This window comes from Longimicrobium sp., from assembly GCA_036389135.1.
In the GTDB taxonomy this organism is placed as follows: domain Bacteria; phylum Gemmatimonadota; class Gemmatimonadetes; order Longimicrobiales; family Longimicrobiaceae; genus Longimicrobium.
Map to the genome: position 1 here is coordinate 1 of DASVQP010000101.1, position 56,384 is coordinate 56,384.

General features: G+C 71.3%; 53 protein-coding genes. 23 read left to right on the top strand and 30 right to left on the bottom strand.

Translation table 11 applies throughout. The features are described from left to right. Nucleotides 1-187: 187 nt before the first annotated feature. From VF584_21185 to panB, 6 genes are read right to left on the bottom strand one after another with little or no spacing between them, the layout of a single operon-like run. The gene (locus VF584_21185) at nt 188-700 is read right to left on the bottom strand and encodes a LytR C-terminal domain-containing protein (protein ID HEX8212703.1); all 513 of its coding nucleotides are present in this window, start codon (nt 698-700) and stop codon (nt 188-190) included. Further along, on the bottom strand, nt 675-1,271 hold the full coding sequence (locus VF584_21190) for an HD domain-containing protein (GenBank protein ID HEX8212704.1): 597 nt from the start codon (nt 1,269-1,271) through the stop codon (nt 675-677). Before VF584_21190 ends, VF584_21185 begins: the two co-directional genes overlap by 26 nt. Continuing rightward, nucleotides 1,249-2,013, bottom strand: coding sequence for a hypothetical protein (locus VF584_21195; GenBank protein HEX8212705.1), 765 nt, complete (start codon nt 2,011-2,013; stop codon nt 1,249-1,251). Before VF584_21195 ends, VF584_21190 begins: the two co-directional genes overlap by 23 nt. 5 nt (nt 2,014-2,018) lie before the next feature. Further along, nucleotides 2,019-2,393, bottom strand: a complete 375-nt coding sequence (panD, locus tag VF584_21200; protein HEX8212706.1) for an aspartate 1-decarboxylase — start codon at nt 2,391-2,393, stop codon at nt 2,019-2,021. Nucleotides 2,394-2,424: 31 nt separating this feature from the next. Next, nucleotides 2,425-3,279 carry a pantoate--beta-alanine ligase gene (gene panC, locus VF584_21205; protein ID HEX8212707.1) on the bottom strand — a complete coding sequence of 285 codons (855 nt, stop codon included), beginning with the start codon at nt 3,277-3,279 and terminating at the stop codon, nt 2,425-2,427. Then, nucleotides 3,276-4,100 carry a 3-methyl-2-oxobutanoate hydroxymethyltransferase gene (gene panB / locus VF584_21210; protein ID HEX8212708.1) on the bottom strand — a complete coding sequence of 275 codons (825 nt, stop codon included), beginning with the start codon at nt 4,098-4,100 and terminating at the stop codon, nt 3,276-3,278. The genes panC and panB overlap by 4 nt, the downstream gene beginning before the upstream one ends. A 105-nt stretch (nt 4,101-4,205) precedes the next feature. Here panB and VF584_21215 point away from each other — a divergent pair, with 105 nt between their 5' ends. Then, nucleotides 4,206-5,864: an NFACT RNA binding domain-containing protein gene (locus tag VF584_21215; protein HEX8212709.1), complete on the top strand. Its 1,659-nt coding sequence runs from the start codon at nt 4,206-4,208 to the stop codon at nt 5,862-5,864. Nucleotides 5,865-6,324: 460 nt separating this feature from the next. On the opposite strand, the gene VF584_21220 is transcribed toward VF584_21215, so the two are convergent. The 7 genes from VF584_21220 to trpC all read right to left on the bottom strand — a co-directional run bounded on the left by VF584_21220 (nt 6,325) and on the right by trpC (nt 17,469). Then, nucleotides 6,325-8,094: a cellulase family glycosylhydrolase gene (locus VF584_21220; protein HEX8212710.1), complete on the bottom strand. Its 1,770-nt coding sequence runs from the start codon at nt 8,092-8,094 to the stop codon at nt 6,325-6,327. Between the two features lie 460 nt (nt 8,095-8,554). Then, the gene (locus tag VF584_21225) at nt 8,555-10,669 is read right to left on the bottom strand and encodes a methyl-accepting chemotaxis protein (protein HEX8212711.1); all 2,115 of its coding nucleotides are present in this window, start codon (nt 10,667-10,669) and stop codon (nt 8,555-8,557) included. Nucleotide 10,670: 1 nt separating this feature from the next. After that, nucleotides 10,671-11,483, bottom strand: coding sequence for a tryptophan synthase subunit alpha (gene trpA / locus VF584_21230; GenBank protein HEX8212712.1), 813 nt, complete (start codon nt 11,481-11,483; stop codon nt 10,671-10,673). Next, nucleotides 11,461-12,912, bottom strand: a complete 1,452-nt coding sequence (locus tag VF584_21235; protein ID HEX8212713.1) for an HD-GYP domain-containing protein — start codon at nt 12,910-12,912, stop codon at nt 11,461-11,463. Before VF584_21235 ends, trpA begins: the two co-directional genes overlap by 23 nt. Further along, nucleotides 12,909-14,594, bottom strand: coding sequence for a HEAT repeat domain-containing protein (locus VF584_21240; GenBank protein ID HEX8212714.1), 1,686 nt, complete (start codon nt 14,592-14,594; stop codon nt 12,909-12,911). Before VF584_21240 ends, VF584_21235 begins: the two co-directional genes overlap by 4 nt. A gap of 221 nt (nt 14,595-14,815) precedes the next feature. Then, complete coding sequence (gene trpB, locus VF584_21245; GenBank protein HEX8212715.1) at nt 14,816-16,675, bottom strand: tryptophan synthase subunit beta; 1,860 nt, start codon at nt 16,673-16,675, stop codon at nt 14,816-14,818. Next, a complete protein-coding gene (trpC, locus tag VF584_21250; GenBank protein ID HEX8212716.1) occupies nt 16,672-17,469 on the bottom strand; it encodes an indole-3-glycerol phosphate synthase TrpC in 798 nt (265 codons plus the stop codon). The genes trpB and trpC overlap by 4 nt, the downstream gene beginning before the upstream one ends. 92 nt (nt 17,470-17,561) lie before the next feature. On the opposite strand from trpC, the gene lexA reads away from it, so the two are divergent. Next, the gene (lexA, locus tag VF584_21255) at nt 17,562-18,182 is read left to right on the top strand and encodes a transcriptional repressor LexA (GenBank protein ID HEX8212717.1); all 621 of its coding nucleotides are present in this window, start codon (nt 17,562-17,564) and stop codon (nt 18,180-18,182) included. 109 nt (nt 18,183-18,291) lie between these two features. Then, complete coding sequence (locus VF584_21260; GenBank protein HEX8212718.1) at nt 18,292-18,426, top strand: hypothetical protein; 135 nt, start codon at nt 18,292-18,294, stop codon at nt 18,424-18,426. 380 nt (nt 18,427-18,806) lie between these two features. On the opposite strand, the gene VF584_21265 is transcribed toward VF584_21260, so the two are convergent. The 4 genes from VF584_21265 to trpD form a co-directional block, all read right to left on the bottom strand. Next, nucleotides 18,807-19,244: a hypothetical protein gene (locus VF584_21265; GenBank protein HEX8212719.1), complete on the bottom strand. Its 438-nt coding sequence runs from the start codon at nt 19,242-19,244 to the stop codon at nt 18,807-18,809. 98 nt (nt 19,245-19,342) lie between these two features. Next, nucleotides 19,343-19,567 (bottom strand): helix-turn-helix transcriptional regulator, encoded by a 225-nt coding sequence (locus VF584_21270; protein ID HEX8212720.1) that lies wholly within the window; start codon nt 19,565-19,567, stop codon nt 19,343-19,345. Between the two features lies 1 nt (nt 19,568). Next, nucleotides 19,569-20,093 (bottom strand): DUF2975 domain-containing protein, encoded by a 525-nt coding sequence (locus VF584_21275; GenBank protein HEX8212721.1) that lies wholly within the window; start codon nt 20,091-20,093, stop codon nt 19,569-19,571. Between the two features lie 181 nt (nt 20,094-20,274). Beyond that, on the bottom strand, nt 20,275-21,315 hold the full coding sequence (trpD, locus tag VF584_21280; protein HEX8212722.1) for an anthranilate phosphoribosyltransferase: 1,041 nt from the start codon (nt 21,313-21,315) through the stop codon (nt 20,275-20,277). A 399-nt stretch (nt 21,316-21,714) separates the two neighbouring features. On the opposite strand from trpD, the gene VF584_21285 reads away from it, so the two are divergent. The 11 genes from VF584_21285 to VF584_21335 all read left to right on the top strand — a co-directional run bounded on the left by VF584_21285 (nt 21,715) and on the right by VF584_21335 (nt 32,846). Next, the gene (locus VF584_21285; protein ID HEX8212723.1) at nt 21,715-22,563 is read left to right on the top strand and encodes a hypothetical protein; all 849 of its coding nucleotides are present in this window, start codon (nt 21,715-21,717) and stop codon (nt 22,561-22,563) included. Nucleotides 22,564-22,641: 78 nt separating this feature from the next. Further along, nucleotides 22,642-23,451, top strand: a complete 810-nt coding sequence (gene truA / locus VF584_21290; GenBank protein ID HEX8212724.1) for a tRNA pseudouridine(38-40) synthase TruA — start codon at nt 22,642-22,644, stop codon at nt 23,449-23,451. 11 nt (nt 23,452-23,462) lie between these two features. Beyond that, nucleotides 23,463-24,899: an adenylosuccinate lyase gene (purB, locus tag VF584_21295; GenBank protein HEX8212725.1), complete on the top strand. Its 1,437-nt coding sequence runs from the start codon at nt 23,463-23,465 to the stop codon at nt 24,897-24,899. Between the two features lie 489 nt (nt 24,900-25,388). Next, on the top strand, nt 25,389-26,339 hold the full coding sequence (locus VF584_21300) for an ATP-binding cassette domain-containing protein (GenBank protein HEX8212726.1): 951 nt from the start codon (nt 25,389-25,391) through the stop codon (nt 26,337-26,339). Further along, entirely contained in the window at nt 26,332-27,591 is a 1,260-nt protein-coding gene (locus VF584_21305; protein HEX8212727.1) for an ABC transporter permease, read from the top strand. Before VF584_21300 ends, VF584_21305 begins: the two co-directional genes overlap by 8 nt. 139 nt (nt 27,592-27,730) lie before the next feature. Continuing rightward, complete coding sequence (locus VF584_21310; protein HEX8212728.1) at nt 27,731-28,549, top strand: amidohydrolase family protein; 819 nt, start codon at nt 27,731-27,733, stop codon at nt 28,547-28,549. 461 nt (nt 28,550-29,010) lie between these two features. Next, nucleotides 29,011-29,241 (top strand): hypothetical protein, encoded by a 231-nt coding sequence (locus tag VF584_21315; protein HEX8212729.1) that lies wholly within the window; start codon nt 29,011-29,013, stop codon nt 29,239-29,241. Between the two features lie 93 nt (nt 29,242-29,334). Next, nucleotides 29,335-29,613 carry a FeoA family protein gene (locus VF584_21320; protein ID HEX8212730.1) on the top strand — a complete coding sequence of 93 codons (279 nt, stop codon included), beginning with the start codon at nt 29,335-29,337 and terminating at the stop codon, nt 29,611-29,613. A gap of 4 nt (nt 29,614-29,617) precedes the next feature. Continuing rightward, nucleotides 29,618-29,842, top strand: a complete 225-nt coding sequence (locus VF584_21325; protein ID HEX8212731.1) for a FeoA family protein — start codon at nt 29,618-29,620, stop codon at nt 29,840-29,842. Beyond that, a complete protein-coding gene (feoB, locus tag VF584_21330) occupies nt 29,843-32,023 on the top strand; it encodes a ferrous iron transport protein B (GenBank protein HEX8212732.1) in 2,181 nt (726 codons plus the stop codon). 478 nt (nt 32,024-32,501) lie between these two features. Continuing rightward, a complete protein-coding gene (locus tag VF584_21335) occupies nt 32,502-32,846 on the top strand; it encodes a hypothetical protein (protein HEX8212733.1) in 345 nt (114 codons plus the stop codon). 183 nt (nt 32,847-33,029) lie between these two features. On the opposite strand, the gene VF584_21340 is transcribed toward VF584_21335, so the two are convergent. After that, nucleotides 33,030-33,227 carry a DUF433 domain-containing protein gene (locus VF584_21340; GenBank protein ID HEX8212734.1) on the bottom strand — a complete coding sequence of 66 codons (198 nt, stop codon included), beginning with the start codon at nt 33,225-33,227 and terminating at the stop codon, nt 33,030-33,032. A 102-nt stretch (nt 33,228-33,329) separates the two neighbouring features. Between VF584_21340 and VF584_21345 the strand changes: the two genes are divergently transcribed. Beyond that, a complete protein-coding gene (locus VF584_21345; protein HEX8212735.1) occupies nt 33,330-34,154 on the top strand; it encodes an alpha/beta hydrolase-fold protein in 825 nt (274 codons plus the stop codon). 4 nt (nt 34,155-34,158) lie between these two features. Here VF584_21345 and hrpB read toward each other — a convergent pair whose 3' ends face one another. Both hrpB and VF584_21355 read right to left on the bottom strand, forming a co-directional pair. Then, entirely contained in the window at nt 34,159-36,648 is a 2,490-nt protein-coding gene (hrpB, locus tag VF584_21350; protein HEX8212736.1) for an ATP-dependent helicase HrpB, read from the bottom strand. An 85-nt stretch (nt 36,649-36,733) separates the two neighbouring features. After that, nucleotides 36,734-36,952 (bottom strand): DUF3072 domain-containing protein, encoded by a 219-nt coding sequence (locus tag VF584_21355; GenBank protein HEX8212737.1) that lies wholly within the window; start codon nt 36,950-36,952, stop codon nt 36,734-36,736. 299 nt (nt 36,953-37,251) lie between these two features. Between VF584_21355 and VF584_21360 the strand changes: the two genes are divergently transcribed. Continuing rightward, nucleotides 37,252-37,884 (top strand): class I SAM-dependent methyltransferase, encoded by a 633-nt coding sequence (locus VF584_21360; protein ID HEX8212738.1) that lies wholly within the window; start codon nt 37,252-37,254, stop codon nt 37,882-37,884. Then, nucleotides 37,881-38,510, top strand: a complete 630-nt coding sequence (locus VF584_21365; protein HEX8212739.1) for a hypothetical protein — start codon at nt 37,881-37,883, stop codon at nt 38,508-38,510. Before VF584_21360 ends, VF584_21365 begins: the two co-directional genes overlap by 4 nt. Before the next feature lie 51 nt (nt 38,511-38,561). Here the strand turns inward: VF584_21365 and VF584_21370 are convergent, their stop codons facing one another. The 6 genes from VF584_21370 to VF584_21395 form a co-directional block, all read right to left on the bottom strand. Then, complete coding sequence (locus VF584_21370; protein HEX8212740.1) at nt 38,562-39,545, bottom strand: MBL fold metallo-hydrolase; 984 nt, start codon at nt 39,543-39,545, stop codon at nt 38,562-38,564. Between the two features lie 403 nt (nt 39,546-39,948). Further along, a complete protein-coding gene (locus tag VF584_21375; GenBank protein HEX8212741.1) occupies nt 39,949-41,265 on the bottom strand; it encodes a phospholipase D-like domain-containing protein in 1,317 nt (438 codons plus the stop codon). A 15-nt stretch (nt 41,266-41,280) separates the two neighbouring features. Beyond that, nucleotides 41,281-42,537: an RDD family protein gene (locus VF584_21380; GenBank protein ID HEX8212742.1), complete on the bottom strand. Its 1,257-nt coding sequence runs from the start codon at nt 42,535-42,537 to the stop codon at nt 41,281-41,283. An 81-nt stretch (nt 42,538-42,618) separates the two neighbouring features. Then, nucleotides 42,619-43,275 carry a class I SAM-dependent methyltransferase gene (locus VF584_21385; GenBank protein HEX8212743.1) on the bottom strand — a complete coding sequence of 219 codons (657 nt, stop codon included), beginning with the start codon at nt 43,273-43,275 and terminating at the stop codon, nt 42,619-42,621. Nucleotides 43,276-43,303: 28 nt separating this feature from the next. Beyond that, entirely contained in the window at nt 43,304-44,119 is an 816-nt protein-coding gene (locus tag VF584_21390) for a hypothetical protein (GenBank protein HEX8212744.1), read from the bottom strand. 110 nt (nt 44,120-44,229) lie between these two features. Continuing rightward, on the bottom strand, nt 44,230-45,171 hold the full coding sequence (locus VF584_21395; protein HEX8212745.1) for a S1/P1 nuclease: 942 nt from the start codon (nt 45,169-45,171) through the stop codon (nt 44,230-44,232). Nucleotides 45,172-45,389: 218 nt separating this feature from the next. On the opposite strand from VF584_21395, the gene VF584_21400 reads away from it, so the two are divergent. From VF584_21400 to VF584_21410, 3 genes are read left to right on the top strand one after another with little or no spacing between them, the layout of a single operon-like run. Continuing rightward, a complete protein-coding gene (locus VF584_21400; GenBank protein ID HEX8212746.1) occupies nt 45,390-45,608 on the top strand; it encodes a hypothetical protein in 219 nt (72 codons plus the stop codon). Beyond that, complete coding sequence (locus tag VF584_21405; GenBank protein ID HEX8212747.1) at nt 45,608-45,964, top strand: hypothetical protein; 357 nt, start codon at nt 45,608-45,610, stop codon at nt 45,962-45,964. The genes VF584_21400 and VF584_21405 overlap by 1 nt, the downstream gene beginning before the upstream one ends. Continuing rightward, entirely contained in the window at nt 45,961-46,302 is a 342-nt protein-coding gene (locus tag VF584_21410) for a DUF6665 family protein (GenBank protein HEX8212748.1), read from the top strand. The genes VF584_21405 and VF584_21410 overlap by 4 nt, the downstream gene beginning before the upstream one ends. A 234-nt stretch (nt 46,303-46,536) precedes the next feature. On the opposite strand, the gene VF584_21415 is transcribed toward VF584_21410, so the two are convergent. Together VF584_21415 and VF584_21420 are read right to left on the bottom strand one after the other, a co-directional pair. Next, nucleotides 46,537-47,658: a PilT/PilU family type 4a pilus ATPase gene (locus VF584_21415; protein ID HEX8212749.1), complete on the bottom strand. Its 1,122-nt coding sequence runs from the start codon at nt 47,656-47,658 to the stop codon at nt 46,537-46,539. A gap of 302 nt (nt 47,659-47,960) precedes the next feature. Continuing rightward, entirely contained in the window at nt 47,961-50,240 is a 2,280-nt protein-coding gene (locus VF584_21420; GenBank protein HEX8212750.1) for a response regulator, read from the bottom strand. Nucleotides 50,241-50,655: 415 nt separating this feature from the next. Between VF584_21420 and VF584_21425 the strand changes: the two genes are divergently transcribed. Beyond that, nucleotides 50,656-51,633 carry an HD domain-containing phosphohydrolase gene (locus VF584_21425; GenBank protein HEX8212751.1) on the top strand — a complete coding sequence of 326 codons (978 nt, stop codon included), beginning with the start codon at nt 50,656-50,658 and terminating at the stop codon, nt 51,631-51,633. Here the strand turns inward: VF584_21425 and VF584_21430 are convergent. Beyond that, complete coding sequence (locus tag VF584_21430) at nt 51,623-53,002, bottom strand: sigma-54 dependent transcriptional regulator (protein ID HEX8212752.1); 1,380 nt, start codon at nt 53,000-53,002, stop codon at nt 51,623-51,625. The genes VF584_21425 and VF584_21430 overlap by 11 nt on opposite strands. A 165-nt stretch (nt 53,003-53,167) precedes the next feature. On the opposite strand from VF584_21430, the gene VF584_21435 reads away from it, so the two are divergent. Next, nucleotides 53,168-53,557: a response regulator gene (locus VF584_21435; protein HEX8212753.1), complete on the top strand. Its 390-nt coding sequence runs from the start codon at nt 53,168-53,170 to the stop codon at nt 53,555-53,557. Nucleotides 53,558-53,631: 74 nt separating this feature from the next. Beyond that, a complete protein-coding gene (locus VF584_21440) occupies nt 53,632-55,392 on the top strand; it encodes an ATP-binding protein (GenBank protein ID HEX8212754.1) in 1,761 nt (586 codons plus the stop codon). Between the two features lie 486 nt (nt 55,393-55,878). Here VF584_21440 and VF584_21445 read toward each other — a convergent pair whose 3' ends face one another. Continuing rightward, nucleotides 55,879-56,277 carry a hypothetical protein gene (locus VF584_21445; GenBank protein ID HEX8212755.1) on the bottom strand — a complete coding sequence of 133 codons (399 nt, stop codon included), beginning with the start codon at nt 56,275-56,277 and terminating at the stop codon, nt 55,879-55,881. Nucleotides 56,278-56,384 lie beyond the last annotated feature (107 nt).

The window sequence follows — 56,384 nt, forward strand, 5'->3', positions numbered from 1 at the left end:
CCGTTGTCCGGACGGCTCGGTGTCTCCCGTCGCCGGTCGCCACCCGCCCGTAGCTACGGAGGTGTACCGTCAACTCCTCCGGCGGGACTTTCACCCGCAAGAACACGCCGCCTTTGCACGGCGCACCACAGAGCCACAGAGAAGACGGCGAGAGGAAACAACAAGAAGTTTTTCTCTCCGTTTCCTCTCAGTTCCTCTGTGTCTCTGTGTGAGATCCGGGAGCTTTGGGCGCGCGCCAGTCCCTGCCGAGCACCACGGTGGCATCGAGATAGAGGTTGGAGTCGGGGCGGACGGTGACGCGGCGAATGCCCACGGCGTCGGCCACCTGGCGAGCGACCTCGATCCTGCCCACGCGGTCCAGGACGACGGAGGAGTCGGGCGGGAAGCCCTGGCCGTTGCCGAACTCCTTGACGTCGAAGCCGCGGTCGCGCAGGACGCGGGTGGCTTCGCGCGCCAGGCCGGGGCGGCCGGATGCGTTGAGCACCTGCACGCGCACGCGCCCCGCCGGCACCGCGTCCGCGGCGGTCGCGGCGGCGGGGGAATCGGCGACGGCGGTGGGGAGGGCTGCACGTGAGCGGCCTTTCATCACCCCCGCGACGAGCGAGCCGATGAGCACCGCGACCAGCACGAGCGTCGCGAAAATTCCGAACGTCTGGAGCCGGCCGCCCGCCGGCTTACGCTTCGCTTTCGACCTGCTCATACAGGGCCTGCGTTTCCGGGTGGGCGGTGCCGCCTTTTCCCGTGATGTGCGTCCAGCGGAGGCGCACCACTTCGCGAAAGATGGCGTCCATGTCGCCGGGCATCCGCGCGCGCAGCGACTCGGTGTACTCCGGGTCGAAGGTGCGGCCCGGCTCCAGGAAGTCCGCCAGGTACAGCGCCCGCCCCAGCCTGCCGAAGCGCGGCGAGCCCAGCGTGTGGAAGCGGATCGCCTCGCACATCTCCGGGTCCAGGTCGTCTTTGAGGCGCACCGCGGCGGCCGGGCCGTGCAGCAGCTTGCCCGGCAGCGGGCGGAAGAGGAGCGGCACCTCGGGACGCAGATCTTCCGGATCGGCCTCGCGCAGGACGTCGTGGAGCCACCCGGTGGCCGTCCAGCGCTTCACGTCGCGCTCGGGGAGGGCGAGCGCGACGGCCCACTGGCGCATCAGGGCGGCGACCCGCTCCATGTGGGCGCGCCGCTTCTTCCCCGCGCGCGCCCACTCCGGGAGCTCGCCGCGGGCGGCGGCCTCCACGAGGGGCGAGAGGGGGGCGTCAGTCGAACCCGCGGCGGACATGCGGCTCCAGGATGGCACGGTTGCGGATGGAGGTGTTCGACAGGTAGTTGAAGCCCTTCAGCTCGACCCCGCTCCCCACCCAGCTGTTCACGATGCGGCAGCACGGCCCCACCACCGTCTCGGCGCCGATGGTGGTGCGACCCTCCAGCACCACGCCCGGGTAGATGATGGTGTCGCGCCCGATCCCCACGTCCACGTCCACCAGTACGGACTGCGGGAGGAGAAAGGTGACGCCGCCCTCCATCAGCTTCAGCACCAGCCGGTCGCGGATTACGGCGCCGGCGCGCGCCAGGTCCGCGCGGGTGGTGACGAACGCTGCGTCGGGGTCATGGCGGTCGCCGGCGCCGGTGCCCTCGCCGTCGTCGAAGAACGCGACGGGGCGGCCGGCCTCATCCACCGCGCAGGCGGCGACCCCCTCGTCCAGCAGGCGCTGGAAGGCGGGGCCGGCGCAGGGGGCGGCGGCGTGCACCCGCAGCGTGCGCCCCTGCCAGGGCGTCTCCTGGCCGGGGGCGATCACCTCCACGCGGCCGGGGAGGTCCGCGAAGAGGTCGGCCGACGATGCTTCGGGGTCCATCACCACCATCACGCACTCGGGGGCGGGAACCAGTGACGCCACGGCGCGCACGGTGTGCCAAACGAGCGGCCTCCCCGCCACCGGGTGCAGGTGCGCGGGGAGGCTGGAGTTCAGGTCGTCGGACCCCGGCTCCGTCAGCGGCAGCACGACGCCGGTCCAGGGGCCCATGGCGCTCAGGACGGCAGGGCCCGCAGCGCGTCGCGCGAGATGCGGTTCTGCTCGTCCACGAAGATGAACCGCGGGCGGTAGCGCGCCATCTCGGCCTCGTCGTACTGCGCGTAGGAGATGACGATCACCTTGTCGCCCGGGTGCACCAGGCGCGCGGCGGCGCCGTTCAGGCAGATCTCGCCCTCGCCCTCGACGCCCGGGATGACGTACGTCTCGAAGCGGGCGCCGTTGTTGACGTTGACCACCGAGACCTGCTCGTACTCCAGCAGGTCCGCGGCTTCCATCAGTACGGGATCGATGGTGATCGACCCCACGTAGTTGAGATCCGCGCCGGTGACGGTCGCCCGGTGGATCTTGGACTTGCACATGGTGCGCAGCATAGGGCCATCCCCCTGTTCGCCGAGTGACCCTTCACGGCAGGATCGCGTTGTCGATCAGCCGCGTCCTGCCCACGCGGGCCGCCACGGCCATCACCGTGCCCGGCACCGCCCTCTCCACCCCCTCCAGCGTGCGCGGATCGACCACCTCCGCGTACTCGGGTTCGACGCCCGGCACCGCCATCTCCTTCCAAAGGGCGGCGCGCAGCGTGGCCGCGTCCGCCTCCCCCGCGTCCCACAGCGCGCGGGCCCGCCCCAGCCCGCGCGAGAGCGCCAGCGCGCTCTCCCTCTCGGGTGGGGAAAGATACACGTTCCGCGAGCTCATCGCCAAGCCGTCCGGCTCGCGGACGATGGGGGCCACCTCCACCCGCACCGGGATGTCCAGGTCGTCCACCATGCGGCGGATGAGGGTGGCCTGCTGCAGATCCTTTTGCCCAAAGACGGCCACGTCCGGCTGGAAGATGCCGAACAGCTTGGCCACCACGGTGAGCACCCCGCCGAAGTGCCCCGGCCGCGACCCGCCGCACAGCCGCTCGGCCAGCCGCCCCGGCACCACCTGCACCGCGGGCTCGCCGTGCGGGTACATCTCCGCGGCGGACGGCGCGAAGACGAGCTCCGTTCCGCGCGTGGCGGCCAGCGCCAGGTCGCGATCCAGGTCGCGCGGGTAGCGGTCCAGGTCCTCGGCGGGCCCGAACTGCAAGGGATTCACGAAGATGGACATCATCACCACGTCCGCCCGCGCGCTCGCCTCGTCCAGCAGCGAGAGGTGCCCCTCGTGCAGGTAGCCCATGGTGGGGACGAGCGCGACGGTCTTCCCCGCCGCGCGCGCCTCGCGGACGGCTTCGCGCACCTCGGCCACGGTGCGGGCCACGGTCAGCGTCGCCGTCATTCGAAGGTGTGCTCCGCGGCGGGATACTCGCCCCCCTTCACCGCCCTGACGAACGCATCGACCCCGGCCGCCGCGGCGTCGCCGATCTCGGCGAAGCGGCGCAGGAACCGGGGCTGGAACTCCGTGTTGATCCCCAGCATGTCGTGCAGCACCAGCACCTGGCCGTCGCACCCCACGCCGGCGCCGATGCCGATGGTGGGGATGCTGAGCTCCGCCGTGATCGCCTCCGCGACGGCGCGCGGCACCAACTCCAGAACGACGGAGAACGCGCCGGCCTCTTCCAGGCGGCGCGCGTCGGCCAGCATGCGCTCGCGCGCCTCGTCGCCCTTTCCCTGCACGCGCACGCCGGTGACGTTCACCGACTGCGGGGTGAAGCCCAGGTGCCCCATCACGGGGATCCCGGCATCCACCAGCGCGCGCACCATCGCCGCCGTCTCGGGCGAGCCGCCCTCCAGCTTGACGGCGTTGGCCTCCGTCTCGCGCATCACCCGCCCCGCGTTGCGCAGCGTGTCCTCGCGCGAGACGTGGTAGGTGAGGAAGGGGAGGTCCACCACCAGCAGCGCGCGCTCCACCCCGCGGCGCACGGCGCGCGCGTGGTGGATCATGTCGTCCAGCGTCACCGGGAGGGTGCTGTCCAGCCCGAGCACCACCTGCCCCAGCGAATCCCCCACCAGCACGACCTCCACGCCCGCGCGATCCACCACCCGGGCGAAGAGGAAGTCGTACGCGGTGAGCACGGCGATCTTGTCGCCGCGGCGCTTCATCTCGCGGAGGTCCCGCACGGAGACCTTCCGAACGCCGTTCCCGCTTTGCGTGGACATGTGCACCTTTCTCCCCGGCCCAGCCATCGCTAGGCGCCGCCGGGCCGAAATGCGGTCCAAAAACAGCGGGTTGACGTGGCGGGAAGCTAGCCGGATCTTCCGGGGGTGTCAAACGCCATCCGCTTCGATCCGCCGCTCGTCCGCGCCCTCGCGGCGGAGCTGGACGCCCTGCTGCAGGGGCGTGCGGCCCACCCCGCGCCGGTCTTCGACAGGGACCTCTCCGCCCTCCTCCTTCTGGATGGCGGAGAGGCGCTGCGCCTGGACCTGCACCCCACGCGCGGCTGGGTGCGCATCGTCCCGCGCCCCGAGGGGCTGGAGGGGCACGCCCCCGAGGCGCGCATCGTACGCGTGGCCGCCGCGCCGGACGAGCGGCTCCTGCGCATCGAGCTGCAGGAGGGGAACCGCTTTCGCGGGGGTGCGCGCTCCCTCTTCTTCGAGCTGCACACCAACCAGTGGAACGCGCTGCTGGTGGACGGCGCGGACCGGCGCATCGTATCCGTCCTGCGCTCGCGCGAGGCGGGCGGGCGGCGGCTGCACGCGGGCGAGGAGTACGCGCCACCGGCCCCGCAGTCGCGCCTCTCCGCGCGCACCACGGAGCGCGACCGCCTGCGCGTGGAGTGGCACCTGCGCCTGGCCTTCGTCGCCCCCGATCAGCGCCGCGGCGAGCTCCTCCGCGGGTTTGCCGATGCCAGCCCCCTGAACGCCGACGCCATCCTGGGCGACGCCGCTGCCAGCGACGACGCGGCGGCGCTGGACCCCGCCTTCGAGCGCTGGTGGCACGTCCACGCGGGCGATACGGAGCCGGTGCTGCTGGACGCGCGCTGGGGGAAGCAGCCCTATCCGCGCCGGCTGGAGGGGATCGCGGCGGAGCCCTTTCCCACCCTCCTCGCCGCCTGGGCCACGCTGGCGACCTCGGACGAGGTGCCGGGGCGCGAGCAGGAGATCGCGCGGCTCCTCACCCGCGCTCGCCGACGGCTGGAGGGCGTCCGCCGCCGCGCCGCCAAGCTGTACACCGAGCTGCAGGGTGTGGGCGCCGCGGAGCCGCTGCGCGCGCGTGGCGAGCTCCTGCTGGCCAACCTGCACCGGGTGCAGCACGGTGCCTCGCGCGTGACCGTGTACGACCACGAGGGCCGCAAGATCAAGCTCACCGTTGACCCCGCGCTGCGCCCGCACGAGAACGCCAACCGCTGGTTCGAGGAAGCGCGCCGCCTGGACCGCATAGCCGAGCGCATCCCCGGCCTCATCGAGCGCGCGGAGAGCGAGGTGCGCCGCTGGGAGAAGGGCATCGCCGCCGCCGAGGCCGGCGAGCCGCCCGCCTGGATGGAAGCCGCCCTGCGCCGCGCCGAGTCGAAAGAGGCGAAGAGTCCGGCGCAGATGCGCGACCGCAAGCCGTACCGCGTCTACCGCACCTCGGGCGGGCTGGAGGTGCGCGTGGGGCGCACGCGCGAGGACAACGACCGCCTCACCTTCCACCACGCCTCGCCGGGCGACGTGTGGCTGCACGCGCGCTCCGTCCCCGGCTCGCACGTGGTGCTGCGCTGGCAGGAGGAGGGCGCCCCCCCCGCCCGCGACCTGGAGGAGGCGGCGACGCTGGCCGCCTGGCACAGCAAGGCCCGCTCCTCCGGCACCGTCGCCGTGGACTGGACGCGCCGCCGCTACGTGCGCAAGCCGCGCGGCGCCCCTCCCGGCCGAGTCACCATCCAGCAGGCGAAAACGGTGTTCGTCTCGCCAGATGGGGAGCTGGAGGAGCGGCTGCGGGAGTAGGCCCGAAAGGCCCCCTCCCCCGCTCGTCACCTCGCGGTCCCTCCCCCAAAACAACCTGGGGGAGGGGCGTACGCGTGCGTCTGCCCGAGCGGCGGGCCCTCACCCCCCCCAAGCCCCCCTCTCCCAAACTGCTGGGCGAGGGGGGAGATCGCGGCCATTCCCGCGCGGCGCCGGCCCCGCGAAACGCGGCCGCTCGCAGGGGCGCGGCGCCGCTCCGGCCTCCCGACCGACCAACCGATACGGTAGGGGCGCGATTCATCGCGCCCGCCCTTGCCCCCACCGCGACCGCCGCCCGCCGCACCCAAATCGGTAGGGGTAGACCTGCTTGTACCTGCGTGTCTGCCCGCACCTACCCCACCTCGATTCCCGCTCTCCCCACCATGCCCACGCCGCCGGACGCGTGAACGGGGGGCGCACCCACACCGTGGATGCGCCCCCCGTTCTGCCGGACTGGCGCCGGCTAGTTGCGGTGCATGCGGACGCGCATAGCCCCGATGCCGCGTGAGAGGCCGCGGCTGCCGGCCCAGTCGCCGTTGCACGCCCAAGGGGTCCATCCGTGGTTCCAGGCGTAGACCTGGTAGCAGATGGACCAGACCGGGTTGTCGACCGTGATGCGGATCTGTTCCACGCGCTGTTTCTCATTTCCCGTCCACGGATCGGGCCAGTGGGAGCATACCACCGGCTGATCTCCGACGTTGGACTGGTGAACCTGGTAGCAGGCGATGGTCGGAACGTCGAGCGGCTGCACGCGGAGGCGGTTCATGTACTTTTCCTGCGTGTCGTACCCCGCCACCTGGTTGTTGTAGACCGTGCCTGTAGGGCCTATCCCGCTGATGCTCGCCTGGTACCCCAACGGCAACATGAACGGCACACTCGTTGGAGTGAGCGTGTTTACCGTTACGTTCTTGACCGCCAGCGATCCGTCGTCCAGGTAGAGGAACGGCTGGGTCGACGGGATCATCCCGACCGTCGTGACCCGGAAGTCTCCCGTGGCCGCGGGCCGGTCCCATGCGGAGCGGGTGGTCGCGCCCCGGCCATGCAGCCACTGCCACGCGAGCCGGGGGATCGACGGGTTCGTGAACCTCGTAAGCGACAGGTTGTAGTCCTTCACGTCGCGCCCGTCTGGGAAGGTCACGGCAGGCTCGCCGCCTCCCGTGATCATGTTGTAGGGGAGCACCTTGGTGATGGGCGTACCGTGGAACCCATTCACCAGCGCTTCGTAGTAGCCGCGCTGGTGCTGGTCGAACGCGTTCGCCATGTCGTCCGAGCTGCCCCCCGGAGCGCCGTACGCCCTCATGTACCAATCGCCGGACGTTCCCGTCTCCGTGACCCAGATCGGGCGGTTGATGTCCCCGTATGCGTTCATTACGGGGGTGAGCGTGTGCACAATGGTGAACGGTCCCCACTGGTCGTAGGGATTCGCGCCGTATGCATGCATCGCCATGATGTCGAGCGGGTACGGCTTCCCCCCGGTGGCCTCGAACCCAGCGTACATCCCCTCCACGAAACGCAGGTTGGGCCCCTCCAGGCCACCGAGGAGCACCCACTTGCCTTGTGCCTTGAAGATCGGGTACACGGCCCGGAGCGTCGACGCGTAGCCGACCCCCCAGTGGTACGAGTCGACGTTGCCCGAGTACTCGCGCCAGGGCTTGGCCCAGTTGGGATGGTCCTGCTCGTTCCAGATCTGCCAGAATTTCACGTCTCCGAAGGCAGCGACCATGTCGCTCAGGAAAGTGGAAAAATGCTGGTTGAAGGCCTGGAGCGAGGTGGCGCTCTGCCAGGGGAGCGGGGTTCCACTCGCCGCGGACGCCGAGTCGAACCACATTCCGTGGACCGAGAACACGAGCTCGAGCCCCCGTTCCCGCGCGGATTGTACCCTGTCGGCGATTGCCTCCATCTTGTTCGGGTCGTAGATCCCGTCGCCCTCCGGGTCCATCTCCGCCCAGAAAATCGGGACACGGACGAGGCGCATCCCCGCGGCACCCGCCATGTCCATGTGCTGACGCTGCTGCGCCTGGCCGAACATGTGGATGTTGATGCCGACCTCTGGAGCCTTGTCGTAGATCCATAGATCGCGTGTGCTCTGCCAGTGTCCGCGCCAGTCCGCGGGCTGGCTGTACGTGTTCGCCCTCGGCGACGCGCCCCCTGGACTGAGGGGTGAGGACAGGGGCAGGTCGTCGGTGCACGCGGCGAGCAGCAGCGCCGCGGCGGCTACGAGTCTGATTCGCATTCTGCTTGTCGGGGGAGGTGGGAGGGTAGGGGGAACTGAGCCTTTTGATCGGATCGGTCAGCTCGCAATTCCATTCAGAAGCGTCAACACGCTTAGTCACGCGAAGTGGACAATCAGAACACGAGTGGTGGCCCGATCTACCCTATAACGCACGAGACACCATGATCCTGCACAGGCGCAATGTGCTGGGCGACCTCCACGCCCGCGCTCTTCCACCGCAACCTGCGCCCACCGCACCACCGTAGCGGGCAGACCTGCGTGTGGCCTGCGTGTCTGCCCACCCCTTTCACTGCCTCGCCCCCGCTCCTTCGCACCCGAACCGGTAGGGGCAGCCCCACGTGGCTGCCCGTGCTTGCCCCCGCACCGACTCGCGCTCCCCGCACAGGTGCACGCCAAACGCCCCTCCCCCAGGTAGTTATTGGGGGAGGGGCCGCGAGGTGACGAGCGGGGGTGGGGGCCTCTACGCCCCCATCTCGTTGAACCGCGCGATGTACGTGTTCAGCCGCACGGACACCTGCCCCAGCGCCGCCACCGCACGCTCCACCTCCGCCAGCGTCTCCGCCTGCTCGCGGGCGGCGGTGGCGACACCCGTGGCGCCGTGGCCGTTGCGCTCGGCCAGCCCGGCGATGGTGGCGATCTCTCCCAGGAGGGCGGCGAGGCGCAGGCGCTGCTCCTCCGCGCGGCCCGCCATGCGCGTGGTGAGGTCGGCCGACTCGCCGGCGGCCGCCGCGATGCGCTGCACGGAGTCGAGCGCGGTGCGCGACAGGTCGCCAACGCCGGAGACGCGCTCGGAGCCGGCCTGCATGCGTCCCAACGCGGCGTGCACCTGTCCGCGAACGGACTCCACCACGTCGCGCGCCTCCAGGGCGGCGCGGGCGCTGCTGTCCGCAAGGTTGCGCACCTCGTCCGCCACCACCGCGAAGCCGCGTCCCTGCTCGCCGGCGCGCGCGGCCTCGATGGCGGCGTTGAGGGCGAGGAGGTTGGTCTGGTCCGCGATCTGGCCGATGGAGCCCACCAGCGAGGAGATGCGCTCGGAGGCGCGCTCCAGGCCCGCCAGCTCCTGCGCCTCCAGGTCCACGAAGTCGCGCAGCTCCACCAGCCGCCCGATCGCCTCCTCGATGGCGCCGCGGTTCTGCACGGCCATGCGCCCCGTGTCGCGGCTGGTGTCGGCGGAGGAGCGGGCGTCGCGCGCCATCTGCTCGGCGGCGGCGGCGAGCTGGGCGGCGACCTCGCGGCCGCGGGCGGTGCGCTCGCCCTGATCGGCGACCTGCTCGCCCATGGCGGCGGCGTGCTCGGCCACCTCCACCCCGCTCGCGCGCAGCTCGGCCAGCCGTCCGCCCAGCTCCCGGAGCTGCCCCTCCACCTCACCCGCGCTCTGCGTCATGGGGCGCACCAGCGAGTCGAGCTGCAGCGCGAGCGAGACCTGGCGGCCGAAGCGCTCGATCAGCCGCACCTCGTTGGGCCCGTACGCGCGGGGACGGTGGTGCGCGATCTCCAGCACCCCCAGCACCGTGCGACCGTACTGGAGCGGCTGCAGCACGAGCGAGCGGGCGCCGTCGCCGTGGAACCGCCCCTCGCGGCGCAGGTCGGCCACTATCAGCGCGTCGTCGCGCCCGGCGGCCTCCACGTGCAGGTCGCTCGCCTCGGCGATGGGGGCGCCGCCGTTCGCCGCGGGATAGATCGGCGCCAGGCGGTTTCCATCGACCGCGTAGATGCGCAGCCAGCGCCACTCCACCAGCCGCGCCGCCAGCCGCTCGATCTGCTCCAGCGACTCGCCCAGCGTCATCCCCGCGGCGATCACCGCCTCCATCGCCACCACCTTGCGCAGCTCCTCGGACGCGATCGCCTCCACAACCAGGGCGCGCGCCAGGAGGCCGGCAAAGATCACGAACGCCAGGATGAAGGCCCATCCCAGGTGCGTGCCGTACATGATGAGCGCCGCCGCCACCGCCAGCGCGGCGATGATCCCCAGGAACGCGGAGATCACCTCGTAGCGGAAGATGATCATCCACTCCGCCTGGCTCAGCTTTCCGCGGTACGCCAGCGAGAAGTAGAAGAGCCCGCGGCTCGCCGCCAGGTATGCCAGGAAGAAGGCGACGATGGTGGGGATCCACTCCGCCGAGAACACGTCGCCGGCGCCGATCCCAGACGGGTAGGTCTGGCCGCGAACCGCGACGACCGCCGCGAACACCCCCGCCCCGGCCACCGCGGCGAGCGACTCGCGCCCGGCGTTGATCAGCGCGGGGATGACGTCCTTGCGGCGGAGCGCGTCGCCGGCCACGGTGCCGAGGTAGGCGGCGAGGACGGCGGCGGCGGGCTCGCCCATCATCACCAGCGGCGCCACCGGCACCACCGTCATGGTGACGTACGCGAACTTGGAGAGCGGCACCGCCCCCAGCCGCAGCAGCGCCACCGCCACGATCCCGGCGAGGGCGGCGATCCACCCCCCTGTGGTGCGCGGCGGGTAGAGCACGGCGACGGTCAGGGTGAGCAGCGCGCCCGCGTACAACACGCCGCGCGCGTAGCCGGCGAGGATGCGGTGCATCACCGTGGACACGTCGCGCTCCGCGTTCATCTCAGCCCGGGCGCTGGACCGCGGCGCGCAGGCCGCGCACCAGGGGACGCGCGCCCTCCACGCCCGCGCGCCCCAGCAGGTCCACCAGCGCGCTCCCCACCACCACGCCGTCCGCGTTGGCGGCGACGACGGCGGCCTGCTCGGGTGTGGAGATGCCGAAGCCCACCGCCACCGGCACCGTAGTGGCGGCGCGCACCGCGTCCACCTCGGCGGCCAGGCCCGCGGCGAGCGACATCTGCGCCCCCGTCACGCCCGTCCTCGACACGTAGTACACGAAGCCGCGCGCCGCCGCCGCGATCACCTTGACGCGGGCAGGGAGCGTGGTGGGGGCGATCAGGCGGATCAGGTCCAGCGGCGAAGCGGCGAAGGCGGCCTCCAGCTCCGGATCGGCGCCCACGGGGAGGTCCGTCACCAGCACCCCCTGCGCGCCCGCCTCCGTCGCGTCGGCCAGGAAGCGCGCGACGCCGTGGCGCAGGATGGGGTTGAGGTAGGTGAAGATCACCACCGGCGTGTCGTGCGTGGCGCGGAACTCGGCCAGCCGCTCCAGCGTCCAGCGCAGGTCCACCCCCTGCTCGATCGCCTGGAACGACGAGCGCTGGATGGTGGGCCCGTCCGCCAGCGGGTCACTGAAGGGAATGCCCAGCTCGATGACGTCGGCGCCCTCTTCGGCCAGCATGCGCAGGAGGGCGGGGGTGTCCGCGGGGGAGGGGTGTCCTGCGGTGATGTAGGGGATCAGGGCGGCGCGCCGCTGCGCGCGGCAGGCGGCGAAGGCTTCCGCCAGGGTGATTCGGTCAGACGAAATAGTCGCCGACATGGATTCCGTACCGCTCAGGATCGGTGGTCTTGATGATGGATCGCAGCGGCTCGCCCGTGGCGGGGTTCACCTGCGTGAGGTCCAGCAGGGGCGCGGGGTCGAGCGGTATCCCCATGGAGTCGTGGATGATGCGCACCGTGGGCTGGTGCATCGCGTCCGGCCGGGTGCTGGCGGCCACCACCACGGCCAGCTCGTAGCTGTCCAGGATGACCAGCGAGCCCACCGGGTAGATGCCGGTCATGCTGATGAACGCCTTCACGATCAGCGGATCGAAGCCGCGCGTGGTGTTGTCGCGCATCTCGCGCAGCACGTGGTCCGCCGGCCAGGGCTGCGCCTGGTAGCTGCGCTTGGTGGTGGCCGCGTCGAAGCCGTCCGCCACCGCCACGATCCGCCCGAAGAGCGAGGTCGTGCGCGGCCTCAGCGAGCGCGGATAACCCGTCTGGTCGATCTTCATGTGGTGCTCGTACGCCACCAGCATGGCGCGCAGCGGAAGCTCGGCCAGCCCGCGCATGGCGAAGAGCGTGAGGAGCCCCTCCGTGGGGTGCTCCTGCATCACCTTGAACTCCTCGGTGGTCAGGGGGCCGGGCTTGTTGATCACCTCCCACGGCATCTTCGCCTTGCCCACGTCGTGCAGCAGCGCCCCCAGCCCCAGCTCGTACAGCTGGTGCTTGTCGAAGCCCAGCTTCTTTCCCAGCGCGACCGAGAAGATGCACACGTTCACCGAGTGGGTGAAGGTGTACTCGTCATAGTCGCGCAGCGTGGTGAGGCCGAAGATGGAGCTCTCGTTGGTGAGCACCTGGTCCACGATGGACTGCACCGCGCGCTTTACCGGGCGGATGGAGACGCCCTTGCCCATGCGCAGCGCCGACATCGTCTCGCGCGCGACGGCGACGGTGTGGGCGTAGGCGCGCTTGGCCATCTGCTTCGCGTTCTCGTCCGTCTCCGGGTCGCGGTCCTGGTCCGGGTGCACGGCCAGGTGCAGGACGGCGCTGCGGGCCAGCCGCTCCGCGAAGTGGCCGAAGCGGTTGTCCGCGTGCGGTTCCGCCATCAGGAGCGAGAGGAACGCCGTCCACTCCGCCGTCCCCGCGCCGGGGAACGCCTCCACCGTCCCGATCCCGTGCCGGTGCAGCGCGCGCCCGACCAGCCCAAACGTGGCGTAGCTCGCCAGGTCGATGCGCAGTCGAAGATCGTTGACGAAGAAGAAGTCGCCCACGTAGCGCACGGAGAGCTCGCCCTCCTGGTCCATCAGGGCGCGCGCGGTGGCGTCCAGCTCGGCCAGGGCGTTGACCACCGCCTGGTTCTCCAGCGGATAGAGCTGCAGCGCGCGCGTGGCGGCCGCCATCGCGAAGAGGAGGTCGCGCCCGCGCAGCTGCACCACGCGCTCGTCGCCGGAGTGCGGCGCGCCGGTGGAGGTGGCCGGGGCGCTCACTGGCGCATCCCCCGCAGCGCGCGGCCTACCGCGCTCCGCACTACGGGGTCCGCGTCGGCGGCGGCGGCGTTCAGCGCCTTCTCGGCGGCGGGGTGGCGGATGCGGCCGAGGCCGAGCGCCGCGCAGGCCCGCGTCTCCCCCGACTCGCGCCGCCCCAGCCAGCTCTTGCCGTTGAGCACGCGGTCCAGCACCGGCACCCCCTCCGCGCCCGCGACGCCGCCGTACGCCTCGAAGAAGGCGATGCGCTCCGAGAGCTCGGAGTCGCGCAGGCGCTTCGAGTCGAGCGCGGCCTCCAGCTTCGCGCGGGCCGGGGCGTAGCGCAGCGTGCCCAGCGCGCGGGCGGCGGCCACGCGCACCTCGCGGTCCGCGTCCTCCAGCGCCCCCTCCAGCGCGCCCGCCGAGGACGGCGAGCGGATCTCCTGCAGCGCCTCCACTGCCGCCAGCCGCACCGGCGCCTCCGGGCGCGACAGGAGGCGCGTGACCTCCCCCGCCGCCGTCTGCACGCGCAGCCGGCCGACGAGACGCGCGGCGCCGGTCACCAGCGTCGCGTCCGCCTCGGCCAGCAGGCGCACCAGGTGCTCGCGGTTGGCGTCGCCCAGGCGCTCGGCGGCGCTCTGAACGGTGGCGCGCACGCGCGGGGAGCCGCTGCTCTCGGCGGCGCGGACGAGGGGGCCCAGCGCTTCGGGGGGGAAGAAGGAGAGGAGGGTGGAGAGGTCGTCGTCGCGCACCCTCTCGCCGGCTTCCTCCACGGTGCGCACCAGCTCGGCCACGGTGGCGGGCTCGGCGAGCTGGGCGAAGAGGGCGCGCACCCCGCGCAGCACTCCGGGCGCCAGGCGCGCCGTCGTGGCGACGGAGACCATCTCCCCCACCACGTACGCCGCCAGGTCCACCCGCGCCGCGCCCAGCAGCGTGGGGATGGCATCGCCCAGCACCTCCATCACCTGCTCCTGGCGGGCGTGCGTGCCGTCCTGCATCCGGTCGAAGAGCGCCGTGAGCACCCCCGTCCACAGGTCGCGCTCCATCTCGGCGCGCACCTCGGCGGCCAGCCGGTTCAGCTCCGTCTGGTCGAGGAAGTAGAGCGCCTCGCGGAAGTCGTCGGTGGTGAGGGTGGCGCGGGGCGTCTGCTCCGCCTCGGCGCGCGGCGCGGCGACGGCCCTGGTCTCGCCGGAGACCGCGTCGGGAAGGTGCACCCCGTCCGGCAGCGCCTCCACGTAGCGGTAGCGGAAGTAGAGCCAGTCCTTTTCCCAGAAGATGGTGAGAAGGTCGTCCTCGTCCGCGCCGCGCACCTGGTGCGCGTGGGCCAGGATCTCCACGAGCCGCTGGAGCTCCTCCTCCTCGAATCCGCGGCGGAGCGTGACCTCGCGCACCCCGTCGCGATAGAGGAGGAAGGCCAGGTTGTCGCGCTCGTCGCTCTGGAAGACGGCGGCGCCCTGCCAGTGCAGCTCGCGCTCCTCCACCGAGAGCGTGAGGTGCGGCACCTGCTCCCAGAGCTGCCCCAGGCGCGCGGCGAGCAGCTCCATGAAGCGGTCCAGCGCGGGGCTCTTCCCCTCGTACAGCAGGTGCGCCCGCAACGCCTTGGAGATCCCCTGCACCACCTCCCTGACTTCCGCGCGCAGCGGGTCCGCGACCGTGTTGGCGGCCGAAGATGCATTGGCGTTGGTCTGGAGGAGCGAGTCGGTCATGCGGGCGGGGCTTTGGGAAGGATGCAACAGTTTAGCCGCCTGGGGTACGCCGCACAACCTCTTGCAAGCGCGGCAGAAAGGCCTCAGCCGTTAGGCGACGGGATGTGACTGCAGGTTCACGCAGAGACACAGAGGGGTACGGAAAGACTACCGAGAGGGGTTCTCCGTGGCTTTGCGGTTCCCCTCCGTGTTCTCCGCGTGATGCTTTTTCTTTTTTGCCGCTATCGCACTCCCATCGCGGCCACCTGCGCGACGTCCTTGTCCCCCCGCCCGCTCAGACAGATCACGACAGGACCCTTGTCGGCCCACTTGGCACCCTCGCGGAGCACGTAGGCGATGGCGTGCGCCGTCTCCAGCGCGGGAATGATCCCCTCGAGGCGCGCGAGGCGGCCGAAGGCGTCGAGGGCCTCCGCGTCGGTGACGGCGGCGTAGGTGGCGCGGCCGCGGTCCTTGAGGGCGGAGTGCTCGGGGCCCACGCCCGGGTAGTCGAGTCCGGCGGAGACGGAGTGCGCGGGGGCGACCTGGCCCGCGTCGTCCTGCAGCAGGTAGCTCAGGCAGCCGTGGAGGACGCCCGGCTTGCCGAGAGTCAGCGTGGCGGCGTGGCGCTGCGTGTCCAGCCCCTCGCCGGCGGCTTCCACGCCCACCAGTTCGACTCCTTCATCCCCCACGAACGGGTGGAACATGCCGATGGCGTTGGAGCCGCCGCCCACGCACGCCACCACGGCGGCGGGAAGACGGCCTTCGACGGACAGCATCTGCTCTCGCGTCTCGCGGCCGATGATGCTCTGGAAGTCGCGCACCATGCGCGGGTACGGGTCGGGGCCGACCACCGAGCCGATGATGTAGTGCGTGTCGGCGACGTTGGTGACCCAGTCGCGGATCGCCTCGTTGGTGGCGTCCTTGAGGGTGCGCGTGCCGCTGGAGACGGGGCGGACCTCGGCGCCCAGCAGCTTCATCCGGTAGACGTTGAGCGCCTGGCGCTGCACGTCCTCCTCGCCCATGTACACGATGCACCGCAGGCCGAAGAGGGCGCAGGCGGTGGCGGTGGCCACCCCGTGCTGCCCCGCCCCGGTCTCCGCGATGATGCGCTCCTTGCCCATGCGCCGCGCCAGCAGCACCTGCCCCAGCGAGTTGTTGATCTTGTGCGCGCCGGTGTGGTTGAGGTCCTCGCGCTTCAGCCACACGTCCGCGCCGGCGGCCTCGCCCAGGCGGCGGGCGCGGTACAGCGGCGTGGGACGCCCCACGAAGTCGCGCCACAGGGCGTGCAGCTCGTCCCAGAACGCGGGATCGGCCGCGGCGGCGGCGTACACCTCCTCCAGCTCGTCCAGCGCGGTGATCAGGGTCTCGGGGACGAATCGTCCGCCGTACTCGCCGAAGCGTCCGGCGCGTTCCTCGCGCGCCACGGGTGCTGCCTGGGACATCGAACCGCAGGGATTAGGGATTAGGGATCTCACCGCGGTGACGAAGCGGTGGATCGAGTCCGCGTCTTTGATGCCGGGGGCCGATTCGACTCCCGAGCTCACGTCCACCACGTCGGGGTGGAGGATGCCGGCCGCCTCGGCCACGTTGTCGGGGCGCAGGCCGCCCGCCGCGATCAGGGCGACGCCGTCCGGGACGGCGTCGCGGTGCGCGGCAACCTCGGCCCACGGGAACGATGCGCCGGTGCCCCCGCGCGCCGCGGTGCTGAAGCCGTCCAGGAGGAGCGCGTCCACGGCGCCGGCCCAGCGCGGCGCCTCGGCGGCCAGCTCGCCGCCGGTGCGGGGGCGCAGCGCCTTCCAGACCGTCCAGCCGCGGGCGCGGAGCTCCGCCGCCAGCTCCGGCGTCTCGTCGCCATGAAGCTGCAGGACGTCGAGCCCGGCCGCGCGCCCCGCGGCCTCCAGCTCTTCCAGCGAGGCGTCCACGAAGACGCCGACCCTGCGCGCGGGGAGATCGCCAAAAATAACGCGAGCGGCCTCCGGCGTCACCGTGCGGCGGCCGCCGGGCGCGAAAACGGCGCCCAGGTACGCGGCGCCGGCGTCGGCTGCGGCCCGGGCGTCCTCGTGCCGCGTAAGGCCGCAGACCTTGACCTCGGGATGCGTCACGCCCGCTCCACCTTGGGGCGCCCGGCCAGGGCGGCGGCCGCGGCGCGCAGGTCCTCCTGCCGCATCAGCGACTCGCCCACCAGGATTGCGTCTACCCCGGCGGCGCCGAGCCGGTCCACGTCCGCCGCCGCGCGAATCCCGCTCTCCGCCACCAGCGTCACCCCCGCGGGCACCGCGCCCGCCAGCCGCATCGACAGGTCCAGGTCGGTGACGAAAGTGTCGAGGTCGCGGTTGTTGATCCCCAGCAGCGTGGCGCCGGCGGCCAGGGCGCGCTCCACCTCGTCCGCGTTGTGCGCCTCCACCAGCGCGTCCATCCCCATCTCGTGGATCTGCGCGTGAAGCTCGCGCAGGAGCTCGTCGTCCAGGATGCGCACGATCAGCAGCACCGCGTCCGCGCCCGCGCCGCGCGCCTCCCACAGCTGCAGCGGATCGATGATGAAGTCCTTGCGGATGACGGGGAGCGCGACGGCGGACGCCACGCTGCGCAGCGCGTCCAGGTCGCCGCCGAAGTACTCGCGGTCGGTGAGCACGGACACCGCCGCCGCCCCGCCCTGCTGGTACGCGCGGGCGACCCCGGCCGGATCTGCGCCGGGGCGGATCTCGCCCGCGGAGGGGGAGCGGCGCTTGACCTCGGCCAGCAGGCGCACCTCGCCGGGCCGGCGCAGCGCCGTGGCGAAGCCTCGCGGCGGGGGAGCGTCGGCCGCGCGGGAGCGCAGCTCAGGCCCGGTTCCGGCTAGGCTGCGCAGCTCCTCGCGCTTGGTGCTGACGATGCGGTCCAGGATGTTTGAGATCACTGAAAATCGATTGCTTGCGCTTCGGTTTGCGTTCGGGTATATTGCTTCGGTGCCTGTTCGGATGCAACCCCGAATCAACAGCCGGAGGCGCAATGGCGCTCACGAAGAAGCAGCGGCAGATCCTGGACTACGTCGAATCCTTCGTGGAGACGAACGGGTACTCCCCGAGCTACGAGGAGATTGCGGAGCACTTCCAATACTCCTCGCTGGCGACCGTCCACGAGCATCTCACCAATCTGGAGCAAAAGGGCTTCCTGCGGAAGAACTACAACAAGAGCCGGTCTCTTGAAGTGGTCCGCGCGGACCTGCACGCTCCAGCCATCGAGCTTCCCCTGATGGGCACCGTCGCGGCGGGTCTCCCGCTGGAGGTGACGGACGGCCTGCAGGAGACGGTCACGGTTCCCCACGACATGGTGCGGCGCGGCAACAACTACGTCCTCCGCGTCAAGGGCGACTCCATGATCGACGAGCAGATCCGCGACGGCGACTACATCATCGTCAACTCCCGCCAGACGGCCGACAACGGGGAGATGGTGGTGGCGCTGGTCTCGGACGGGACGGTGGGCGGCTCCGCCACGGTCAAGAAGTTCTACCGGGAGAAGGACGGCAAGGTGCGCCTGCAGCCGGCCAACCCCACCATGGAGCCGATGTACTTCCCGGCGGATGCGGTGCAGATCCAGGGGATCGTGGTCGGCGTCATCCGTAAGTACTGATCCCGTGCCGGCCCGTGCCCGCCGCCCGTTCCTCCGCGCCCGTGCGCGGCGGCTGGGCGGGCTGGCCAGGTCCGCGGTGCGGCCCAACCATTCCTTAGGAGCGACGACGATGAAGGACGCGCAGCCGGTGCCGTTCGTGGTGGGGCGGATCTCCAAGGAGGGCCGCCGCATGATGGTGCTCGACCCGGCGACCCCCCCGCCGATCCCCGGCCCCTGGGACCTGCGCGCGGTCTTTACGCTGTAGATCTCGGGGTGCGGTGAACGTGCGCCCCCGCCTGGACCTCGGTCCGGGCGGGGGCGCTTGTGTTTGTGGTGCAACACCGGGCGCGGCGACGCCGGGGGATGAACGCCGGGGCGCCGGGCGCAACAACATCGGGGGCCGCAACACCGGGGGCTGAACGCCGGGGGCCGCAACACCGGGGGCTGAAGCCCCCGGCTGGAACTACGGGAAGACCGCTGAAGCGGTCTCGGACCGCGGCACTCGTTGTAATTGTCAACCTGAGCGACGCGCTTCTCCGTCCTCTCCCCTGGGCCTGCCTCTGGCGCGGAGCGAAGGATCTACTGTGCGTGCCGAGAGGCCGGCGGGACGAGCCGATCCCGAGGACGCGCGACTCAGCTCTCCAGTTAGACCGCGCCGCTCGTGCGAGGTTCCGTCCGTCGTCTCCAGGGATCGCCCGGCGCCTTCAGGTACTTCGCAAAGATGTAGGGCCAGGGGAGCACGAGAGGAACCAGCACGAGCCCCAGGACGCAAGAGAAGAGCGTGTCCGAGGTGCCCGCGTCCAGGCGGCCGGCAGACCAGAGGGGGAGACCGAAGGCCGCGACCCAGATGCACTTCCACGCGAGCTCAAAGAGCAGCAGCGGCATCATCCTCACCGGGTAGCGCACGCCCAGGGCACACAGGAGCGTCAGCGCCCCGAGCATGGCCCATACGACGCCGCGCATGTGCTCCGGCATCTTGGGCGAGGCGAGGATCAACGGCCAGATCTGGAGCCCCATCAGCACGGCGATGAGCAGGTACATCGCCCGCAGCAGGTTGAGGCGCAAGGTGGATAGTTCGTGCATGGTATGCTCCTTCGCCCCTGTGTTGGATTGGGCGGATGATGAGGTCGGCGTGGCGATGGGGACGGATGCCCCCGACGCCGGTGGGTAGGCGGCGGCACTCATGGTTGCGCCGGGTCCGAGCCGTCGCTGAACGCGAGCAGGTCGCCGGGCTGGCACTCCAGCGCCTCGCAGATCGCCTCCAGCGTGGAGAAGCGGACCGCGCGCGCCTTGCCGGTCTTGAGGATCGACAGGTTGGCGAGCGTGATCCCGACGCGCTCGGAGAGCTCCGTGAGCGTCATCCGGCGCGCGTAGAGGACGTCGTCGAGCTTGACGATGATCGGCATGTCAGACCGTCCCCTGCAGGTCGTCGCGCATGAGGGCGCCCTGCTCGAAGACGCGGGCGAGCACGAAGAGCAGCAGCACCGCGATCCAGCGCGTGAAGGAGAAGCTCCAATCGACGTCGAGCGGCTGCTCCCTGGAGGACACGCTGGACGCGATGACACCGACGCCGAGATGCAGGATCTCCAACCCGAGCACCGCCCACGCCATCGTCCGCAGACGCATCGCGTTCTCCACCACGAACGGGTCCGACCGGCCTACCGTATCCACCAGCGCCAGGAGGCGCGTGAGGACGACGTGCCCGAGGGGGACCATGACGACCCCGATCGCCATGATGAGGCGCATGCCCGCGATCAGCGCCGCGTTTTCCTCCGTGGGCGGTACACCGAGCGCCCCGATCACCGGCGTCTCGGCCACAAGCGTGGCGATCAGCAGCGCCAGGACCAGGAAGCCGACCAGCAGGTTCAGGGCGATCAGTGCCCGGAGGGCTCGCCGGGTGAATCCGAGGGCACCGGGGTTCGGTCGGGGCACGAGTCCTGTCCTCCGTTGAAGCTTGAAATGGTTACATCTCGATTATCAATAACTAGAATATTGATTACCGTCAATAGCCACATCGCTTTCTGGTAAGAACGTGTTGGTATGGGGACAAGGAAGCGCCCCTGCCGCGGACGAGCGCGGCAGGGGCGATGTGCATTCGATGAGCGACTGGAGCTTACCGTCGCGAAGCGTCGCGGAGGTGCTGAAGGGCTTCCCAGCCGCGGCCGGCATCGAGGGCGGCGCCGGCGGAGGTGATGCCTTCTTCGAGCGAGGCCACCTGTCCGGAGACGTAGATTGCGGCGCCGGCGTTGAGTACGACCGCGGCGCGCGCCACGCCCCCCGTCTCGCCGCGCAGCACCGAGACGACGGTGCGGACGTTGTCCTGCGGATCGCCACCCTCGAGGCCCCTTGCGGTGAAGGGCTCCCAGCCGAGAGTGGCGGGGTCGAAGGTGCGGCGGGTGACGGTGCCGGCGTTCACTTCCAGGATCTCGGTGGTGCCGATGGGGCTCACCTCGTCGAGGCCCGGCTGCCCGTGGACGACCAGCGCGCGCTCGTGCCCCAGCTCCGCGAGGGCGCCCGCGATCAGCTCGAGGAGCGCGGGGTCGGAGACGCCCACCACCTGGCGACGCGCGCCGGCGGGGTTGGTGACGGGGCCCAGGACGTTCATCAGCGTCGGCATCCCCAGTTCGCGGCGGATGGGGCCCACGTGCTTCATGGCCGGGTGATGGAGCGGCGCGAACATGAAGACGATGCCGCACTCCTCCAGCACCTGCGCCTCGCGGTCCGGCGGCAGGTCCAGCCGCACGCCGAGCGCCTCCAGCACGTCGGCGCTGCCGCAGCGGGAGGTGAAGGAGCGGTTGCCGTGCTTCGCCACCCGCACCCCCGCCCCGGCGGCCACCAGCGCCGCCGCGGTGGAGATGTTGAAGGTGGTGATCGCGCCGCCGCCCGTGCCGCAGGTGTCCACCAGCCCCGCCGCGTCGGTGGGAACCGGGATCATCGCACGGCGCAGCGCGCGCACGCCCCCCGCCACTTCGCTGGAGACGGCGCCGCGCACGCGGATGGCGACCAGGAGCGCGGCCATCTGCACGGGGGTCGCGCGCCCCTCCATAACCTCGTTGAAGGCGCGCTCCGCCTCGTCCGCGCTCAGCGGCCGGGTGGCCGCGGCGCGGATCAGCGCCCCCAGGTCGTCGGCGGAGACCGTGTCTGGAGTCGTCATCCGGCCACCTGGGACACGTGCTCCGCCAGGCCGACGCAGAGCGCCACCAGCCGGAGCCGTTCCACCTCGTAGTCGTGCACCGTACTCGAGCGGAAGTGGGTGATGTCAAGCACCCCGGAAGGTGCCTGCGGCACACCAGTGTGGAAGGGATCGTTGAATGATGCCGCAGGCGCCGTTCCGTGTCAATCGGGGAGTGCGCGCACCTTTCGGCTCACCGCCCGGATGGACGCTGTTGCTGAGGGATGGTGGCGCGCCAGGGCCGCACATTTCATCGCCCTTGTGATCCGGCCGTTCTGGATGCAACCTTGCGCCCGAGATGGCAGGCGTTTCGGCGCGCCTGCCACATGCGCGCCCCGGGCCCGCGGCGCGAAAGACCAAACAGGGGCAGGAGCGGCTCCGATGATCAACTCGTCCCACCCGATGAACGCGGTGTCCGCGGCGCTGGTGCTGTGCATGTCGCCGATCCTCCTGCTCCTGGGGATCGTAGGCTCGCTGGCGGACACGGGCGAGATGCGCGGCGTGTTCATCATGATGGCCTTCGCGGGCCTGGTCCTGCTGCTCAGCGGCATCCACATGCTGGTGAAGTGGCGGCGCGCCGTCGTCGATGAGACCGCGCACCAGAACGCCATCCGCGCGGCCGTCGGCTCGCGTCCCACCGCCCCCGCACCTCCACACGCCCCGCAAACGGCGCCCGCCGTGGCCGCGCGCCCGGGCGCCGTGGCACCCGATCCTGTCCCGCTCACACTCCCCAGCGGCGAGCGGGTGCTGGCGCACTGGGTGTACGAGCCGGGCGAATGGAGCGGCTACACCACCGCCGAGGTGAAGCGGCGCAAGGGGGAGTGGGTCGGCGGCACCATCGTCATCATGGTGGCGGGTCTCGTGAGCAGCAGCGGCGGCGGCCAGGAGGGGAGGACGATGCTCATGGCCACCGCGATACTGGCGGTGATAATCCTGGTGGGCGGGATGCTGATGGCGAAGGGCGACCACCAGGCGAACGTCTCGGGCCCCGGCGAGGCCATCATCACCCCCTCGGCCATCATGCTCAACGGCCGCTACCACGTGCTGCGGAACGACACCTACCGCTTCCAGGGCGTGCGCTTCGACGAGGCGGCGACGCCTCCCCAGCTCGAGTTCACCATCGGCTGGAGCACCCGCTCCGGCCCTGCTCGCGACAACATCCGCATCCCCGTTCCCGCGGGCCGCGAGGAGGAGGCGCGGGAAGTGGTCGCCCTCTTCTCCCGCCGCTGAGCCTCCGCGGCCAGCTATTGCTGAGTCGAGACGGGAGATGCGCTTGACAGCACCGGGCGCGCGGGTAGCTTTCGCCGCGTGAACGCCCCTGACTTCCACCGCATCCGCCTCACCCTCCACTACGACGGGCGCGAGTTCCACGGCTGGCAGGTGCAGCCGGGGCAGCGCACGGTGCAGGGCGAGGTCGAGCGCGTCCTCACCCGCCTGCTGGACCGGCCGTCGCAGGTGGTGGGGTCGGGGCGCACCGACCGCGGAGTGCACGCCACCGGGCAGGTGGCCGCCTGCGACGTCCCGCTCAAGTGGACGCCGCACGCCCTTCGCCGCGCCCTCAACGCGCTGCTGCCGGGCGACGTGTGGGTGGCCGAAGCCGATTCCGCGCTCCCCGGCTTCCACCCGCGCTACGACGCCGCCGCCCGTTCGTACCTGTATCGCGTGGGGCTCTCCCCCGAGGCCGACTCTCCCTTCCGCTCCCCCTGGTGCTGGCCGCTCGCCCGCCCCGTGGACCTGGGCGCGATGGAGCGCGCCGCGGCCGCCATCGTGGGCGAGCACTCCTTTCTGCGCTTCGCCAAGGCCGGGCAGGAGGAGCGCGGCGACCGCTGCATCGTCAGCGAGGCGCGCTGGGAGCCGTGGGAGGGGGTGGGGCTCAAGTTCCACGTGACCGCCAACCGCTTCCTCCACCACATGGTGCGCTACCTGGTGGGGACGCTGGTGGACATCGGGCTCGGGGAGCGCCCGGAAGGGGACATGGCCGCGCTCCTGGAGCAGCGCGAGGGGCTGGAAACCTCGCCCCCCGCGCCGCCGGAAGGGCTCTTCCTCGCCGCCGTCACCTATCCACCGAACGCGGGGGCGGAGCGCAGGCCGCGCGGCCCCCGCCTGGTTCCGTCCTAGACAGAAGGCCCATGGCATCCGACCGCTACTCCAATCCGCTGACCGAGCGCTACGCCTCGGCCGAGATGAGCCTGATCTTCTCGCCGCGGTTCAAGTTCGGCACCTGGCGGCGGCTCTGGCTGGCGCTGGCGGAGGCGGAGAAGGAGCTGGGCCTCCCCATCCCCGACGAGGCGATCGAGGCGCTGCGGGCCAATCTGGACAACGTGGACACGAAGCGCGCCGCCGAGCTGGAGCGCGAGCTGCGCCACGACGTGATGGCGCACGTCCACCACCTGGGCGAACAGGCGCCGGCCGCGCGCGCCATCATCCACCTGGGCGCCACCAGCGCGTACGTGGGCGACAACACGGACCTGATCCAGCACCGCGAGGCGCTGAAGCTGGTGCGCGCCCGCCTCGTGGCCACCGTGGCGGCGCTGGCCGAGTTCGCGCGCGAGCACCGGTCCCTGGCCACGCTGGGCTTCACCCACTTCCAGCCGGCGCAGCCCACCACGGTCGGCAAGCGCGCCACGCTCTGGATCCAGGACCTGCTGCTGGACCTGGAGGAGGTTGAGTTCCGCCTGGACACCCTGCGCTTCCGCGGCGTGCGCGGCACCACGGGGACGCAGGCGTCGTTCATGGACCTGTTCGAGGGCGACGGCGAGCGGGTGGAGCGCCTCAACCGGCTGGTGGCGCGGAAGATGGGCTTCGACAAGGTATACGGCGTCACCGGGCAGACGTACACGCGCAAGACGGACGCATCGTGCCTGGCGACGCTGGCGGGGATCGCGGAGAGCGCCTCCAAGTTCGCCAACGACATGCGCCTGCTGGGGCACCTCAAGGAGGTGGAGGAGCCGTTCGAGGAGCACCAGATCGGCTCGTCGGCCATGCCTTACAAGCGCAACCCCATGCGCAGCGAGCGGATCAACGCGCTGGCCCGCCACGTCATCGTCCTCTCGCTGGACCCGGCCTTCACCGCGGCCTCGCAGTGGTTCGAGCGCACGCTGGACGACTCGGCCAACAAGCGGATCGCAGTCCCCGAGGCGTACCTGGGGACGGACTCGGTGCTCCTGCTGATGCACAACGTCGCGGGCGGGATGGTGGTGCACCCGATGATGATCCACCGACGCCTGATGGAGGAGCTCCCCTTCATGGCGACGGAGAACCTGATGATGCGCGCCGCCAAGCGCGGCGGCGACCGCCAGGAGCTGCACGAGCGCGTCCGAAAGCACTCCGTCGCCGCGGGCCACCGCATCAAGGCCGAGGGCCTCTCCAACGACCTCCTCGACCGCATCGCCGCCGACGGCGCGTTCGGCGTCACGCGCGAGGAGCTGGAGGAGGACCTGCGCCCCGAGCTGTACGTGGGCCGCGCTCCGGAGCAGGTGGACGAGTTCCTCGCGGAGTGGGTGGAGCCGGTGCTGGCGCGGTATCCGGAGGCGGGGAGCGGGGCGGTGCCGGAGCTGCGGGTGTAGGGGGCCCTCACCCCCCCAGCCCCCCTCTCCCGATAACAGGAGAGGCTGGCGCCTCTTTTTATCGAGGGAGGGGGGAGCGTTCGGTGCGGTTCGGCGGGCGGCGGTGCGGGGGCGGGCACGGGCGGCCACGCGGGGCCGCCCCTACACGGGTGGGCGCGTTGTGCCGCGGCCGAGGCGCGCAGAGGGGTGGGCAGACCCCCTACCGGTTTGGCGCGCCGGGCGGCGATCGAGATGGGGCGAGGGCGGGCGCGATGAATCGCGCCCCTACCAGATCTGCGCGCGCCCCAACGACATACGCCCCCTCGCCCGATAACGTGAGGGCGCAGCCCTCTCCTGTTATCGAGAGAGGGGGCAGTCGAGTGTAACGGGACGGGGGTGAGGGCCCTCCCCCCCCGACACCCCCCGTCCGTTTCCGCGTACCCCACCCGGTCTGGCCCACCGCCGGCCCAGCCGCACGCGGCACCACATCCTGCCCCACCCACAGTACCTATGAGCCACACACTGCTGCTGGAAGGCGTGTCCAAGCGCTATTCCGGGCACACCGCGGTCGACAACCTTTCCCTGGCGGTGCCGCCGGGGACCATCTACGGCATCCTGGGGCCCAACGGCGCGGGGAAGTCCACCACGCTGCGCATGGTGATGAACATCATCATCCGCGACTCCGGAACCATCTCGCTGCTCGGCGCCGATCCGGAAAAGGATCGCTCCGTGCTGCGCCGCGTCGGCTTCCTGCCCGAGGAGCGCGGGCTCTACAAGAAGATGACGGTGCTGGACGTGATCGTCTTCTTCGCGCAGATCAAGGGCGTCGAAGTGAAGCAGGCGCGCGCCGAGGCCGGCCGCTGGCTGGAGCGGATGAGCCTGGGCGACTGGCGCGGCGCCAAGGTGGAGACGCTCTCCAAGGGGATGCAGCAAAAGGTGCAGTTCATCGCCACCGTCATCCACCAGCCCGAGCTCCTGATCCTGGACGAGCCGCAGTCTGGGCTCGATCCGGTCAACCAGGAGGTGCTGCGCGACACCATCCTCCAGCACCGCAAGGACGGCAAGACGGTCATCTTCAGCACGCACAACATGGAGCAGGCGGAGCAGCTCTGCGAGCACGTATGCATCATTGCGCAGGGACGCAAGGTGCTGGACGGGCGGCTGCGCGACATCCGCCGCGAGAACATGGGGAACGCGTACCGCGTGCAGTTCGAGGGCGAGTCGCCGGCGGCGGAGGCGTTCATGGCGGCCGGGCGCTTCGGGGCGGCGGCGCGCGAGGGGGAGGAGTGGAGGCTGGAACTGGCGCCGGGCACCGACACACGCGCCCTGCTCGCCGCCCTCAACGACCTGGACGCGCCGCTCGTCCGCTTCCAGCGCGAGGAGCCCTCGCTGCACGACATCTTCGTCAGCCGCGTGGCCGGTGCCGCGCAGACCCGCCGCGTTGAGGTAGCCCATGTCTAACGTCTGGATCGTACTGAAGCGCGAGTTCATGGAGCGGGTGAGGACGAAGAGCTTCCTCCTCGCCACCTTTCTCTTCCCCATCTTCATCATCGGCTTAAACGTCCTTCCGCACCTGATGAGCGGGGAGGAGACCGTGCGGCACGTGGTGGTGGTGGACGAGGCGCCCCCCGGGATGGCGCAGATGGTGGTCGCCTCGCTCACGCCCGAGCGGGAAGGGCGCAGCTACAGGCTGGAGGTGGTGCGGCAGCCGCTCGCGCAGGTGCAGGCGGGGCTCCGCGAGCGCATCACCCGCAAGGAGATCGACGGCTACCTCCACCTGCCGGCCGACGTGGTGACGAGCAGCCAGGTGGCGTACCGCGCTCGCAACGTTTCCAATCTGGACGTGATGTCGGACATCCGCCGCGCGGCTTCGCAGGCGGTGCAGGAGACGCGGCTGCGCACGGCCGGCCTGCAGGCCACCGACGTCCGCGCGCTGCTCCGCCCGGTGGAAGTGAGCACCGCGCGCGTCACCGCGACGGGCGAGGAGGGGGGGAGCGCGATCGTCACCTTCTTCGCCGCGTACGCCATGGCGATGCTGATGTGGCTGATGGTGTTCCTGTACGGCGTCAACGTGATGCGAAGCGTGCTGGAGGAGAAGACGAACCGCATCGTGGAGGTGCTGGTGAGCTCGATGAAGGCGAGCGACCTGATGATGGGGAAGATCCTGGGCGTCGGCCTGGTGGCGCTCCTGCAGGTGGCGATCTGGGTGGTGCTGATCGCGACGGGGCTCACCATTGCGGGGCAGCGCCTCAAGAGCGGCGGCGCGGCGAGCATCATGGCCGGGCTGAAGCTGACGCCGCAGGCGGGAATCACGTTGCTCTCCTTCTTCGTGCTGGGATTCTTTCTGTACGCCGCCGTCTTCGCGGCGATCGGCGCGGCTGTGACGACGGACCAGGAGGGGCAGCAGTTCCAGACCTTTGCCATGGTCCCGCTGATGCTGCCGGTGCTCTTCTTCCCCAAGGTCATCGGTGACCCGCTGGGCACCACCGCGACCGTGCTGGGGCTGGTTCCCTTTACCGCGCCCGTCGCCAACGCGATGCGGCTGGGGAGCACGGAGATCCCCGTGACGCAGGTGATCGCGTCGCTGGTGATGCTGGCGCTGACCACCGTGCTCGTGGTGTGGATCGCGGGGAAGATCTACCGCTTCGGCATCCTCAGCACGGGCAGGAAGGCCTCGCTGGCGGACATCGGGCGGTGGATGCGCGCCGCCTGACCTGAACTGCTGGCCTCACGCGGAGGCGCAGAGACGCAGGAGAGCTCGCGGAGCGCTCCTGCGTCTCTTTGCGTCTGCCGGTATGGGTCGTGCGGTCGCGGGGGGAATTGCGGACGAACTCCCCACAACGGAACCGCCGGTGATCGTAGACTGCCACACCCATCTGAACCGCTACTTCGACGAGCAGCCTCCCTCCGTCATCGAGCGCTACGCCCAGCTGCGCTCCGAGATGGATGCGAACGGGATCGACTTCGCGCTCGTGCTTTCCAGCTACAAGGTCAACGAAGACCGCCCCTCCACCGCCGACATCCTGCGGCTGGTGGAAGACGACCCGCGCATCGGGGTGGCGGCGGGAGTCAGCTTCTACGACCTGGGGGAGGAGAGCCTCGCGGAGCTGCGCGGGCTGCTGGGGAGCGGGCGGGTGCACGCGCTCAAGCTGTACCCGGGGTACCAGGCGTTCTACGTGTACGATCCGCAGCTTCGCGGGGTGTACGACCTGGCGGCGGAGTTCGGCGTGCCCGTCATGATCCACACGGGCGACACCTACGACCGGCTGGGGAAGCTCAAGTACACGCACCCGCTCACCATCGACGAGGCGGCGGTGGATTTCCGCGAGGTCAACTTCGTCATCTGCCACATGGGGAACCCCTGGCTGATGGACGCGGCCGAGGTGATCTACAAGAACGAGAACGTGATGGGAGACATCTCGGGCTTCACGCTGGGCGCCTTCGAGGAGCGCTTCGAGCGGCTGATGATCGATAAGGTGCGCGACGTGGTGGCGTACGCCAACGGCACCGGCGGGCTCCTCTTCGGCACCGACTGGCCGATCTGCGACATGGCGAGCTACCTCCGCTTCGTGGAGAAGCTGGGGCTGAGCGAGGAGGAATCCGAGAACCTGCTGTACAAGAACGCCGCGCGCCTCTTCCGCATCGGCCTCGCGGGTGACTCGCATGCGTGACGCCAACATCGTGGAGATTCGCGACGAGCGCGATCCGCTCGCGCGCGATGCGCTGCAGCTGATCGTGGAGATGTTTCCGCCCAGCGACCGCCAGTCCACCAGCGCCCTGCTTTCCGAGGTCGCCGAGTCGCGGATGGAGCTGCTGGAGGGGGACGGCTTCCACCTCTTCACCGCCCTCTCCGAAGAAGGGCGGCCGATGGGGACCGCGATCGGGGTGTACCTGCGGGCGGTGAACGCGGGCTTCATCCTGTACATCGCCGTGCGCCCCGAGTACCGCTCGCGCGAGGCCGCCCGCACCCTGCGCCGCGAGCTGGCGATGGCGTTCCGCGAGGACGCCGTGCGCAACGGCCGCGGCGAGCTGGCGTGGGTGATCGGCGAGATCGAGGCGGAGAGCGCCTGGCTGCGGCGGCTGGTGCGGGAGCGCAACGTGATCCTTCGACTTCACCTACTACCACCCGGGGATGTCGCCCGGCTCCGGCGACCGGGAGTACATCCTCTACCGCCAGCCCGTGGGCGACGCGCGCGAGGAGATCCCGGCGCAGCTCGTCCGCCAGATCATCTACGACATCTTCCGCCGCGCGTACCGCGTCTCGTACCCCCTGGTGCACCCCGGCTTCGCGGCCATGATCGCCGAGCTGGAGGGCCGCGACATGGTCGGCCCGCACCGGCGCACGGTGGAGTGGGGGGTGTAGGCCCATCATCTTGCGTCAACCGGCGTCCACGCTGTATCTTCCACTCAGTTGAAACTGATTCTCACCTTCAGCTTCCCCGATGGAACTCAGCAGATGCTGAAGCGTATCTTTGGCCGCAGGGACAAGGCGCCGGCCGTGGCCGCGTGTGGCGGGTGTCCGCTGGCGGCGTGCGCCACCGGGTGCAAGGCCGCCGTCCTGCGCATGGACTGCGAGCACGGCGAGGCGCACCGGCTGCGCGGGATGGGGCTCTTTGAGGGCTCTATGGTCCGCGTGCTGGACTCGCGCAACGGGATGCTGCTGGAGGTGAAGGGGTGCAAGCTGGCGCTGGGGCAGTCGCTCGCGTCGTCCATCCAGGTCCTTCCGGTCGGCTGACCCGTTGGCGAGGACGCTGGCGGAGCTCGGCCCCGGTGAGCGGGGCCGCGTCACTTCGGTGGCCGGCGACGCGGATGCGACGCGGCGGCTGATGGACATGGGGCTGATCCGCGGGACCACGGTGGAGGTGGTGCGCCGCGCCCCGCTGGGAGATCCGATGGAGGTGAAGCTGCGCGGCTTCATGCTGACCCTGCGCCGCTCCGAGGCAGAGCACATCACGGTGGAGTAGATGGAAGCGATCCAAGCCGGCGGCACGCTCGCCGCACCCCCCGCACCCTCGCCCGCCCCCGCCGCGCGCGAGGGTGCGCTGCATGTGGCGCTCATCGGCAACCCCAACACGGGGAAGAGCACGCTCTTCAACGCGCTTACCGGGATGCGGCAGCGCGTGGGCAACTACTCCGGCGTCACGGTGGAGCGGGTGGAGGGGCGCTACCGCGACGCGGACGGGCACTTCGTAACCGTGCTGGACCTTCCCGGCACCTACTCGCTGAGCGCGTCGTCGCCGGACGAGGAGATCGCGCTGGGGGTGCTGCTGGGCCGCACGCCCGGCGCCGACGCGCCCGACGTGGTGGTGGTGGTGCTGGACGCGCAGAACCTGGAACGCAACCTCTTCCTCGCCACGCAGGTGCTGGAGCTGGGGCTGCCGACCGTCGTGGCGCTGAACCAGGTGGACGCGGCGACGGCGGCCGGGCTGCGCATAGACCTGGTGGAGCTCACGCTGGAGCTGGGCGCGCCCGTGGTCGCCACCGTGGCCACCCGCGGCGAAGGGCTGGACCTGCTCAAGCAGGCGGTGGCGAAGGCGCCCGGGCTCCCCCGCCCCGGGCGCCGCTTTGCACTTCCCCCCGAAGCGGCCGATGCGCTCCAGCCGGTGGAGGCCGCGCTGGTGTCGGGCGGGCTCAACCCCTCCGCGGCGGGGATGGAGGCGCTGCGCCTGCTGGCGGTGCGGCAGCCGGGGCGGCACCTGGCGGGGATCGCGGGGCTGGCGGAGGCGGTGGAGCGCGCGCACGACGAGATCGAGGCGGCGGGGCTCTCCGCGCGCAGCCTGGAGGCCGAGGTGCGCTACGCCTGGATCGCCGAGGTCGCGGACCGCGTCGTCACGCGCGCCGGCGGCGAAGAGCGCACGCTCACCGACCGCATCGACGCAGTGGCGCTGCACAGGGTGGCCGGGCCGCTGCTCTTCGTGGTGATGATGGGACTCGTCTTCCAGTCGATCTTCACCTGGGCGGAGCCGCTGATCGGAATCGTCGAGGCGCTCGTTGGAGGGCTGGGCGGCTGGGTGGCATCGATCCTCCCCCCCGGCGACCTCAACTCGCTGGTGGTGGACGGCGCGATCGCGGGGGTGGGCTCGGTGCTCGTCTTCCTCCCGCAGATCGTCATCCTCTTCCTCTTCATCGGGTTCCTGGAAGACACCGGGTACATGGCACGCGCCGCCTTCATCATGGACCGCTTCATGAGGAGCGTGGGGCTGCACGGCAGGTCGTTCATCCCGCTCCTCTCGGGCTACGCCTGCGCGGTGCCGGGGGTGATGTCCACGCGCACCATCGAGAGCCCCAAGGACCGGCTGGCCACCATCCTGGTCCTCCCGCTGATGAGCTGTTCGGCGCGCATCCCCATCTACGCGCTCCTGATCGGCACCTTCATCCCGCCGGTCGCCGTCGCGGGCGTGTTCAACCTGCAGGGGCTCACGCTGCTGGCGATGTACCTGCTGGGGACGCTGACCGCGCTGGGCGTGGCGGCGATCTTCAAGCGGACGCTGATGCGGGGCAAGGCGCGTCCCATGATCATGGAGCTGCCGCCGTACCGAATCCCCAACCCGCGCTCGCTCCTCCTGTCGGTGGGGCACCGCTCCAGCATGTTCCTGAAGCGCGCCGGCACGGTGATCCTGGCGCTCTCCATCGTCCTCTGGGCGCTGGCGACGTACCCCAAGACCGAGGCGCCGGCCGGGGCGAGCGAGCACGCGGCGCAGGAGGCACAGCTCGCCGGGAGCACGCTGGGGATGCTGGGGCACGCCATAGAGCCCGCCGTGCGGCCGCTGGGGTACGACTGGAAGATCGGCGTGGGGATCGTCTCCTCCTTTGCGGCGCGCGAGGTGTTCGTCGCCAGCATGGGCACCATCTACGGCGTGGGCGCGGCGGACGAGGGCTCCACCTCCCTGCGCGAGAAGCTGCGCGGCGAGCGGCACGCCGGCAGCGGCGCGCTGGTGTACACGCCGCTGGTGGCGGTGGGGCTGATGGTCTTCTACGTGTACGCCATGATGTGCATGAGCACCGCCGCCGTGGTCGTGCGCGAGACGGGCGGCGGGTGGGTCGGCCTGGGATGGGCCAGCTTCCAGTTCGTCTACATGCTGGCGCTGGCGTACCTTTCCGCCCTTCTGGTGTACCAGGGCGGACGGGCGCTGGGGCTCGGATGACGGAGGTGGATCATGGCGGGTGAGCTGGTTCAGTCGGCGGCGGTGGGCGTGATCGTCCTGGGCGCGGCGGGTACGCTGGCGGTGCGCGGGTGGCGCATGCTGTCCTCCGCGCGCGGCAAGCCCGGGGACGACGCGTGCGGCAGTGGTGGTGGTGGGTGTGGATGCGGGAAGTGAGGGCCCCCTCCCCCCGACCCCCTCCCCCGCCTGCGGGGGCGCAGGGCGGGTGAGGGGGGGAACCGCGGTCCGGGGAGCGCACGTTCGGTAGGGGCGCGATTTATCGCGCCCACCCTTTACCTTCCTCGACACCCGCCCTCCGCACCAATCCCGTAGGGGCAGCCCCGCGTGGCTGCCCGTGCTTGCCCCCGCGCCGGCGATGGCGGGAATGCACCGGCACCCGGCTCCTGTCAGAACTCGGCGGGCCGGGGCGTTTACGGGTGGCCTCGCAGATCCGCGCCGTCCTCAGCCTCGCCGGTCCGCCATGAAAACCTCGCGCCTCACCTCTATCCTTCTCGCCTGCATGGTAGCGGGCGCGTGCTCTCCGCTGCTCTCGGATGAGGAGCGGCTGGATGCGGTACACGTGGGCTACGTCACGCGGAGCGGCGACATGATCAGCGGTACGGGGACGGTGGAGCGGTTCGACATCGAGGGCGGCTTCTTCGCCATTCGCGGCGACGACGGCAAGGTGTACGACCCCATCAACCTGCCGCCCGGGTTCGCGCGGCACGGTGTGCGAGTGCGCTTCACGGCCAAGCTGCGGCGTGACATGGGGAGCATCCACATGGTCGGCGAGATCGTCGAGATCCAGCAGATCTCGGCGGCGTAAACGGCGGTCTCACGCGGAGGCGCGGAGACGCGGGAGAGAGGAACGGAGAAGGCCCGCGGATCGGCGTCCGCGGGCCTTGTTGTTGGTACGGTACAATGCGTCGGACCAGCGCCCGAATGAGGCAGGAAGAGAGGTTCTGATCGAACAAGAGCCTCACAGATTCGGCACGGCCATCAGCTTCCGCTAGATATCCACAGCGAATGCCAGCGAGGCGCGGATGTCGTCCGCTTCGAGATAAGGGAAGTCCGCGAGGATCTCAGCCTCCGTCATTCCGGAAGCCAGGTAGTCGAGGACGTCGTACACGGTGATTCGCATGCCGCGGATGCACGGCTTGCCCCCGCGCTTGTCGGGTTCAATGGTGATGCGCTCACGATAGTTCATGAATGGACGGTGGAGGCGAAAGCCGGTGCGGTCAAGTCGGTCGGTTGCGGTGGACGTGGGGGTGTCGTACGATGGCGCTACTTCTCAACCCAGGGATCTTCGATGATGAAACGGCTGGCCCTCGGCATCTTCCTCGTTGTGTGCGCCACGTCCGCGGCGCGCGCGCAGAGCTCGGCGCCGCTGACCATCGGCGAGACGTTCACGATCGAGTCGAGGGTGATGGGCGAGACGCGGCGCATCAACGTGTACGCGCCGCCGGGGTACGCGGAGTCGCCGGGGATGCGGCTGCCGGTGCTGTACATGCCGGATGGCGGGATGGCGGAGGACTTCCTGCACGTCGCGGGGCTGGTGCAGGTGTCGGTGGGGAACGGGACGATGCGCCCCTTTCTGCTGGTCGGCATCGAGAACACGCAGCGGCGCCGCGACATGACCGGGCCCACGGAGGTCGCGCGGGACCGGGCGATCGCGCCGCGGGTGGGGGGGTCGCAGGCGTTCCGCAGGTTCATCCGCACCGAGCTGATGCCGCAGGTGAAGAGCCGCTACCGCACCACGGACGAGACCGCCATCGTGGGGGAATCGCTCGCGGGGCTGTTCGTGGTCGAGACGCTCTTCCTCGAGCCCGACCTGTTCGACACGTACATCGCCTTCGACCCCAGCCTCTGGTGGAACGGGCGCCGGCTCGTGAGCCGCGCGGGCGAGCGGCTGCGCACGAGGGAGCTGGCGGGGAAGACGCTCTACTTCGCCAGCAGCGACGAAAAGGAGATCGCCGACGACGCGGCGATGCTGGCGGACTCGCTGCAAAAGCACCCGTCGTCCGGGCTGCGCTGGCACCACGGGCGGATGCCGGAGGAGCAGCACTCGACGATCTACCATCCCGCGGCGCTACGGGCGTTCCGCGCGCTGTTCAAGCCCGCTCCGCGCCCGTAGTGGATCAACGCGGGCGGGCGCGGCGCGTGGGGGTGGCGGCGAGGGGATCGTCGGGCCAGTAGTGCTTGGGATAGCGGCCCTTGAGGTCCTTTTTGACGTCGAAGTACGTCGTGCGCCAGAAGCTCGCCAGGTCGCGCGTCACCTGCACGGGGCGGTGAGCGGGCGATAGCAGGTGCAGCGTGAGCGGGACCCCGGCGATGCGCGGCGTCTCCGTCCAGCCGAAGACTTCCTGGAGGCGGACGGCCAGCGCCGGCGCCTCCGGATCCGAGTAGTCGACCGCGATCCGCGAGCCGCTGGGGACCTCAACGTGCGTCGGCGCCTGCTCGTCCAGGCGTCGGCGGCGGTCCCAGGGGAGCATCGACTCCAGGATCGCGGCGAGATCCATCCGGGCGAGCTGCGCGAGGGAGGCGACGCCGTGGAGGTGAGGCGCGAGCCATTCCTCCAGCCCGGCGAGGAGCCCTTCGTCGGATGCGTCCGGCCAGGACGCATCCGCGCGGCGCAGGAAGACGAGCCGCTCCTGCAGCTGGCGCGCGCCCTTGCTCCACGGCAACGCGGCCAGGCCCCGCTCGCGCAGACCATCCAGCAGGGCGGCCGTGATGCGCTCCGGGTCCGCGTCGGCCAGGTGCGACTCGCGCAGGACGAGCGCGCCCAGTCGCTCGCGGCGGCGCGCGCGCACGGCGCCGCCCTCCGCATCCCACGCGACCGACTCCTCCGTCTCGATCTGATCCGCGAAGTGGCCCTCCAGCTCCGCCAGCTCCACCGGCGCGGCGAGGAAGATGCGGCTCTCGCGCCCATGCCCCGCCAGCTCCGCGGCCACGACGTACGCGGCCTCCGCCAGCGGCTGGGGGTGGGCGAACGCCGCGCCGCGCCCGTTGCGCAGGAGGAAACGCCCTCCCCCGCCCTGCCGCCGCTGCGCGATGCGATCGGGGTACGCCAGCGCCAGGAGCATCCCCGCCGCGTCGCTGCTCCCGCCGCCCGCCCGGATGCCGGCGCCGCGCGCGAGCTGCCGCGCCTCCTCGGCGATGCGCCGCAACGCGTCGCGATCCACGCTCCACGCACCCGCGGGCGCGCGCCCGCCGCGCAGCGCCTCCACGCGCAGGCGCACGTCGGCGTCGGGGGGCGCGCCGTCGCGGGCGCGAAAGGGGTCACGGTTGGCCAGCAGCGCCGCCAGCTCGCACGCCAGCCCGCCGAGCCCCAGCTCCGCCGCGCGCAGCACCATGTGCGCGAGGCGCGGGTGCAGCCCCATCCCGCCCATGCGCCGCCCGTGCGCGGTGATGGCGCCCGCCGTGTCCAGCGCGCCGAGCTGGGCCAGGAGCTCGCGAGCCTGTGAGTACGCCGCGGCGGGAGGCGCATCGAGCCACGCCAGCTCCGCCGGATCGCGCACGCCCCACGCCGCCAGCTCCAGCGCGAGCGGCGCCAGGTCCGCTTCCATGATCTCCGGCACGCCGTGGGGCACGAGCGCCGCCTGCTCCCCCTCCGTCCACAGCCGGTAGCAGACGCCGGGGCCCACGCGCCCCGCCCGCCCCCGCCGCTGGTCCGCAGACGCGCGGGTTACGCGAACCGTCTCCAGGCGCGTCATCCCCGTGCGCGGCGCGAAGCGGGGGACGCGCATCCAGCCGCCATCGACCACCACGCGCACCCCCTCGATGGTAAGGCTCGTTTCCGCGATGGAGGTGGCGAGCACCACCTTGCGCTCGCCGGGGCGGGAGGGCTCAATGGCGGCATCCTGCGCCTCCTGCGGCAGCGTCCCGTGCAGCGGAGCCACGCGTACTCCGCGCCCAAGGCCCTCCTCCGCCAGCAGCCCCTCCACCCGTCTGATCTCCCCCGCGCCGGGGAGAAAGACGAGGAGATCGCCCTCGTGCGCGGCGAGGGCGGCGCGGACGGAGCGCGCCACGGCCGGCTCGGAGTGCCCCTCCACCGGCCGCGCGAGGTAGCGCGTCTCAACGGGAAAGCTGCGCCCTTCGCTGGTCACGATCGGCGCGCCGCCCAGGAGCTCGGCCACGGGGGCGCCGTCCAGCGTCGCGGACATCACCAGGAGCCGCAGGTCGTCGCGAAGGAGGGCGCGGCTCTGGAGGGTCAGGGCGAGCCCCAGATCGGCGTGCAGGCTGCGCTCGTGGAACTCGTCAAAGATCACGAGCCCCACCCCCTCCAGCGAAGCATCCGACTGGAGCATGCGGGTGAGGACGCCCTCGGTGACCACCTCGACGCGGGTGCGCGGGCCGGCCTGCGTGTCCATGCGCACGCGGTAGCCGACGGTGGCGCCCACGCGCTCGCCCAGCGTATGCGCCATGCGGCGGGCGGCGGCGCGCGCGGCCAGGCGGCGCGGCTCCAGCATCACTATCTTGCGGCCCGCCAGCCACGGCTCGTCCAGCAGCGCCAGGGGGACGCGCGTGGTCTTCCCGGCACCCGGGGGCGCCTGGAGCACGGCCGCGCCCGCGTCGCGGAGGGCGGCGCGCAGCGGGGGGATGACGGATTCGATGGGGAGCGCGTCCATGGGCGCCAATCTGCCGACGCGGCGCGGGCGCAGAAAGAGGAGAGGCGCGGAGGATCTCCCCCGCGCCTCTCTGATACGAGCCGGGCTACTGCCCGCGCCCGGTCTTCTCCTGGAGCTCGTCGATCTTCTTCGACGCCTCCGCCTTGGTCAACTCGTCGTCGACCTCTACCTTGGCCTCTTCGGCGAGGGTGTGGAGGTACGAGCGCTGGGCGCCCGTCATCGGCTCGTCGCCGGTGACCCAGTTGTCGGGGTCCTTGATGGTGTTGCTCTCTTCCCGCATTTCCTGCGTGGCCTTGTCCGTCATAGCCTTCACCCTCCGATTCTGGTTTCTGGCGAAAGTGCCCTTCGCTCGTCCACTTTTGCAGGAAGCGTACCAAAGAAAAGCCGAAGCAGGCCCCCTCCCCCCGGCCCCCTCCCCCGCCTGCGGGGGCGCAGGGCGGGTGAGGGGGAGAATTCGGCGCACGGCGCACGGATCTGTAGGGGCGCGATTTATCGCGCGCCCGTGCCCGGCGCCGCTCCGCGGCTGGCTACACGCACGAATCCGTAGGGGCAGACCTGCGTGTCTGCCCTCCCTTTTGCTTGCCTCGACCCGTGGGTTCATCGTTGAACTGTCCCCTGTGCTCGTCGCTGGACGTGCGGCCGTTCGCGGAGATCCGGGGGGCGCGCTACTTCCGGTGCGGGGTGTGCCTGCTGACGTTTCTCGCGCCGGAGCAGCGGCCGGACGAGGAGGCGGAGCGCGCGCACTACGGGACGCACGAGAACGATGCCGCCGATCCGCGCTACCGTGCCTTCCTGAACCGGCTCGCGGCGCCGCTGGCGGAGCGCTTGGCGCCGGGCGCGGAGGGGCTGGACTTCGGCGCTGGGCCGGCGCCCGCGCTTGCGGAGATGCTGCGCGAGCGCGGGTTCAGGGTGCGCACGTACGATCCCTTCTTCGCGCCCCACCACGAGGCCCTCCGCCACACGTACGACTTCATCGCCTGCACGGAGACGGCGGAGCACTTCTTTGAGCCCGGCGCCGAGTTCGCGCGGCTCGGCGCGATGCTGCGCCCCGGCGGGTGGCTCGGCCTGATGACGGAGATCCTGGTGGACGACAGCATGTTCGCGGGGTGGCGCTACGCGCGCGATCCTACGCACGTCTGCTTCTACCGCGCGGAAACGATGCGGTGGATCGCGGAGCACTTCGGATGGGGCCTGCACTCGCCGGCCCGGAACGTCACCCTTTTCGCAAAGCCATGAATCCGCAACCGAGCCCGCCCCCCACCCGCCCACGATCCGAAACCCGCTGGAGCGCGCGGCTCGCCGCCGAGGGACTGCTGATCGTGCTCAGCGTGGTGCTGGGGCTGGCGCTGAACGAGTGGCGGCAGAAGCAGGCGGACCGGCAGCTCGCCCGCACCGTCCTGGCGAATTTCCGCCGGGAGATCACGCAGAACCTGCGGATCCTCGAAAAGGTGCAGCCCGGCCACGCCGAGCTAGCCCGCCGCCTCGCCGCGGCCAGCGCGCGACCGCGCCCGGAGCCCAACGCCTTCGCCGTCATCATGGCCGAGATGCCCCGCGGCGGGCTCGGCGGGGAGCCGCTCCACGAGGCGGCGTGGGAGACCGCGTCGTCCACGGGCGCGCTGCGGCTGCTGGACTACGCGACGGCGTCCAGGATCTCGGAAGTGTACGTGGTGCAGCGCTTCTTCATGGAGGGAACGACGCAGCGAACCATCACCAGCCTTCTGGCCCCGGCGAACTTTGAGCCCGGCGCCAAGCAGGTGATGCTCCAGGCGCAGCACATGGCGCTCAACGAGTTCAGCACCCAGGAAGCGTACCTCATCAACGTGTACAGGCGCACGCTGAAGGCGCTACCGCCGGAGAGATGAAAAAGAGGCACGGAGATCCGCTTTCCGTGCCTCCACTGGCCAACCCGCCGTTCAGGAGCGCCTGCTGTTCAGCGCCGTCCCGATGGCCAGCCCCGCGAGCGCGACCAGCCCCAGGCCCAGGATCATCGTCACGGGATCGAGCACCGGCGGCGGCACGGAGACGACGCCCTGCTCGTCGAAGACGGCCGGCGAGCGGACGTAGCGGCCGTCCTCGGGGAGGGCGATCAGGTCGAAGTCGCGTGCGAGCGTGCGCAGCGCGTGGCGCATCTCGTCGCCGTGGAGGGGCGGGCCGTGGCCGGTGCCCACCGCGTCCGGCTCCAGCGCGGCGAGCGCCTCCACCGACCGGCGCGCGGCGGTCCAGTCCTGCGTGAAGTACGCGGGCGGGCCGTTCACCTCGGCGCGCCACTGGAGCACGGCCGTCATCGACTCCTGCTTCGTGGTCACGAACGCGTCACCCGCCAGCAGCGTGCGGTCCGAGTCGCGAAAGAGCGCCACGTGGCCCGGCGAGTGACCCGGCGACAGTATCCACCGCCACCCCGGCATCCCCGGCACCGAGCCGTCCGCCGGCAGCGGCCGCAGCCGGCGCGAGAAGTCGTAGGGGCCGCGCGGGTACAGCGGCGACATGCGCGCCATCGCCCCGCCGCCGACGGTGGGGTCGGGAGGCGGATAGGCCTCGCGGCCGTCGAGGTACGGAAGCTCCAGCGGGTGCGCGTAGATCGGCACGTCCCAGTGGTCGGCAAGGGTGTGCAGCGCCCCCACGTGGTCGAAGTGGCCATGCGTGAGGATGACGCACGCCGGCCGCGACCGCCTCCCGAACCGCAACCTGGCCGCCGACTCGATCCACGCCGCTGACCCGGGGATCCCCGCGTCGATCAGCACCCACTTGCGGTCGCCGGCGCCGGGCGGGCCGTAGAAGAAGAGGTTGGCGATCGCGGTCCGCAGCGCGGCGACGTCCTCGGTGACGGGCCAGGTGCCGTCGTCGTGCTCGGCCACCGCGCTTTCCACCAGGTCGTCGGGGAGTACGTAGGTATCCATCAGGGCTCCTGAGGTGCAGTATCGGGGAAAACGGACCGGCACGGCCCTGTCAAAGGTCGTGCCGGTGATGGCTCAGGGCCCCCTCCCCCGCTCGTCACCTCGCTGCCCCCTCCCCCAATAACTGCCTGGGGGAGGGGGCGCTTGCGTCGGCCGGCGCGGGCGGCGGGCATCGCGGGCCCTCTCCCCGCTCGTTCCTCGCTGCCCCTCTCCCAAACTGCTAGGAGAGGTGCCCACCCACGGATCTCTGCGGGGTGCGCATCCCGTGCCCGGCTCCGCTCCGCCACCTGCCTATTTACACCGCACCAGAAGCGTCGAGACCGCTTCAGCGGTCTTCCCGTCGTTCCAGCCGGGGGCTTCAGCCCCCGGCGATCCGCGCCCGGTGCCCTTCCTCCCCAACGCCCCCTCACATCTGCTCCGCGAACCTCTCCCAGAAGCTTTCCCGAAGCCGCGGGAAGGGCCCGCGGTTGCGCCAGTACTCGCGGGTGATCTCGCGGGCGCCGCGCAGATCGTCCTCGTAGGTGGCTTCGAGTTGGGCGCCGAACTCGGGGTCCAGGATGCCGATCACGCTCTCCTGGTTCAGCTCCTTGGAGCGGATGTCCATGTTCGCGGAGCCCACGATCGACCACTTTCCGTCCACCACCAGTGTCTTGGAGTGGATCATGGTGCGCTGGAACTCGAAGATGCGCACCCCCGCCTCCAGCATCTCGCGGTAGTAGGCGTGCCCCGCCCAGCGCACCACCGGCGCGTCGGTCAGGCGGCTGGGGAGAAGGAGGCGCACGTCGACCCCGGCGCGGGCGCGGTCGCACAGGATGCGGCGCGTCGCCGGGTCGGGGGCGAAGTAGGGGGAGGTGATCCAGATCCTACGCCGCGCGCAGGCGAAGGTGATGCTGAAGAGGAGGCGCAGCGGGTGCGACGCCTCCGCCGGGGAGGAGATGACGTTGATGTGGCGCGACAGCTCCTCGCCCTCATCCGGCTCGGGATCGACGTCGCGTGGATAGTAGTCGTCGCCCAGCAGGATCTCGCCGCAGGAGTCGGCCCAGAGCTGGGTGAAGGCGGACTGGAGGTTGTTGGCGAGGCAGCCGCGCACCTCCACCATCACGTCGCGCCAATGCTCCTCGTCCTCCGCGTCGCCTAGCCACTTGTCCGCCACCGCGGCGCCGCCGGTGAAGCCGATGCGGCCATCGATGATGATGGCGCGGCGGTGGTTGCGCTTGTAGAAGGAGGTCAGCTTCCCGAACTCCATCGCGTGGAACCACTGGAAGCTCCCGCCCGCCTCCTCCAGCTCCTCGATGCGGTCGCGCGGCACCTCCACGGCGCCGAACGCGTCCAGCATCAGCCGCACCTTTACGCCTGCCCGCTGCCGCTCGATCAGCGCGTCGAACATGCGGTCCGAGACGCGCCCCGGCTCCCAGATGTAGCACATGAAGTTGATGCTGCGGCGTGCCTCGCGGATCGCCTCCAGCATGGCCGGAAAGATCTCCACCCCGTTGTTCAGGAGGCGCGCCGTGCCGCCCTCTTGAAGCGGCGCGTTCATGGTGCCGGAGAGGCCCACGAGGAAGTCCTCGGAGCCGACCTCGGGAGTCTCGGTGATCTGGAACGCGGTGGGACGGCGGCCCCAGGCTGCGAAGAGCTTTGATACGGCCGTGGCGGTGGCGGCGCCGCCCACGACGGCGAGCGCGGCGACCCAGGCGGGGGTGCCGCGCGGCTCCGGCGAGCTCACGCGCCACCCCGCGGGTCAGGCGGTGGGAGGCGCCGGCGCGGGGCCAGGGCGCGCCGGCAACGGCCTGGGGCGCAGGGACGAAGGGGGTGGTGCCGCGGGTTCGGGAGCTGGGTTCCTTTCACGTATGACGACCGTCTCGGAGATCTTGTCGTGGATGGCCTGGCGGTTCCGGTCCCAGTACACCTGCGCGAAGCCCAGGAGACCGGTCACCAGCCCCGCCGCGTAGCCGCCGAAGCGTTCGAACGAGCCCCACATGGTCAGCGGCTTGCCATCCAGACGCAGGACCCGGACCCCCAGGAGCCGCTTCCCCGGCGTCTGCCCCCGCCAGAGCGCGGTGAAGGCGGTGAAGTAGAGGCCGGTCCATCCGAAGCCCAGCCCCAGGTCCTCCAGCAGGTCCTTGAGGCTCCCCAGCAGCCCCTTGTCCTCGTCGCGCTCCTCCTCCGCCTCCTCTGCCCGCCGCTCCATCCTCGCCTTTTCCGCGCGCGTCTCCTTGAGCTGCTTATCCAGGGCGGTAAGGGTGTCGGTGGCGAGCGCCGCGCCCACGCGGGACCGCAGCGAGTCCGCCGCGGCCGAGTCGCCCGCGGTGAGGGCGGCGGCGTAGCGCACCGCCAGCGTTTCGGCCGGCAGCGGCGGGGGTGCCGCCTGCGCCGGCTCGACGAGACCCTGCAGCGCCCCCTCCATCCACGGCTTCCCCGAATCCTCCTCCAGCTCCGCGAGCGCCTCGCGTATCTGGTCGTCGTCCATCCCCGATTCGCGGAAGCTCGCGATCATGTTCCGGGCGATGGGGCGCGCCTCCTCGGCGTTTTTAGCTTTTTGCAACGCTACCAGGCTGGTGGTGAAGCGCACGGCCGTGCCCACCCCCGGCTCCGCCCTGGCGGGTTTCGCGGCCGTCTTCCGCCCGCCGCCCGCCGCCGACGCCGCGGCCACCTGGGGCGCCGCGGCGGAGCGCATCATGCTGCTCCCGTACTCCTGCGCCGCGTCGAATCCGCGCTTGACCGCCAGGAAGAGGATCAGCGCGCCCGCCGCCCGCACCAGGAAGCGCGTGGAGCCTCCCGCCGCGGGGCGCGCCGCGAAGCGGAAGAATGCGTACGCCGCCGCCAGCGCGAACAGCCAGGGGCCGGCCGTCTGCACCAGGATGGTGACCAGCATGAGGTCGAGCAGGATGGCCGCGAGGCGCCGCGCCGGCCGCGCCAGCTCCATACCCAGGAGCTGCGGCGCCAGGGCGAAGTGCTCCGGGCGGATGATGTGGCGCGTCTCGGTGTTGCTGGACATCGTGGTCGCTGATGCGGGGAGGGCGGAACGAAGGCGGGTGGTACGGCGGAGAGGCGGCGTGGGATTCGCCGCCAAATCTAATCACCCCAATAGATTGATATCAACCTTCTTCGCCTCCGCCACCCACAGCCCCCACAGCGGCCCGATCTTTTTCCTCCGCGAACGCACCACCCGCAACCCCGCTTCCTCCAGCATCGCGCGGATCTCGCGCTCCGCGTAGGTGCGCACGATGGCGTGGCCCTTCAGCCGCGTCACCGCGTCCATCAGCCGCATCGTCGCGAAGTCGCGCGCCCAGTCCGCCACGATGATCCGCCCCTCCGGCCTCAGCACGCGCCGCATCTCCCGGAGCCCGGCTTGCGGGTCCGGCCAGTAGTGGAGCGACGATACCGAGACTACCGTGCCGAACGCGCCGCCCTCGAACGGAAGCGCCTCCGCCGGCGCACACACCACCGCCGCGCGCGCGCCGTCCCCGATCCTCTCCGCGGCCCTCCGCAGCATCTCCGACGATGGGTCCGCGCCCACGTACCGCTTGGGCGTCATCCCCCATCCGCGCAGCGCATCGAGCAGCACCGCCGTCCCGCACCCTACGTCGAGCAACGCGCCTGCCGGCGTCTCCGCCAGCCACGGCCGCACCAGCTCCATGCTGCCGCGCAGGTACGCAGCCCAGCGTCGTTCGTAGCGCGCCGCCTCCCTCGCGTACTCCCGCCGCACCCGCGCGGCGATGCTGTCATCCGTCAAACGAACCCTCCTGCGCCTACATCGAGCGTCATCCGCCGCATCCACCACATCCGCCGCCGCACCCGCCGCCTCCGTCACCCCCGCCATCGCCCCCACCGTCACCGCACGAGGCGTCCGCGGAGTCGCAGCTGGAGCTCGAGGAGTCGGAGGAGGTGCCGCCATCCGATGAACCGTCGCGCTTCTTCTTCGCCGCGGACGCGGACGGGTTCTGAGTGGACGCCCCGACCACGATGGCGGCCCCGACCGCCAGCAGCACCAGCACCAGTGCGATGGGGGAGTCGAGGGTGCAGCCGGCGAGAGCCGCGAGCGCCAGCGGTGCCGCGTGGACGGGGCGCAAGCGCGGGCGGCGGATGATCCAGTGCGTGGCAGCAGAGACCGTGCGCGTGCGCGCCACGGGAGCGAACCGCTCTGCGGGCGAGGGCCAGACGTCCGGCGGCGGGGCGGCGCCGAAGGCTTCCTGGTAGCTGCGCAGCGTTCGGGAGTACCAGTCCGTGAACTTGGCGCCCTCGGCGCGGCCGCCGCGGGTCGGATCGTGGTGGAGGGGGCGGCCGAGGACGCGCCCGCACATCTCCTCCCAGTACGACCGGGTGTAGGTGAGGTGGAGGTGCCAGGCCTGGTCCACATCGACGGATGGCGTCACCGGGTGCCCGGCCGCCATCGCCAGGTACACGAAGCGCTTGTACTCCTCCACCACGCGAAGCGCGTACGCGCGGCTCCACCCGTTCTCCCGCGCCAGGCGGGCGGAAAAGGGGAAAACGGAATCGGGCTCGTCCAGGCGGAAAGCCAGGATGCGAGCCCGAAGGTCGTCCGCGGGAGCGGGGTGTGTCTGCGTGGTTTCGCTCATACTCGGGTTCCGGGTGCGGGGTCCGCGGGGTGCGGCGTTCTCCGACAGGCGGAACTACGGCCCGGCCGGGCGGCGGGATTCCGCCCGGCCGTAACGAAATCGCAACGGCGTCAGCTGCCCAGCGTCCGGTTCAGCAGGTCGGCCAGCCGGTAGCCGGCGATCGCCACCCGCGGCTCCGCGGCGTCCCACGCGACGAAGCGGTAGCGCATCGGCGCGCGCTCGCCCCTCTCCAGCCACACCGGGTACCCCACGCGCTGCGCGATGCGCATCCCCTCGCGCGACCACTCCTCGAAGGCACCCGGGAGCAGCCTCCCCGCGAAGCTCCGCTGCGGGTAGTTCATGGTAATGCGGCGGGCGACGCTTCCCACGTAGTCCTCTTCGGTGCGATCCGCGGCGCCCCACGGCACGGAAAAGCCGACCAGGCTGTCCCAGTAGGCGTGCAGGTTGTTGAACGGGTAGAGCCCCGCGAGGGTGAACGAGTTGGCGCCGCGGTCGCCGGCGGTGTCCTGAGGAGTGATGCGGACGCTGTTGTGCATCGGCTGGTGGCCGTCGCCCACCAGGTGCAGCGCCCACGCCAGGTCCACCGCGCGCTCCGCCTGCGGGAGCGACGCGTTGCCCAGCGAGGTGCCGTAGACCGCCATCCGGTTCAGCAGCTCGCCCGCGCGCGGCACGTCCGTCCGGTCGATGACGCGCCCGCCCGGCGTGCGCTGCTCCCAGAAGAAGTTGACGTAGTGCCACTCGCGGTGCGCGTAGCGGCTCCCCGGGTGCGTGCGGCTGCGGATGAGGTCCGCCCACACGCTCGTGTTGACGAAGAGGTCGCGCTGCCGGTCGGCCAGCGGGCGGGCATCGCCCGGCATCACCGCGCGGATCCCCGCGTCCTCAGGCGCGGCCATCAGGAGCGCCACCGCCTGCTCGCGCGCCCGCGGCGTCATGTGGTCCCACGCGATGCGCGCCACCACCTTGTGCCCCAACTCGTCCCAGGCGTGGGCCGGCGTTGCGGTCAGGAGCGCGCCGCCGAGGGCGAGGACGGTGGCCAGGAATCGTCGGATCATCGGTCGTTCGCGCTGGTGGGACTCGTGTGCGGCGGGGCCGCGGGTCGTCCGTCCAATCTCGCGCCCCGCCTCACCCCGCCGCAACCGGTGTGCGCGGATGCGGCGTGGACTGGCACCGGCTCTGCACGAGTGTCGTACAGCGTGTGCGAGGTCCTCTCCCCCGCTTCACGGCAACGACATGAAGCCATCGATCGGCAGGATGATCGCGCCTCGCGGTCGTGCGCGACGGGCGGCTCCTGGTGGAGAGCGGCGACATCACCCTATCGCACGCGGAGTTCGTGCGGCGGGCGCTCGGCACGCTTCCGGAGGGTGCGTGGGTGGGTACCATCCGCATGGCCGGCGGCGTGGTGATGGCCCTGAACTCGCGCACCTTTTACGGCAACCAGGTGCCGGCGCCGCAGCCCGTCATCGATGCCGTACGCGTCGCGTTCCGCTGATGGACCCCGGCCGCCGCCGCGAACTGGAGGCCCTGCTCCGCGGTCACCTCGCCGAACAGCCGGACGATGGGCTCTCCCGCCTGCTCTGGCTCGCGGATCAGTTGGAGAACTACGTGGAACGGTGGATCGGGTTCGGGGAGGAGCTGGAGGGCGGCCTGTTCGGCATGGTGGAGATCGGCGCTGCCCTGACAGGTGAGGAGATCCGCCGGGCGCCGCACCGGTCCGCCGCGCAGGGTGCGTGGGATGAGTTCGGCGCGGTACTCTCAAGCATCCGCGCCGGAACGCGATCGCCCGCGGAGCTCCGAGAGCCGCTCGCCCGCTTCCGCGCCGCGCTGCTTCATGAAGAGGAAGGATGAGGGCACCAAAGGGACCGCTGGCGCGCATCTCCGAGCGCAACGTGGAGAGCGTGCAGGCGGAGATCGCGCAGGAAAAGGCCGCGTCGCTCGGGCGCGTCGCCACGCGCCTCCTGGACGCGATCGCGCGCCTGGAGGAGCATGACGCCGCGCCGGAGGGTGCGCCCGAGGAGCGCGCCGGGCTGGTGTCGGCGGCGGGTGAGGCGCTGTGGTACTACGTGGTGCAGCGCGAGGCGTGCGGCCTCCGCGGCATGGACGGCGTCCTGCGCGATTTCCGCGTCCCGCGCGAGGTGCACCTGCGCATGGGCCCCAGACCCACCCAGCCCCGCGGCGGAGGTTGATCGCGGCCGGCCAGCGTCGGCGCGAGGGAAAGGGAGGGCAGACACGCAGGTCTGCCCCTACATGTTTGGCGCGACCCGGCAGGCGACGGAACGGAGGCGGACACGGGCGATGGCTGTGCAGAGCGGAGATCCGCCCCCTCTCTCGATAACAGAGGGCGGAGCCCTCTCCTGTTATCGGGAGAGGGGGCAGTCGAGTGTAACGAGACGGGGGTGAGGGCCGGTGAGGGCTCCCGCCTAGTACCCCGCCCCCGTCGTCAGCCCCTCCATCGTCCCCGACGCCCCACCGCCCCCAGCCTCCGAAAGGCGCGCCTTGAGCTCGAAATCGCCGGGGTTGGTGGCGGCCGCGCGGGCGACGCCGAACTCCACCAGCCCCGCCTGCACCAGGTCGGCCAGGTGCTGGTCGAAGCTCTGCATCCCGTACACGTCTCGCCCGGCGGCGATGTGGTCGCGGATCTCGGCGGTCCTCTCCGGATCGATCACGCAGTCGCGGATGGTGGAGGTCATCAGCATGACCTCCGCGGCCAGCGCGCGCCCGCGCACGCCCTTGCGCGGCAGCAGCCGCTGCGAGATCACCGCGTGCAGCGCGTCGCCGATGCGGTAGCGCACCGTCTCCTGCTCCTCGGGCGGAAAGGCGGAGATCAGGCGCGCCACCGTGTTGGTGGCGTCCTTGGTGTGCACGGTGGAGATCACCAGGTGGCCCGTCTCGGCCGCCTTGAGCGCGATGTCGATCGTCTCCGCGTCGCGCATCTCGCCGATCTGGATGACGTCGGGGTCCTGGCGCAGCGCCGCGCGCAGACCGCGCTGGAAGCTCTCCGTGTCCGCCCCGACCTCGCGCTGGCTGACGGCGCACAGGTTGTCGTGGTGGAGGAACTCGATGGGGTCCTCCAGCGTGACGACGTGCCGGTGCTCGTGGTTGTTGAGGTGCTGGATCATGGCCGCCATCGTGGAGCTCTTTCCCGAGCCCGTGACGCCCGTCACCAGGATCAGCCCGCGCTCGGCCAGGGCGATCTTGGAAACGACTTCGGGGAGGCCAAGTTTCTCCAGCGTGGGGATCTCGTAGGGGATGACGCGCAGCACCACCACGAAGCTGCCGCGCTGCCGCATCACGTTCACCCGGAAGCGCCCCACGCCGTGGACGCCCCAGGAGCAGTCGTGGTCCTGGATCAGGTCGATCCGTTCGCGCAGCGTGGGGCTGGCGATCACGGTGAGGACGAAGGCGCGGGCCTGTTCGGGCGAGAGCTTCTGCTTGGTGAGCGGGAGGAGCTTCCCCCCGATGCGCGCGCGCACGACGTCGCCGCCGCGGATGTGGATGTCGCTGGCGCCGCGCTCCACGGCGCCGCGGATGATCTGTTCCATCAGTCCTCAAGTGTACGCATCCCCCGGCCGTGTGGGCCGCGGGCGGAGCGGGTCGGTTGGATCTTGTATAACGGTCGCCAAAGGTAACGGGAGGGGGGAGGCGGATACAACCGGGGGTCCGCCGGCGGTGGACCAAACGCGAAAAACCGGGGGATGAACCCCCCGGCTGGGAACCACGGGAAGCCGGCTCGAGAAAACCGGCATCGGACCCCGAGTCCGCGCAGGCGGACTTTGTGCCGTTGTTGCCGCGAGTTAACTCGCCACAGAAGACCCAGAAGACCCAGAAGCCCCACAAGCCCCAGCTACCCCTCTGGGCTTCCCTTCCCCAGCAACGCCTCCACCGCCTCCATCAACCCCTCCACCGTGAACGGCTTGTGGAGGAAGCGGCCCTGCGCGCCTGCGCTGCCGCCAGGGAAGGCGTTCTCGCGGGAGTAGCCGGAGACGTAGAGGACCGGCGTGGCGGGGCGCTCGCGGGCAAGCTGCGCGGCCAGGACCGGGCCGCCCATCTGCGGCATCACCACGTCCGTCACCACCAGGGCGAGGGGGCCGGGGTGCGCGCGGGCCCGGGTGAGCGCTTCCTCGCCGTTGCCCGCTTCCAGGACGGTGAAGCCCGTGCGCTCCAGCAGACGGCGGGTTGTGCGGCGCACGGCGGGCTCGTCGTCCACCAGGAGCACCGTGCCGCTCCACGTGCCGGGGACGGTGGGGGGCGGCTCCGGCGTGCGCGGGCGGGGGGGCGCCCCGGCGCGCGGAAAGATCACGCGAAAGGTTGTCCCCGCGCCGGGGCGGCTGAAGACGCGCAGCGCGCCGCCGCTCTGCTGCACGATCCCGTACACGATGGAAAGCCCCAGCCCCGTCCCCTTCCCCACCTCCTTGGTGGTGAAGAACGGGTCGAAGATGCGCTCCTGCGTCTGCGCGTCGATGCCGGTGCCGGTGTCGTGCACCGCGAGCATCACGTACGCGCCCGGCGCCAGGCCCGTGGCCCAATCGCGCGGCCAGGCGTCCACCTCCACGTGCATCGTCTCCACGATCACGGTGCCGCCGTCCGGCATGGCGTCGCGGGCGTTGAGGACGAGGTTCACCAGCACCTGCTCCAGCTGGCCGCCATCCGCGTTCACGGGGGCGAGATCCTCGGTGAGCACCGTGGTGAGCTCGATGCCGCTGGGGATTAGGCGGCGGAGCATCTTCCCCGTCTCCCGCACCACGCCGTTGAGGTCCACCGTCTCTCGGCGCACCACGTGGCCACGGCCGAATGCAAGGAGCTGCCGCGCCAGCCCCGCCGCCCGGTCCACCACCTCACCGATCGACTCCGCGTCCTCGCGCAGCGGGTCGCCGGGGGCGAGGTCGAGGAGCATGAGCGCGGCGGTGCCCTTGATGGCGGTGAGCAGGTTGTTGAAGTCGTGCGCGATCCCGCCGGCCAGCCGCCCCACGGCGTCCATCTTCTGCGCCTGACGAAGCTGCTCCTCCAGCGCCTTCTGCCGCGTGGTATCGGTGATGAAGCCCTCCACGGCCCGCGTCTTCCCGTCCACGTCGCGTACGCCGCGCCCCTGCTCCCACACCCACTTCTCGCCCCCGCCCGCGGTGACGATGCGGTAGCTCAGCTCGAAGTGGCGTCCCTGCTGGACGGCGGCCTGCACCTCCTCCCACACCCGCTCCCGGTCGGCGGGGTGGATGAGATCGGCGTACGCGACGGCCCCGGGGCCCACCAGCGCGTCGGGCGCGTAGCCGGTCAGCTCCTTGGCGCCCTCGCTGGCGAACTCCATCGTCCACTGCGGATCGTTGGCGCAGCGGTACGCCATCCCGGGAAGGTTGCTGAGGAGCCCCGCCGTGAAGCGCTGCGCCTCCTGCAGCGCCTCCTCCGTGCGCCGCCTCTCCGTGGTGTCGCGCAGGTACGCCGTTGTCCCCGCGGGCGAGGGGAAGAGCCTCACCTCCACCCAGCGGCCGATGCCGGGAAGGCACTCCTCCAGCGCCGCGGGCTCGTCCGCGTGGCGCAGGAGCGCGGCGAGGGTGCGCGTCCCGGCCAGCGCGGGGATCCCCTCCGCCAGCGGATGCCCCGCCGCATCTTCACGGGCGACGCCAAAGAGCCGCTCCGCCGCGCGGTTGGCGTAGGTGAGCCGCCCGCCGCCGTCCACCGCCAGGTACGCGTCGGAGATGCTGTCCAGCACCGCCTCCAGCCGCGCCGCCTCGTCCACCGCCCCCTGCCAGCGGCCGCGCAGCAGGGCGAAGCGCAGGGCGCGCGAGATCTGCTCCGGCGCCGAGTCCTTGGAGAGGAAGTCCTGCGCCCCCAACCGCACCGCCTCCGCCCCCAGCTCCTCGTCGCGCAGCGAGGTAAGGACGACCACGGGGACGCTGGGGGCCGCGTGGTGGAGCGCCAGAAAGGTTTCGATCCCCCGCGAGTCGGGGAGCGTCAGGTCCACCAGGACGCAGTCGGCCCGGCGCACCTCGCGGAGCGCTTCGGCCAAGGACGCCGCGCGCAGCACGTGCGGCGCTCCGCCATCGTGGGTGCCGTGGTGCGCCAGGATGCGGCGGACCCAGTACGCCGTCGCGTCGTCGTCTTCGACGAGCAGGACGGTTGCCGGCTTCATCTGAGAGGAAATCTGGACCAGGGGGGAGGTAGGCGCCGCTTCGCGCGGGTGAGGACGAGGGGAGATGTGCACGAGATGGCGCGCGGGGAGCGCACCGCGCTGTACTTTGTGTCAGGAGCCGATAACGCACAAGTTGAACACACCTGATGCGCTGAAGTTGCGAGCGCTGCCGTCCGGAATCGATACAGAGCCGCGCAAGCCGTTGCGGCGCGTGCGGTTGGCGATGCCGCGCCCGCCCGGACGTGCGACTTCTCGACACTCTCCCGCTCCCAGGGTCTCACGATAACTCCTCACACCGCAGCCACTTGCAGGAATAGCCCCAATGGCGCGCCTCTCGCAAATGGAGGGGGTACACGCGACGGCCCGCCGCACCCCGGGCGGAAACGAGAGCACCGCTACAGATGGAGCAATTCAGATGATGCTCAACGGCAGGATCATGATCGTGAGCGACCGCAAGCAGGTGATCGCCGAGCTGGAGCCCATCGTGCGCCGCGGGAGCCACCTGGCGCTCACCGTGCCCGACGCGCGCGAGGCGCTGCGCTCGCTGGAACAGGGGCTGGTTCCCGACCTGATCATCTCCGACCTGGGCTCGTCGACGGCGCACGAGAGCGCGGAGTACCTGAGCCGCTTCCGCCACATCAACCGCGCAGGCGCGCACCTGGTGATCGTGGACGAGGGGGCCGAAGCGCCGCCCGCCGACAGCACCATCCCGCTCCGCCGCCCCTTCCGCGACGGCGAGGTGCAGTGGGCGATCGAGGCGGCGGTGGGGAGGATCGCAGAAGAAGTGGTGGCGCTGCGCGGGCAGGTGTGCCGCGAGATGGAGGAGATGCGCCACGGGATGCGCGAGCTGCGCCGCGACGTGGTGACGGCGCTGGCGGGCACCATCGCCGCGCGCGACCCGTACATGCATGGGCACTCGGTGCGCGTGGCCGCCCTCGCCCGCCGCGTGGCCGAGGCGATGGGGATCGCGCCGGCCGACGTGGAGCTGCTGGAGTTCGCCTCGCTGCTGCACGAGATCGGCAAGGTGGTGGTACCGCTGGAGCTCCTGCACAAGACCGGCCCGCTGAGCGCGGACGAGCTGGAGCAGATCCGCGCCCACGCCCGCGCCGGCGCCCGCATCGTGGAGGGGGTGGCGTCGCTACGCGGAGCGGCGCGCCTCATCGAGCACCACACCGTCCCCTACGACGCGCTGCACCCCGCGCTGGACTCCGACTCCGCCGAGTTCCTCCTCGCCGGCATCCTGCACGTGGCCGACGCCTACGACGCCATGACCTCGCCGCGCGCCTACCGCGGCGCGCTCGACCACGATTACTGCGCGCGCACCCTGGAGGCCGGGAGCGGCACCCGTTTCCACCCCGCCGTGGTGGAGATGCTGCTGAGAATCACGCGGTAGCCTCCTCGTCGCGCCCCACCCGCTCCAGCCCGTACTGCTTGATCTTGGCGTGCAGCGTGGCGCGGGAGATGGCGAGCCGCTGCGCCGCCAGCGTGCGGTTCCCCTCGGACAGGTAGAGCGTGCGCTCGATGTGCTGCCGCTCCACCTCTTCCAGGGTGAGGACGGTGCTGTCCAGCCGCGCCGCGCGGGGAGCGCCGGGGGCCCGCAGCGCCTCCGGGAGGTGCTCCGGGCCGATGACGTCGTCGCCCGGCGAGAGGACGAGGGCGCGCTCCAGCACGTTCCGCAGCTCGCGGACGTTTCCCGGCCAGGCGTAGCCCAGCAGCAGGTCCAGCGCGCGGTCGCTCAGCCGGTCCGGCGATGCGGGGTGGCGCAGGTGAAGCTGCCTGAGCGCCTCCAGCACCAGCTCCAGCACGTCTTCGCGCGACCTCTCGCGCAGCGGCGGGATGGTGAGCGGGAAGACGGAGAGGCGGTAGAAGAGGTCTTCGCGGAAACGCCCCGCACGCACCTCGGCCGCAAGATCCTTGTTGGTGGCCGCGATGAGGCGCACGTCCACCTGGATCTCGCGCGTGCCGCCCAGCCGGCGAAAGGTGCGCGTCTCCAGCACCCGCAGCAGCTTGGGCTGCAGGTCGGACGACAGGTCGCCGATCTCGTCGAGGAAGAGCGTCCCGCGGTCCGCCACCTCGAAGAGGCCGCGCTTCATCTCGCGCGCGTCGGTGAAGGCGCCCTTCTCGTGCCCGAACAGCTCGGAATCCAGAAAGGTGGCGGAGAGCCCCGCGCAGTTGATCTCCACGAATGCCGAGCGCGCCCGCGGGCTGAGCCCGTGCGTGAGCTGCGCCACCCAGCTCTTACCGGTGCCGCTCTCCCCCTGCAGCAGGAGCGTGGTGTCCTTTGACGAGGCGAGGAGCTCCACCTGCCGAGTCAGCTCGCGCATCCGCGGCGAGCTGCCCAGCGTGCCGGCGCGCCCCTGCTCCACCACACGCTCGGCCAGGGTGTGGTTGGCGCGGCGCAGCTCCACCTTTTCCACCGCGCGCTCGGCGGCGGCGCCCAGGTGGTCTAGGTCCACCGGCTTGGTGAGGAAGCCCTCCGCGCCGGCGCGCATCGCCTCCACGGCGGTCCCCACCTCGGCCTGGCCGGTGAGCATCACCACCGTGGCGCCGCGCGAGATGAGCACCTCCAGCACGTGCAGGCCGCTGATGCCGGGAAGGTTCACGTCCAGCAGCACCAGGTCGGGGAGGTGCGCCTCGAAGGTGCGCACCCCGTCTTCGCCGCTGAGCGCCTGGAAGGTCTCCCAGCCGCCGCGTTCGAAGTAGCGCCGCAGCACGCGCAGCACCGAAGGATCGTCGTCTACCAGGAGTACGGAACGTGCCATGCGGCTTGTCGTCCAGAGGGGTCGTTGAGCGGGAGCTTTGCTGCGTCGCCTCCCCAAAGTATGCGAACGCGCCAAATTCTGCACCTTTCTTCGTGCGCGATGAGTCGCGCCCCCTTATCATAGGGGCGCTCACCGGGTTTGCGCGTCCCCTTTCCGGTTCCTTTGATGTCTAACGAACCCGCACCGGTCGTGCTCGTGGTGGACGACGACGCCTCCGCGCGCCGCACCGCCAGCGAGATCCTGCGCAGGAGCGGCTACACGGTGCTGCAGGCGGCCGCGGGCACGGAGGCGCTCTCCGTGTCGTGGAAGCACGACGGCGGCATCGACCTCCTCCTCACCGACATCGTGCTCCCGGGGATGAACGGCGTGCAGCTCGCGGCTCGCATCGCGGACCAGCGGCCGGGGATCTCCGTGGTGTTCATGTCCGGCCGCCCCGAAGTGGACGCGGTGCGCTACGGCGTGCTGGCGCCCAGCTATCCCTTCCTCGCCAAGCCGTTCGGCGCCGCCGAGCTGCTGGAGATCGTGCGCGCCGTGCTGGCCGTGAGGGCGCCGTGAGCGAAGGGATGCTGCGGGTCGTTATAGTGGACAAAGGGGACGGCACGACACCCTCGCCCCCGAATTCGCGGGCGATGCGCGTTGCCACGCACGACGAAGCGGTCGCGGCGGCGCTGTCCGGCACGTGCGACGCGGTGGTCCTGCGCGACGGAGGCGACGCGCTCGGCTGCGTCCGGCAGCTGGCGGGGCACGCCGTTCCGGTCATCGTCCTGGTGGAGGAGGGCGACCCCGCCGAATTCGCGCGGGCCGGCGCCGCCGCGTCGCTCCCGTACGCCGCGGCCACTCCGGAGCTGCTGGAGTGCCTGCTGCGGCACGCCATGGCCGCGCGCCAGGTGATCGCGCGCGAGGAAGGGTGCCGCCACCTCCTGGAGCTCCTGCGCGAGGCGGTGCTGGTGCAGAGCGGTGAGGCCGTGGCCTACGCCAACGCCGCCGCCGCCGCCATGCTGGGGCTGTCCCGCCCCGAAGACCTGCTGGGCCGCCCCGTGGCGGAGCTCTTCCACCCCGAGCTCCGCGAGCGTGCCGCGGAGTACATCCGCACCGCGGCTGCGGGAGAGCGCGCGCTTCCCGCCCACGAGCGCCTCCTGGGCGCGGACGGTGCCGCCATCGACGTGGAGATCACCGCAGGCGCCGTGGAGTACGCCGGGGAGCCGTCGGTGCTCATCGTGGCGCGCGACATCCGCGAGCGCCTGCGGCTGGAGGAGCAGCTCCGGCTGGCGCAGCGCATGGAGGCGGTGGGGCGGCTGGCGGGTGGCGTGGCGCACGACTTCAACAACCTCCTCACCACCATCAAGGGGAACGCAGACCTGCTGGCGATGGACATCCCCGCCGACTCGCCCAGCGTGGAGGACGTCGCGGAGATCCAGTCCGCCACCGTGCGCGCCGCCGCCCTCACGCGGCAGCTCCTCGCCTTCGGCCGCGGGCAGGTGCTCATCCCCCGCGTGCTGGACCTGAACGCGGCGCTCTCCGCCTCGCTCCCCATGCTCCGCAGCCTGGTGCCGGAAAAGGTGGAGGTCGCCACCGTGCTGGACCCGGCCATCTCGCCGGTGCACGCGGACCCGCAGCAGCTAGACCAGGTGCTGGTGAACCTGGCCCTCAACGCGCGCGACGCCATGCCGCACGGCGGCACGCTGCGCCTCGTGACCACCAACGCCGTCGTCGCCGAGTCCGATCCGCGGCCCGCGTACATGGCCGCGGGCGAGTACGTGCGCCTCAGCGTGAGCGACGACGGCCACGGGATGGACGACACCACGCGCCAGCAGGTCTTCGAGCCGTTCTTCACCACGCACGGGCCCGGCAAGGGCGCGGGGCTGGGGCTGGCGACGGTGTACGGGATCGTGAAGCAGAGCGGCGGCTACATCACCGTGGAGAGCGAGCTGGGGCGCGGCACCACCTTTCACATCCTCCTCCCGCGCGTCACCGACACCGACCCCGCCGCCGACGCGCCGCCCGAGCTCGCGCCCGCCACCGCGCGCGGCACGGTGCTCCTAGTAGAGGACGAGGACCCGGTGCGCCGCGTGACCGCTCGTGCCCTGTTTCGGCGCGGCTTCGGCGTGCTGGAGGCGCGCGACGGACGCGAGGCGCTGGAGCTGTGGGAGGAGCACGGCGCCACCGTTGACGTGGTGCTCACCGACCTGGTGATGCCGCACATGGGCGGCGAGGAGCTGGCGCGGCACCTGGGCGCCGCCTCCCCCGCCCTCCCCATCCTCTTCATGACGGGCTACACGCGCGGCGCCGCCCTCAACCGCGAGGCCCTCGGCCCCGGCGCCGAGGTCGTCCACAAGCCCTTTGACGCCGACGAGCTGGCCGAGCGCATCGCGCGGATGCTGGAGCGGTAGGGGGCCCTCACCCCCGGCTCGTTACACTCGCCTGCCCCCTCTACCGATAACAGGAGAGGGCTGCGCCCTCCTGTCATCGGTAGAGGGGGCGGAGATTGGTGCCGTTCGGCTGGCGTCGGTCCGGCGCATGTGCCCCCTCCCCCCGGGCCCCCTCCCCCGCCTGCGGGGGCGCAGGGCGGGTGAGGGGGAGAACTGCGTGTGCACCGCAGATGCGCTCGTAGGGGCGCGATTCATCGCGCCCACCCTTGAACCGCCTCGACATCGGCACCCCACACACATCCCGCGTAGGGGCAGCCCCACGTGGCTTCCCGCGCCATGGACGTGCGCCGAATCGTGCCGGCCTTCGCGAACCCGTTCCGATGCCGCGTTTCTCGAGCCGGCTTCAGCCGCCTTCCCGTGGTTCCAGCCGGGGGCTTCAGCCCCCGGCGCTGCCCCGGCACCCGATGTCCCCGGCGCCGCCGTCCTCCACGATGCCCGCCGCTGCTGTCAGGTGTTAGGTACAATCAGGAGGCGGGCCCATTGCGGCGCGCCCGCTGGATCCGCGGTGCAGCGGAGGCGGGTGCCCCAGCCGGCGTCCGTGCGCGCGGCGGTGGCGGTGTGGAGCTCGCAGGCGGGGTCGCCGGCGCGCTGCTGGAGGGAGACGACGGGGCGCGCGCGGTGGGTCAGGACCAGGGGGACCGAGACGCTCGCATCCCCGCCGCGCGTGCGCTCCACGCGGACCTGCTCCGTGCCAGCCGCGCCGCCCAAGGCCGATGCAAGCTTCAGCTCTTCCGCGGCCACCACACGCGCACTCACACCGATCCCCCCGCCCACGCTCTGCGCACGCGCGGCGAGCGGAGAGGCGAGGAGGAGGATCGTGGCGGCCAGCAGCGGGAGTGAGCGCATTTCAAGACTCGCGGAAGAGGGTGGCTCCGGCGAGTCGTCGTAAAGCGAGGAGCGAGCCGCGTCTCCCTGTGCGCTAAACGCATGCGCTATAGCAAGTTAACTTAGTG

What these genes read in the sequence shown, in the direction of transcription:
- VF584_21185 (HEX8212703.1), bottom strand. Translation starts at nt 700, where the DNA reads ATGAGCAGGTCGAAAGCGAAGCGTAAGCCGGCGGGCGGCCGGCTCCAG.
- VF584_21190 (HEX8212704.1), bottom strand. Translation starts at nt 1,271, where the DNA reads ATGTCCGCCGCGGGTTCGACTGACGCCCCCCTCTCGCCCCTCGTGGAG.
- VF584_21195 (HEX8212705.1), bottom strand. Translation starts at nt 2,013, where the DNA reads ATGGGCCCCTGGACCGGCGTCGTGCTGCCGCTGACGGAGCCGGGGTCC.
- panD (HEX8212706.1), bottom strand. Translation starts at nt 2,393, where the DNA reads ATGCTGCGCACCATGTGCAAGTCCAAGATCCACCGGGCGACCGTCACC.
- panC (HEX8212707.1), bottom strand. Translation starts at nt 3,279, where the DNA reads ATGACGGCGACGCTGACCGTGGCCCGCACCGTGGCCGAGGTGCGCGAA.
- panB (HEX8212708.1), bottom strand. Translation starts at nt 4,100, where the DNA reads ATGTCCACGCAAAGCGGGAACGGCGTTCGGAAGGTCTCCGTGCGGGAC.
- VF584_21220 (HEX8212710.1), bottom strand. Translation starts at nt 8,094, where the DNA reads ATGCGAATCAGACTCGTAGCCGCCGCGGCGCTGCTGCTCGCCGCGTGC.
- VF584_21225 (HEX8212711.1), bottom strand. Translation starts at nt 10,669, where the DNA reads ATGAACGCGGAGCGCGACGTGTCCACGGTGATGCACCGCATCCTCGCC.
- trpA (HEX8212712.1), bottom strand. Translation starts at nt 11,483, where the DNA reads ATGTCGGCGACTATTTCGTCTGACCGAATCACCCTGGCGGAAGCCTTC.
- VF584_21240 (HEX8212714.1), bottom strand. Translation starts at nt 14,594, where the DNA reads ATGACCGACTCGCTCCTCCAGACCAACGCCAATGCATCTTCGGCCGCC.
- lexA (HEX8212717.1), top strand. Translation starts at nt 17,562, where the DNA reads ATGGCGCTCACGAAGAAGCAGCGGCAGATCCTGGACTACGTCGAATCC.
- VF584_21260 (HEX8212718.1), top strand. Translation starts at nt 18,292, where the DNA reads ATGAAGGACGCGCAGCCGGTGCCGTTCGTGGTGGGGCGGATCTCCAAG.
- VF584_21265 (HEX8212719.1), bottom strand. Translation starts at nt 19,244, where the DNA reads ATGCACGAACTATCCACCTTGCGCCTCAACCTGCTGCGGGCGATGTAC.
- VF584_21270 (HEX8212720.1), bottom strand. Translation starts at nt 19,567, where the DNA reads ATGCCGATCATCGTCAAGCTCGACGACGTCCTCTACGCGCGCCGGATG.
- trpD (HEX8212722.1), bottom strand. Translation starts at nt 21,315, where the DNA reads ATGACGACTCCAGACACGGTCTCCGCCGACGACCTGGGGGCGCTGATC.
- VF584_21285 (HEX8212723.1), top strand. Translation starts at nt 21,715, where the DNA reads ATGATCAACTCGTCCCACCCGATGAACGCGGTGTCCGCGGCGCTGGTG.
- purB (HEX8212725.1), top strand. Translation starts at nt 23,463, where the DNA reads ATGGCATCCGACCGCTACTCCAATCCGCTGACCGAGCGCTACGCCTCG.
- VF584_21300 (HEX8212726.1), top strand. Translation starts at nt 25,389, where the DNA reads ATGAGCCACACACTGCTGCTGGAAGGCGTGTCCAAGCGCTATTCCGGG.
- VF584_21305 (HEX8212727.1), top strand. Translation starts at nt 26,332, where the DNA reads ATGTCTAACGTCTGGATCGTACTGAAGCGCGAGTTCATGGAGCGGGTG.
- VF584_21315 (HEX8212729.1), top strand. Translation starts at nt 29,011, where the DNA reads ATGTCGCCCGGCTCCGGCGACCGGGAGTACATCCTCTACCGCCAGCCC.
- VF584_21320 (HEX8212730.1), top strand. Translation starts at nt 29,335, where the DNA reads ATGCTGAAGCGTATCTTTGGCCGCAGGGACAAGGCGCCGGCCGTGGCC.
- feoB (HEX8212732.1), top strand. Translation starts at nt 29,843, where the DNA reads ATGGAAGCGATCCAAGCCGGCGGCACGCTCGCCGCACCCCCCGCACCC.
- VF584_21335 (HEX8212733.1), top strand. Translation starts at nt 32,502, where the DNA reads ATGAAAACCTCGCGCCTCACCTCTATCCTTCTCGCCTGCATGGTAGCG.
- VF584_21340 (HEX8212734.1), bottom strand. Translation starts at nt 33,227, where the DNA reads ATGAACTATCGTGAGCGCATCACCATTGAACCCGACAAGCGCGGGGGC.
- VF584_21345 (HEX8212735.1), top strand. Translation starts at nt 33,330, where the DNA reads ATGATGAAACGGCTGGCCCTCGGCATCTTCCTCGTTGTGTGCGCCACG.
- hrpB (HEX8212736.1), bottom strand. Translation starts at nt 36,648, where the DNA reads ATGGACGCGCTCCCCATCGAATCCGTCATCCCCCCGCTGCGCGCCGCC.
- VF584_21355 (HEX8212737.1), bottom strand. Translation starts at nt 36,952, where the DNA reads ATGACGGACAAGGCCACGCAGGAAATGCGGGAAGAGAGCAACACCATC.
- VF584_21365 (HEX8212739.1), top strand. Translation starts at nt 37,881, where the DNA reads ATGAATCCGCAACCGAGCCCGCCCCCCACCCGCCCACGATCCGAAACC.
- VF584_21370 (HEX8212740.1), bottom strand. Translation starts at nt 39,545, where the DNA reads ATGGATACCTACGTACTCCCCGACGACCTGGTGGAAAGCGCGGTGGCC.
- VF584_21380 (HEX8212742.1), bottom strand. Translation starts at nt 42,537, where the DNA reads ATGTCCAGCAACACCGAGACGCGCCACATCATCCGCCCGGAGCACTTC.
- VF584_21390 (HEX8212744.1), bottom strand. Translation starts at nt 44,119, where the DNA reads ATGAGCGAAACCACGCAGACACACCCCGCTCCCGCGGACGACCTTCGG.
- VF584_21395 (HEX8212745.1), bottom strand. Translation starts at nt 45,171, where the DNA reads ATGATCCGACGATTCCTGGCCACCGTCCTCGCCCTCGGCGGCGCGCTC.
- VF584_21405 (HEX8212747.1), top strand. Translation starts at nt 45,608, where the DNA reads ATGGACCCCGGCCGCCGCCGCGAACTGGAGGCCCTGCTCCGCGGTCAC.
- VF584_21410 (HEX8212748.1), top strand. Translation starts at nt 45,961, where the DNA reads ATGAGGGCACCAAAGGGACCGCTGGCGCGCATCTCCGAGCGCAACGTG.
- VF584_21415 (HEX8212749.1), bottom strand. Translation starts at nt 47,658, where the DNA reads ATGGAACAGATCATCCGCGGCGCCGTGGAGCGCGGCGCCAGCGACATC.
- VF584_21420 (HEX8212750.1), bottom strand. Translation starts at nt 50,240, where the DNA reads ATGAAGCCGGCAACCGTCCTGCTCGTCGAAGACGACGACGCGACGGCG.
- VF584_21425 (HEX8212751.1), top strand. Translation starts at nt 50,656, where the DNA reads ATGATGCTCAACGGCAGGATCATGATCGTGAGCGACCGCAAGCAGGTG.
- VF584_21430 (HEX8212752.1), bottom strand. Translation starts at nt 53,002, where the DNA reads ATGGCACGTTCCGTACTCCTGGTAGACGACGATCCTTCGGTGCTGCGC.
- VF584_21435 (HEX8212753.1), top strand. Translation starts at nt 53,168, where the DNA reads ATGTCTAACGAACCCGCACCGGTCGTGCTCGTGGTGGACGACGACGCC.
- VF584_21440 (HEX8212754.1), top strand. Translation starts at nt 53,632, where the DNA reads ATGCGCGTTGCCACGCACGACGAAGCGGTCGCGGCGGCGCTGTCCGGC.
- VF584_21445 (HEX8212755.1), bottom strand. Translation starts at nt 56,277, where the DNA reads ATGCGCTCACTCCCGCTGCTGGCCGCCACGATCCTCCTCCTCGCCTCT.